Genomic DNA, 55592 nt, shown 5'->3' with positions numbered 1-55592 from the left:
CATGGCCGTCCGCGGCCGTCACTGTACCGAGCACGCCGTCCAGGGCGACCGCGCCCGCCGCGACCAGCGCACGCGCGGAGCGGAGTCTGGGGTTGTGCCGCTCCACGCGCGCGGAGTCGTAAGGCAGTTCCCGGTGGAAGTACGCCGCCTCGGCGGTGTCGTAGCCGACCCGGCCCGAGGTGCCGAGACGGACCAGGGCCGCCCGGACGCGCTCGGCGCTCAGCCCCGAGGACGCCGCCAGGTCGGCGATGTCGATCCGCGGCTCCCAGGCCAGCAGCACTGAGATCAGCTCCGCGTCCTCGGCGGCCTCGTCGGTGGCGAGCGCGTCCAGGGCCCCGCCCTCGCCCGAGAAGCCGCGCGAGGCGTCCGGCGACAGGGTGAGGGTGAGCCGCATGCCCGGCAGGACCAGCTCCCAGGCGCTCGCGGTCGGCGCCGAACCCGCGCCGACCGCGGGACCGTAGATCCGCAGCGCCGTCGCGTGCCGCAGTGCCCGCTGGAGCGCGGTCAGTCGCTCCGGGCCCGGCAGACAGACCGCGCCCGGCACCGCCCGGCTCGTCGCGCGCAGCCCGCGCCCCGCAGTGACCAGCCAGCGCGGGCCGCCCGCGGCACCCCGCACCCCGGCCTTCGGCAGCGCGCGCAGGAACCGCACGGCCTCGGCCGCGGGAAGCTCGGCGCGCAGGTCGAAGCCCGCCGCGATCACCTGGGACTCCGCGAAGCCGCGCAGCCAGCGGTCCGGGAGCGGCACCTTCTTCTCCACCACCGGCCCGTCCAGCGTGGTCACCGCCAGCTCCTCCGGGCCGACGCGCAGGTGCAGCGGATCGTCCGTGCCGAGCCGCGAGAGGGCCTCCCGCAGCGGGTTGTTGACGTCCACGTTCGTCGTGCCGTGGCCCACCTCGGCGCCGTCGAGGCCCGCCGTCAGCACATCCAGGCGGGCGTACACACCGCCGCAGCCGGAGAAGGACTCGAAGCGCAGCCGGTCGCCGTTCCCGGTCACCACCGGGTCCAGGGAGGCGCGCAGTTGGCGCTGGTAGTAGCGCGTCGCCGCCACGTCGGCCACCGCGAGGAGTCCCGCCGAGGCCGCCTGAGGGCGCGTCAGGAACCCGGCGAAGAACCGGGGATGGTCGGCGGCGCCGGTCGGCGTCGCGCCCCGTGAGGTCTCCAGACCCAGGCGTCGGCCGTCCGCGGACGATTCCAGCACGGAGGGTCGGCGATAGGCCACTGCCTGCAGTGATCGCGTCATGGGAAAACCGTAGAGGCGACCACTGACAATCGCCCTGACCTGCGAATACGGCCCCGGCGGCGGGGAGTTCGGGTGTGCCGCGCGCCGAGGGATGACGCCGGTGCGCGGCACACCCGCAGGCTACGCCACCCACTGCCCGACCCGACCCGACCCGACCCGGTCCGGTCCGGTCCGGGAACCTCGGTTCCGCCGACGTCGGCGTCGGCTCCCGTGTGTCAGGCTGCCGCGGCCATGAGCCGCACGCCCTCCCGGATGCGCGCCGGGGACAGGTGCGCGTAGCCGAGCACCAGCCGTACGTCGTCGTGGTCCCCCGGCGCGTGCGCGCACTCCGACAGCAGCCGCACCGCGACCCCGGCGGCGGTCACGCGCGCGTGGAAGTCCGCTTCCGGGCCGTAGCGCTTCGGGAGGACGGCGATGACGTGCAGTCCGGCCGCGATGCCCGACACCCGGGCGCCCGGGAAGTACTCCTCCAACGCGGCGACCAGGGCGTCCCGGCGCTCCCGGTAGGCGCGCTGGCAGCGGCGCAACTGGCGGTCGTAGTCGCCGCGCTCCACGAACCGGGCGAACAGCGCCTGGTCGAGGGTGGGATGGCCGAGGTCCATCGTCCGCTTGCGCTCGACGACCTCGTCCGCGAGCGCCTGCGGGACGAGGAGCCAGCCGAGCCGCAGCCCCGGGGCGAGCGACTTGCTGACCGAGCCGGTGTACGCCACCCGCTCCGGGTCGAGGCCCTGGAGGGCGCCCACCGGGGCGCGGTCGTAGCGGAAGTCGCCGTCGTAGTCGTCCTCCAGGACGTACCCGTCCATCGACCTTGCCCAGTCCAGGAGTTCGGCGCGGCGCCGCGCGGAGTAGGCGATCCCGGTCGGGTACTGGTGGGCCGGTGTGGTGACGATCGACCGTACGCCCGAGGCGCGCAGCGGGTCGAGGGCGAGGCCCTCGGCGTCCAGCGGCACGGGCACCGTGGTGACGCCCGCGGCGGCGTACAGCGCGTTGTGCTGCGGGCTGCCGGGGTCCTCGACGCCGACGCTGCGCAGCCCGCGCGCGTGCAGCGCGAAACCGAGCAGCGTCGTCGCCTGCGCCACCCCGGACACGATGACGAGGCGTTCCGGGTCCGCGACCACGCCCCGGCGGCGGGCGAGGAGTTCGGCCAGCGCCGTGCGCAGCCGGGGCAGCCCGCGCGGGTCGGGGTAGCCGAGGTCGGCGTGCGGCAGTTCGGCCAGTACGCCGCGCTGCGCCGTGGCCCACGCGGCGCGCGGGAACAGCGACAGGTCCGGGGTGCCGGGCACGAAGTCGGCCCGCGTTCCGGGGGAGCGGGGCGCGAGGTCACGCGCGCGGGGCGGCGCCGACCGCACGGCACCGCCCACCCAGGTACCGGCGCCCCGGCCGCTGCGCAGATAGCCCTCCGCCGTGAGCTGCTCGTACGCCTCGGTGATCAGCCCTCGCGACACACCAAGGTCGGCGGCGAGATCACGGCTCGACGGCAGCCGCGTCCCGGAGGCCAGCCGCCCGGAGCGCACCGCCTCGCGCAGCGCCGCCTGCAACGCCCGCCCACGCGCGCGTGCCGGTGCCGCGGCGGCGGGCAGCAGCAGCTCCCAAGCGGCCGAACCGGCGCCCGGCTCCTCGGCCCCCGGATCGCCGGCCCCTGGCTCCTCGGCTCCCCGCTTCTCGGCCCCCGGCGAATTGGTCTCCGAAGCAGTCATGAAAGTGGACCTTAAACCGGACCGCCCCCATTCCTAGCGTCGGTTCCATGAACGCCACCACCACGCGCGGGGCACTGCTCGCCGCGCTCGCCTGTGTCCTCGTCGGAGGCTCTTTCACCGCCAACAGCGTCCTCGGCGACTACCCCTACGCGGGCGGCCAGTTCCTGCGCTACGGACTGGCCTGCCTGCTGCTCGTTCCCTTGGCGGGCCGGGGCGCTACCGCGCGGCTGCGGGCGCTCACCGCCCGCCAGTGGATCCGCCTGGCTCTGCTCGCCGCGGTCGGCATGGTGGGCTTCAACCTCGCGGTCATCGCCGCCGAGCGCTCCGCGGAACCGGCGGTTCCAGGGGTGCTGGTGGGGTGCGCGCCGGTGGTGGTGGCGGTCATGGTCCCGATGCTGGACGGGCGCCGCCCGCAGCGGGTCGTGCTCTACGGGGCCTCACTCGTGGCCCTGGGCGCGCTCACCGTCCAGGGCTGGGGCCGTACGGACGCGACGGGCATCGCCTTCTCGGTGTGCGCCCTGGCCGGCGAGGTGGGCTTCGCCGTGCTGGCCGTGCCGGTGGTACGCCCCCTGGGACCGCGGCTGCTCTCCGCCACGGTGTGCGGCCTGGCGGCGGCCGAATCCGCGCTCGTGTCCCTGGCTGTCGACGGGACGGCGGGGCTGCGCCGCCCGGACGGGACGGAGGCCGCGGCGCTCCTGTGGCAGGCCGTGATCGTCACCGTGATCGGCTTCGTGTGCTGGTACATGGCCATGCAGCGCATCGGCGCCGAGCGCGCCACGCTGTTCTCCGGCCTGATCCCGGTGGCGGCCGCGTGCACGGCTCCCCTGGTGGGCACGGGGTCGTACGGAGCGGCGCAGGCCGTGGGGAGCGCACTGGTGGGAGCGGGGGTCGCCGTTGGCTCCGGGGCCCTGTCGCGCCGCCGACCGGTCCCGGACGCGACGGTCCGGGAGGAGGCCGAGGTACCCACCGCGGCCGGGCGGGGCAGCGAAGCATCCGGCGGTTGAGCCCGGGATGGGGCCCACGAGGCCTTCCAGCCGGAAACGCGCCCGCGGGCCCCGCGCCGCCGGACCCGGAACCCGCCGCCCCCGCTCCTCACCGGCTGCCGTCCAGAATCACCCGCGCCACCAGCGCCGGATCGTCGTTCATCGGGACGTGGCCGCAGCCGGGGAGCCGGACGAGGCGGGCGCGGGGGATGATCTGCTTGGCCCGGATGCCCTGGCGGCGCAGGAGGACGCGGTCCCTGGTGCCCCAGGCCACGGTGACCGGGATACCGGGGACGTCGTCGGTGAACTGGACCGCGTCGCCCGCCCGGAGGGTCTCGGTGAAGGCGGGCGCGTTGACGAGGGCCGCGGTCTCGGCGATCACCGCCTCGGGTGAACGGCGGCCCGGGCGGGCGTAGATGGTGCTGGTCAGGGCCGTGCGACCGGCCGTGCTCCGGGCGAGGCGATGCACCATGGGCTCGGGCATCCGCTCCGCGATGCGCCGCATCGTCAGCAGCAGGGTGAAGGCGTAACGGCGTTCGTTCTGCGACCAGAATCCGGCGGGGGACAGGGCGGTGACGGACCGTACGAGCTTCTCCCGGCCCAGTTCCAGGGCCAGCAGCCCGCCCAGCGAGTTGCCCGCGACATGCGGCCGGTCCACGTCCAGCGCCTCGCACAGGGCGCTCAGCGTGGCGGTCACCGTGGGCAGGTTGTGCGGCAGCCCCTCCGGCAGCGCCGGGGACGCGCCGAAACCGGGCAGGTCGACGGCTATCACGTCGCGCTCGGTCGCCAGGATGTCCAGCACCGGGTCCCACGCCTGCCGGTGATGGCCGATCCCGTGCAGCAGGAGCAGCGGCTCACCGCGGCCCACGCGCGCGTACGAGACGGTCACGGTTCGCGGGCCCCGCGCGGAGGGGACCTCGAAGGAGACGGTGGCGGCGGACATGGGTGCTCCTCGGCGGTGATGGTCGACGATGCCGTAGACAGCTTGTCAGCAATTGCTACTGACGGGTAGACCCGACCTGGGCCCACCCCGACCCGCCGGGTACGGGCCAACTCGGCGCGATCCGTGCGCTGTTCTTTGCGTGTGCGACTGCTCGCCTGGACACCGCCCGACCCGTCGGCTGGGATGGTGCCGTGAGCACCGACACCGTGACCGACGTCTTCGAAGAGCACCGCCCCGTCCTCCTGGAAGTCGCGTACCGCATGCTCGGGCGTGTGGCCGACGCGGAGGACGTCGTGCAGGAGGCGTGGCTGCGCTGGACGAGCGCCGACCGCGCCGGCGTACGGGACCCCCGCGGCTTCCTGGTGCGCGTCACGACCCGCCTCGCGATCGACAGGTTGCGCCAGGTCAAGGCCCGTAACGAGGCCTATGTCGGACCCTGGCTCCCGGAGCCGTACGTCACCGATTTCGGGGACACGGTTCCGGACACCGCCGAGCGGGCCGTGCTCGCGGACACCGTCTCCCTCGCCGTCCTCGTCGTCCTGGAGTCGCTGTCCCCGCTGGAGCGCGCCGTGTTCGTGCTGAGGGAGGCTTTCGGCTATCCCTTCGCCGACATCGCCGCGATCCTCGACCGGGGTGAGCCGGCGGTACGCCAGCTGGCCGGACGTGCCAGACGGCACGTCGACGACCGGCGGCCGCGCTACGACGTCGACCCCGCCGAGCGCCGTGACCTCACCGAACGCTTCCTCGCCGCCGCCTCCGAGGGCGATATGACCGGCCTGATGTCGCTGCTCGCCCCCGACGCCCGGCTGGTCGGCGACAGCGGCGGCAAGTCCCGGGCGCCGCTGCGGGTCGTGGAGAGCGCCGAGAAGGTGGGCCGATTCCTGGTCGGCGCCGCGGCCAAGGGGGTACCGGGACGGTCGTTCCGCTTCCTGGAGGTCAACGGCGGACCTGCCCTGCTCGCCCTGGAGGACGGCACTCCCGACGCCATGTTCCAGTTGGAACTCCTGGACGGCCGGATCCAGTCGATCTACGTCATCCGCAACCCGGACAAGTTGCGCTCCCTGAACCTGGATTAGAGGCTGCTCGAAGCCCCCGTTCCGCGACGGGGACTTTGCCGCCGCGTCAAGAAAACGGCCCTGTGCGAACGCCCGGTGAACGCTTCACGGCGGCCGGGGCGCGGGCCGCGCAAGGGGCCGAGGATTGGTATTGACCAAGGGTGGGGGCCGCCCTATGGTCGCAGAGAAGTGCAACAACCTTTAATAAACAACGGCGCTAAAACGCCACCGGAACACGGTGATTGCGGAGGACAGGGTGGGGACCACGCAACTGGAAACGGTGCCGGAACCAAAGTACTGGCATCTCAAGACCGTGCTCAGCGAGGCGCTGGATTCGGAATTCTCCGTGGGGGAGATCCTGCCCAACGAGCGTGACCTGGCGGCCCGCTTCGGCGTGGCCCGGGCGACGCTCCGCCAGGCCCTGGAGCAGCTCGAACTGGAAGGTCGGCTCCAGCGCCGCCGAGGTGTCGGTACGACGGTGGCGCCGCCGCGCGTGGGGGTAGCGGTGGGCACCACCGAGCAGCACGTGTGGCCGGGGGCGGCGGGGGACGACTGGCAGCCCGCCGACAGCACCCTGGAGGCGCCGCCCGCGAGCGTTGCGGCCGCCCTGGAGACCGGCGCCGAGGACACCGTGCACGTGGTGCGCCGCTCCCGCGTGACGCACGGTCAGCCCGTCGCCGCCGAGCTGCTGTACATCCCCGTCTCCTCGGTACCGGACCTCAGCGCCATCGACGCGCCCGCCGGGGCGGCACGCGCGCGTGCCGTGCTGCGCGAGCTGCAGCGGCTGGAGCTGGAGGGCCAGGAGCGTGCCGTCGAGCTGGGGTCGGCCCGCGCGGACGACGCCAAGATGCTGGACCGGCTGCCCGGGGCGCCCGTCCTCGTCGTCACCACCCGCTACTTCGCCGACGGCGGCCGCACCGCCGCGGTCTCGGTGGCCACGTACCGCGCCGACACCTGCCGCCTGACCTTCGGCGACACGGGCGGCGTCGAAATCCACGAGACCCCGGAACGCCAGGCATCCTGAGACAACACGGGCACGCGCCGGGCGCGTCGAACGCCGTGAGGCCACGCGCCGGGCGCGCCCGCGAATCCCCGCCGGGGCGCCCCGCGCCCCGGAAACGGGGGCGTGAGCCGGCGTCAGCGGCGGGCCGTCACCGTCTGTTCCACCGCGAACAACTGCTCCTCCACGTGGTCCAGCGCCAGCCGCAGCGCACCCGTCGCGACGGCCGCCTCGCCCAGGAGGGACAGGGTGACCTTCGGGGGGCGCAGGCAGTAGCGGGCCAGCTCGCGCTCCAGGGGCTCCAGTACGCCGTCCAGGCCGGCCGCCCAGCCGCCCACGACGACCAGCTCGGGGTCGAGGGCCAGGACCAGGGCCGCCGTGTCGTGGACGAGGCGCTGGATGAAACGGTCCACCGCCGCGCGGGCGCCCTCGTCGCCCTCGCGGGCCTTGGCGAACACCGCGGCCACGGCCTGCTCGTCGAGCGGGTGCAGGGGCTCGTTCGTGGTGGACAGCAGGGTCTCCGGGGTCACCTCGCGGCCCAGCAGATGCAGCGCGCCGATCTCACCCGCCGCCCCGCCGAACCCGCGGTGCAGCCGTCCGCCGATCAGCGAACCCGCGCCGGGGCTCAGCCCCGCCAGGACGAACACGATGTCGTCGGACTCGGTCGCGGCGCCCTTCCAGTGCTCGGCGACGGCCGCCGCGTTGGCGTCGTTCTCGACCAGCACCGGACACTTGAAGGACCGGCTCAGCCGCTCCCCGAGCCGCAGCCCCGACCACTGCGGCAGCGCCGTGCTCAGCCGCACCGTGCCGTCCGCCTCCACGATCCCCGGCGTCGCCGCGCCCACGGCCCGCAGCGAACCGCGGGCCACACCCGCCCGGCGCAGCAGTTCGGCCACACCGGTGCGCAGCTTCTCCAGCCGCTCGTCGGCGGTGGCGGTCTCCTCCACGTCCTTGGCGACCGAGCCGAGCACCCGCCCGTCCAGGTCCGACAGCAGCGCCGCGACCCGGTGCGGCCCGATGTCCAGGCCCAGCAGATGACCCGCCTCGGCCCGGAACCGGAAGCGCCGCGCGGGCCGCCCCTGGCGGCGCGCCGCGCCCTCGTCGGCGGCCTTCTCGACCACCAGCCCGGCCCCGATGAGGTCCTCGACGACGCCCTCGACGGTCGGCCGGGACAGTCCGGTGACCCGGGTGATCTCGGTCAGGGTCGCGTTGTCCGTGGCCCGCAGCGCATGCAGCACCACAGCGGAATTGATCCTTCGCAGCAGCGAGGGATCCCCGCCGGTCAGCCGCCCCACCGTCCGTCCTCCCAGCTCGTGCGCGTGTTGGGCGGATCGTACTCGGCCCGGCGGACCCCGGCGAGCACCGGTCGGTCACAGGAGTTCGGCGCCTCGCCGGTCACCCCGGTGCCACGAACCCCGACTCGTACGCGGCGATCACGGCCTGCGTGCGGTCCCGCGCGCCCAACTTCGCCAGTATGGCGCTCACATGCGACTTCACCGTCTCCGTGCCCACCACCAGCCGGGCGGCGATCTCGGCGTTGGACAGCCCGCGTGTCATCAGCCGCAGCACCTCCGCCTCGCGCTCGGTGAGCTGCGCCCGTTCCAGCGCCGCGCGGGCCGCCGGATTCCCGCCGTTCTCCCCGTGCTCGGCGGCGAGCTGCCGTACGGAGGCCGGGAACAGCAGTGACTCGCCCTCGGCGACCAGCCGGACGGCGTGCACGATCTCCGCGGGCCGGGCGCGCTTGAGCAGGAAGCCGTCCGCCCCGGCGCGCAGCGCCTCGTACACGTACTCGTCGTTCTCGAAGGTCGTCACGACGAGGATCTTCGGCGGCTCGTCGACCGACCGCAGCACCGCGCGGGTGGCCTCGATCCCGTCCAACAGCGGCATCCGTACGTCCATGGCGACGACGTCCGGCCGCAGGCTCCGCACCAGCGGGATCACCGCCGCCCCGTCGGCGGCCTCGCCCACGACCTCGATGTCCGGCTGCGCGTCCAACACGGCCCGCAGGCCCGCGCGTACGAGCGGTTCGTCGTCGACGAGGAGAACGGTGACCGGCATCCGGCCAGCGTAGATCAGCGCATCGGCAGCTCCGCACGCACCTGCCAGTCACCGTCGGCGGGCCCGGTGAGCGCACGCCCGCCGAGCAGCGCCGCGCGCTCGCGTATCCCGCGCAGTCCACTGCCGCGGCCGGGCGCCGCGCCGGAGTCGGCAGGCAGCGGGTTGCGCACCTCCAGCACCAGGGAGGCGCCGCTGACATCCAGACGCACGGAGGCCGGGACCGGGCCCGCGTGCCGCAGCACATTGGTCAGCGCCTCCTGGAGGATGCGGTACCCCTCCCGCGAGACCGGCCCGGGAACGGTGTCCAAGGGCCCGGCGAACTCCACCTCGACCTTCGCCCCGGCGGCCCGCGCGGACTCCAGCAGCCGGTCGGCGTCCACCAGCGTGGGCCTGCCGCTCACCGGCCGGTCCGCCTCCCGCAGGACGGCGAGCACCCGCTCCAGATCCTCCAGCGCGGCCCGCCCGGTCTCCCCGATGGCCTCCAGCGCCCGGTCGGTGAAGGCCGGATCACCCGCCGCGCGCGCGGCACCGGCCTGCACGACGGCGACCGTCAGCGCGTGCCCGATGGAGTCGTGCAGTTCCCGCGCGATCCGGTTGCGCTCCAACAGCTGCTCGGTGCGCTCCTCCAGGGCAGCCAGGCGCTCGGCGGCGGACGGGCCGAGCAGGCGGCGGGCGGCGGCGGTGACCAGCTCACCCAGGCCGACCAGGGCGCCGTACAGCACGACGAGCGGAAGCGGCGTCAGCAGGGCGTAGACCCAGTGCGGTCGCAGGTCTCCCAGGAACGGGGTGTCGAGGGGGCTGCCGCCCAGCGCGAGCCGTCCCAGCTCGAAGACGAGCATCAGCAGCCAGACCGTGGCGGCCGCCGTCACCGCGCCGAGCACCATCCGCGTTTCCAGCCACAGCACGGTGCGCAGCCGGTCCCGCCAGGTGTCGGCACGGTGCACCGAGACGACCGACTCCTGGTCGGCAGGCATCAGCATCAGCCGCGCCTGCACGCCCTCGCCCGTGCGCACGGCCGGGATCAGACCGACCGGGAGCAGCACCAGCGCGGGCACCCACGGCGTGGCCTGGTCGATGAACATCCACACGCTGAGGATCAGCATGGGCACCCACAGATGCAGCACGCGGGTGTACGTCGTGCCCCGCAGCAGGGGGCTCAGGAGGCGGCCCATCGCGCCATCGTGCCAGCCGCCACCGACAGCGGACCTCCCCCGCGCGGGGGAGACGATCTCCCCGCGCGGGGGAGGTGCCGGCACCCCGCCCACGGCGACGCTGATGCCATGACCAGCATCGAAGTCCAAGCCCTTACCAAGGAGTACGGCACCCGCCGGGCCGTGGACCGGCTCACCTTCTCCGTGCTCCCCGGCCGTGTCACCGGCTTCCTCGGCCCCAACGGCGCCGGGAAGTCCACCACCATGCGGCTCGTCCTCGGCCTGGACCGGCCGACCTCCGGCACCGCCACCATCGGCGGCCGCCCCTACGCCGAACTCCGCGACCCGCTGCGGCGCGTGGGCGCCCTGCTCGACGCCCAGGCCGCGCACGGCTCCCGTACTGGCCGCGACCACCTGCGCGTCCTCGCCGCCACCCACCGCATCCCGGACGACCGCGTGGAGGAGGTGCTGGCAAAGACCGGGCTCACCTCGGTCGCCCGGCGCCGCGTGAAAACGTACTCCCTGGGCATGCGGCAGCGGCTCGGCATCGCCGCCGCGCTGCTCGGCGACCCCGAGGTCGTCATGCTGGACGAGCCCTCCAACGGCCTCGACCCCGAGGGCATCATCTGGATCCGGCAGTTGCTGCGCGGGCTCGCCGGGAAAGGGCGCACGGTACTGGTCTCCAGCCACCTCATGAACGAGACCGCCTCCTTCGCCGACCACCTCGTGGTCCTCGGCCGGGGCCGGCTCCTCGCCGACACCCCGATGCGGGAGTTCATCCACGCGCGCGTGCAGCCCCGCGTCCGCGTCCGCACCGGCGACTCCCACGACCTCGGCGCCCTGCTCGCCGAGCACGGCCACACCGCCGTACGGGAGCCCGAGGGCCACTGGAGCGTGCCCCACGCACGCGTGGAGGACATCGGGCGGCTGCTGTCCACCGCAGGCGTCACCGTCCTCGAACTGGCCGCCGAGGAGGCCACGCTGGAGCAGGCCTACCTCGATCTGACCGCCGACGAGACCGAGTTCACCGCCCACCCGACCGCGCCGCAGCCGCAGGAGGCCTGACATGGCGTTCGCCCCCGCCCTCCACGCCGAGTGGCTGAAGATCCGCACCCTGCGCTCCCTCTACGGGACGCTGCTCGCCCTCTTCGCCGCCACCACCGCCTTCTCCGCCCTCGCCGGCGCCGAGACCCCCGAGGCGGACACGGACCCGCTGTTCACGGCCCTCTCCGGCGTACTGCCCGGCCAGATCGCGGCGATCACCTTCGGCGCGCTGGCCGTGTCCGCCGAGTACCACGGGGGCGCCCTGCGGCTGTCGCTGTCCGCGGTGCCGCGCCGCGGACAGTGGTTCGCCGCCAAGGTGACGGCGATCGCCGTACCGGCCCTGCTCATCGCCCTGGTGACGGCCCTGACCGCCTTCGCCGTGGGCCGCGCCGGGCTCGGCGACGCGGCGAGCGGACTGACCGCCTCCGAACAGCTCCGCGGCGTCCTGGGCGCCGCGCTCTACCTCACGCTGATGACCCTGTTCGCGGCCGGACTCACCGCGCTGCTGCGCAGCGGCGTGGCCACGCTCTCCCTGCTGATCCCGTTCGTGCTGGTGGTCTCCTTCGTCATCGGCGACGCGCGCGGTGTCACCGACTTCCTGCCCGACAAGGCAGGTCAGGTGGCCCTCTACGAGACGTACGACGGAACGCTCGGCCCCTGGACCGGTCTCGGGGTGTGCGCGCTGTGGACGGTGGCGGCGCTGGCGGCCGGGGCGTGGAGCGTACGGCGGCGGGACGCCTGAACCGGGGCCCGGCTGACACCCCGCCAATTGTCAGTGGTGACCGGTTTACTGGATCACATGGACATCGCGAAGGACCTCGCCCTGATCGACGGGCTCCGCACCCGGGTGGTCCCGGCGGAGCCCGGCGCGGACGCCTACCACCGGGCGGTCTTAGGGCTGCGCGCCTGGCCGCGCGCCGAGGACTGCTACGCCTACGAGGAGGCGGTGGCCGAGCGGTTGACCGAGCGCTGGGGAGAACCCTCGCGGTGGGGCACCACCACCCTCGTCGAACGCGCCGCGCGGGGCGAGCACATACCCGAGCCGTGGGCGATGCTCAGCACCTGGGCCACGGAGCTGCGCACCTGGGAGGTCGAGGACCGGTGGATCACCCTCACGGTCATCGACGGGGACACCGACGAACTGCCGCAGGTGTACGTGGTCGTCACCCCGGAGGACCCGCCGTGACCCGCAGCCGCGCGTACTCCTCCGCCATCGTGGCCGCCGTCCAGTGCGCGTTCAGCCCGCTCGGATTGGGCAGCACCCACACCCGGGTCTCCCCGATCGCCCGCTCCTGCGGCCCCACCTGGGCCTTGCGGTCCCCGAAGGCTGCCCGGTAGGCGGTCACCCCCACCACCGCCAGCCACTTGGGGCGCAGCGCGGAGACCTTCGCGACCAGCAGCCGCCCGCCCTCGCGGTACTCCTCGGTGCTCAGCTCGTCGGCCCGCGCCGTCGCCCGCGCCACCACATTCGTGATGCCGAGCCCGTACGACAGCAACTCGGCCTGCTCCGAAGGCTTCAGCTGCCTCGGGGTGAAACCGGACAGATGCAGCACCGGCCAGAACCGGTTCCCGGGGCGGGCGAAGTGGTGCCCCGTCGCCGCGGTCATCAGACCGGGGTTGATGCCGCAGAACAGCACGCGGAGGCCGTCCGCGACGACGTCCGGTACGAGACGGTCGCGGGCGGCCTCCAACTCCGCGGCGGTGAACCGCGTCAGAGGATCGCTCCCGGCGTGTAGCCGGCGGCCTCCGGACGCTGCTTCACGATCTCCTCGATCCGGCCGACGACGGTGGCCACCTGGTCGGCGGCGGCGCCCGTGAAGGACAGCTTGTCGGCCATCAGCGCGTCGAGCTGCGCGCGGTCCAGCGGGAGCCGCTCGTCGGCCGCCAGCTTGTCCAGCAGCTCGTTGCGCTCGGCGCCCTGCTCGCGCATGGCGAGGGCGCAGGCGACCGCGTTCTCCTTGATCGCCTCGTGCGCGACCTCCCGGCCGACGCCCGCGCGCACCGCGCCCATCAGCACCTTGGTGGTGGCGAGGAAGGGCAGGTACCGGTCCAGCTCACGGGCCACGACCGCCGGGAACGCGCCGAACTCGTCGAGCACGGTCAGGAAGGTCTCCAGCAGGCCGTCCAGCGCGAAGAAGGCGTCCGGCAGGGCCACCCGGCGGACCACCGAGCAGGACACGTCGCCCTCGTTCCACTGGTCGCCCGCCAGCTCGCCGGTCATCGAGGCGTAGCCGCGCAGGATGACCATCAGGCCGTTGACGCGCTCGCAGGAGCGGGTGTTCATCTTGTGCGGCATCGCAGAGGAGCCGACCTGGCCGGGCTTGAAGCCCTCGGTGACCAGCTCGTGCCCGGCCATCAGGCGGATCGTCTTGGCCAGCGAGGACGGCGCCGCGGCCAGCTGCACCAGCGCGGTGACGACCTCGTAGTCCAGGGAACGCGGGTAGACCTGGCCGACCGAGGTGAAGGCCTGCGAGAAGCCGAGGTGACCGGCGATCCGGTCCTCCAGCTCCGCGAGCTTGCCGGCGTCGCCGCTGAGCAGGTCGAGCATGTCCTGCGCGGTGCCGACCGGGCCCTTGATGCCGCGCAGCGGGTAGCGGCCGAGCAGCTCCTCGACGCGGCCGTGGGCGACGAGCAGCTCGTCGGCGGCGGTCGCGAAGCGCTTGCCGAGGGTGGTGGCCTGCGCGGCCACGTTGTGGGAGCGGCCGGCCATGACCAGCTCGCCGTACTCACCGGCGAGCTTGCCGAGCCGCGCCAGCACGGCCACGGTGCGGTCGCGCATCAGCTCCAGCGAGAGCCGGATCTGCAGCTGCTCGACGTTCTCGGTGAGGTCGCGGGAGGTCATGCCCTTGTGCACGTGCTCGTGCCCGGCGAGGTCGTTGAACTCCTCGATCCGCGCCTTCACGTCGTGCCGGGTGACCTTCTCGCGCTCGGCGATGGAGGCCAGGTCGACGGTGTCCAGGACGCGCTCGTAGTCGGCGAGCGCCTGGTCCGGCACCTCGATCCCGAGGTCCTTCTGGGCCCGCAGCACGGCGAGCCAGAGCTGACGCTCCAGCTTCACCTTCTGCTCGGGCGACCAGAGCGTGGCCAGCTCGGTGGAGGCGTAGCGTCCGGCGAGGACGTTCGGGATGCGGGGCTTGGCGGGCGCAGAAGTCACGTGTCCAGATTCTACTGGCGGTTCGTGCAGGCCAGCGCCACGACCCCGTTCGGCGGATACTACGAGACCCAGGTCACGGTGGCTCGCAGGGCAACGGATGCCGGGCTGCGCCGATGGCGGCCCCGACCGCGCCCTCGCCGGACCGCTGCACCAGCGGGATGTGAGACGCCGGTGAGACGGCGCCGCGGGCCCAGCGAGCGGACGGGGCGTGGGCCTGCGTGGGTCCCCCGGCGCGCATTCGCGTCTGCCGACAGCCGGGTCCGGCGGCGCTTATGCCGCCCGGCTCACTGCCCCTGAGGCAGGCAGTCACCGCAGGACGGCCGGTGAGGCGGCGGTGGCCCGGAGAGCGGGAGGGGCGTGGGCCTTGGGACTCCGGCCGCGTATCCGCGTCCGCCGACGGCCGGGTTCGGCGGGGCCTGGGCCACCCGGCTCACTGCGCCTCGCAGCTCGGCGGCTCGGCGGCTTGGGCCGCTTGGCAGGCGGTTGCGGCGTGGGTGGCGGGTGGGGTGGCGGTGGCTGTGTCACCTGGTCTCACTGCGCCTGGCAGCTCGGCGGCTCCGCCCGCTCGGCAGGCGGTTGCGGCGTGGGTGGCGGGTGGGGTGGCGGTGGCTGTGCCCCCCGGCCTCGTCGCGCCTGGCAGCTCGGCGGCTCCGCCCGCTCGGCAGGCGTTGCCGCGCGGGCGGTGCGTGTGGTGGCGGTGCCCACGTCCCCGCCTCGCCGCAACGCGTACGGCAGCGGCTCCGGTCACTCGGCGGCAGTCGTCGCGCGCAGAGGCGGGTGGGGCGGCGGTGCCCACGCCCCCCGGCTCACCCCGTCTCGTACGGCAGTAGTTCCGGGCGCTTGGCCGGTAGGCCGTCGCCGGAGGAGCGGCCCGTGAGGCGGCGGGCTATCCAGGGGAGGAGGTGGCGGTGGGCGAAGCGGATGTCCTCGGCGCGGCGGTTGAGCCAGCCCGGCGGGAGTGAGGGCGGCAGCGGGGTGCGCCACTCCGGGTCCTCCGGTTCGTAGCCCAGCGTCTGCCAGACGGCCTCGGCGACCCGGCGGTGGCCCTCGGCGGTCAGGTGCAGTCGGTCCACGTCCCACATGCGCGGGTCGGCGAGGGAGGGGGCGCCGTAGAGATCGACGACCAGGGCGCCGTGCCGCGAGGCGAGCTCGTCCACGCAGGCGAAGAGCTGCTCCATGCGCGGGCGGAAGCGTTCCAGGACCGGGCCCTGGCGGCCGGGGCTGCGCATCAGGACGAGCTGCTTGCAGGAGGGGGCGAGGCGTTCCACGGCCTCCTCCAGCAACCCCCGCACCCGCCCCATGTCGCACTTGGGTCGCAGGGTGTCGTTGAGGCCGCCGACCAGCGTGACCACGTCGGCCTGCATGGCCGCCGCCACCTCGACCTGCTCCTCGACGATCTGCCCGATGAGCTTCCCGCGCACCGCGAGGTTGGCGTAGCGGAAGCCCGGGTTGCGGGCCGCCATCCGTGCGGCGAGCAGGTCGGCCCACCCCCGGTAGGAACCGTCCGGGAGCAGGTCCGACATGCCTTCGGTGAAGGAGTCGCCGACGGCGACCAGGCTGGTGTGTGAGGGGTTCGTCTCCATGGCGAGGCATATGGTATCCCGAGGCGCATACCGCTCGGTCGGTCCCCCGGGAGACCCCGCTCAGGCGCGCTGCCCGAACAGCTCCCGCAGCACGTCCTCCATGGTCACCAGGCCCGAGAGCCGCCCGTCGGCGCCGAGCACGGCGGCCAGGTGGGTACGGCTGCCCCGCATCGCGGTGAGCACGTCGTCCAGCGGTGTGCTCTCCCGTACCCGGGCGATGGGCCGCATGTCCGGCACCCGGAACGGCAGGTCCCGCGGCGAGGCGTCCAGCGCGTCCTTCACATGGAGGTAGCCCACGATCCGGCGGCCCTCGTCGACGACCGGGAACCGGGAGAACCCGGACTCGGCGGACAGCGCCTCCAGCTCCTCCGGAGTGACGCCCACGCGCGCGTAGACGACCCGCTCCAGCGGGAGCACCACGTCACGCACCGGCCGGCGGCCCAGCTCCAGGGCGTCGTGCAGCCGCTCCCGGGCACGCTCGTCGATCAGCCCCGCCTCGCCGGAGTCCCGCACCAGCCGGGCCAGCTCGTCGTCCGAGAAGGTCGCGCTGACCTCGTCCTTGGTCTCCACGCGCAGCAGCCGCAGCAGGGTGTTGGCGAAGGCGTTGATCGCGAAGATCACCGGGCGCAGCGCCCGCGACAGCGTCACCAGCGGCGGCCCCAGCAGCAGGGCGCTGCGCACCGGCTCGGCCAGCGCGATGTTCTTCGGCACCATCTCGCCGAGCAGCATGTGCAGATACGTCGCCAGCGACAGCGCGATCACGAACGAGACCACGTGGCCCGCGCCCTGCGGCACGCCCACCGCGTGGAACACCGGCTCCAGCAGATGCGCGATGGCGGGCTCGGCGACCACACCCAGGACCAGGGTGCACAGGGTGATGCCGAGCTGGGCCGCGGCCAGCAGCGCGGAGACGTGCTCCAGGCCCCACAGCACCATCCTGGCGCGCCGGTCGCCCTGTTCGGCGTACGGCTCGATCTGGCTGCGGCGTACCGAGATCAGCGCGAACTCCGCGCCGACGAAGAAGGCGTTGACGACGAGGGTCGCCAGACCGATCAGCAACTGGACCGCGGTCACAGCGTCTCCTCCTTGTCGTCGATCTCGGCTTCCAGCGGCGCGTGCATCAGCACCCGCGCGGCGCGGTGGCCCGAGGCGTCCGTGACATCCAGCCGCCACCCGGCCACCCGCACGTGGTCGCCCTCCTGGGGGATCCGGCCCAGCTCGGTCGCCACCAGTCCGGCGAGCGTCTCGTACGGCCCCTCCGGTGCCCGCAGGCCCACGCGGGCGAGCTGGTCGGTGCGGGCCGAGCCGTCGGCGGAGTACAGGGCGCGGCCCTCGTCGTCGCTGCCGGCCGGGGCGATGTCGGGCGTCTCGTGCGGATCGTGCTCGTCACGGACCTCGCCGACGACCTCCTCGACGATGTCCTCCAGCGTGGCCACGCCCGCGGTGCCGCCGTACTCGTCGATGACGACGGCCATGGTGCGCTTGCCGGAGAGCCGGTCCAGCAGCCGGTCGACGGTGAGGGTCTCGGGCACCAGCAGCGGCTCGCGCATCAGATCCGAGACCGGGACCCGGGCCCGGCGCTCGGCGGGGACGGCGAGGATGTCCTTGATGTGCGCGGTGCCCACGACCGTGTCGAGGTTGCCGCGGTAGACGGGGAACCGGGACAGTCCGGTCGCGCGCGTGGCGTTGGCCACGTCCTCGCAGGTCGCCGTCGCTTCCAGGGCCATCACCTGCACGCGCGGGGTCATCACGTTCTCCGCGGTGAGGTCGGCGAGGTTCAGGGTCCGTACGAACAGCTCGGCCGTGTCCGCCTCCAGGGCGCCCTCCTTGGCGGAGTGCCGGGCGAGCGCCGCCAGTTCCTGCGGCCCCCGCGCGGAGGCGAGTTCCTCGGCGGGCTCCACGCCGAAGCGGGTGACGATGCGGTTGGCGGTGTTGTTCAGGTGCGTGATGAACGGCCGGAAGGCGGCGCTGAACCAGCGCTGCGCGTTGCCGACCCGCTTGGCGACCGGGAGGGGCGAGGAGATCGCCCAGTTCTTCGGCACCAGCTCGCCGACGACCATCAGCACCACTGTGGACAGCGCGGTACCGATGACCAGGGCGACGGAACTGGCCGTGGACGCCGATATGCCGAGCGACTCCAGCGGTCCGGACAGCAGCGCCGCGATGGACGGCTCCGCGAGCATGCCGACCACCAGGTTGGTGACCGTGATGCCGAGCTGCGCCCCGGAGAGCTGGAAGGTCAGATTCCGTACGGCTTTCAGGGCGCCGGCGGCGCCCCGCTCGCCGCGTTCGGCGGCTGCTTCGAGCTCGCCGCGCTCGACCGTGGTGAGGGAGAACTCGGCCGCGACGAAGGCACCGCAGGCGAGTGACAGAAGGATCGCCACCAGCAGGAGGAGCACTTCGGTCATCGGGTCACCTCCGTCCCATGGTCGGACAGGGTGGCAAAGAGCGCGCGATGTCGCGGACTGGGAGGCTCGCCCATGGGCGGACGCTCACACACCTTTCGTTGAAGGACCGGAAGTGGTCCTCCAAGAGTAAAGGACGAGCAAAAGCGGTCAGTCCGTGAGGGGCTTCACCCAGCGCACCCACTGTTCCTGCGGCCCGTAACCGGCCGCCCGCCACGCGTGGTGGGCCCGCTCGTTGTCCCGCAGCACCATCGCGTCGCCGCGCCGTCCGCCGAGCGCGGTGAAGCGCTCCTCGGCGGCGGCGAGCAGGGCGGTGCCGATGCCCCGGCGGCGGTGGTCGGGGTGAACCGCGAGCCGGTACAGATGGCAGCGCCAGCCGTCGAAGCCCGCGATCACCGTGCCGACCAGTTCGCCGTTCCGCTCGGCCAGGATCAGCGCCTCGGGGTCGCGGGCGACCAGCCGCTCCACACCGTCCCGGTCGTCGCTGATGCTGGTGCCCTCGGCGGCGGTCTTCCAGAAGGCAAGCACGGTGTCGAGATCCTCCGGGCCCGCGGCCCGTATCCGCAGTTCGGTCATGAGGCGATCACACCACGCGGGCGGAGGCGGGCACCCGGAATTCCGGCATCCGGACCATCACTCGTGCGCGATGGCCTCCAGCACGTTCATCCGGGACGCGCGCAGCGCGGGGAGCAGGGCCGCGACGATGCCGACGACCGCGGAGCCGATCACCACCGCGACGATGGTGCCCCACGGGATCGCCAGCGCCGTCATGCCCTGCAGGGCCAGCACCTGCTGGGTGCACACGCCCCACACCAGGCCGAGCGCCAGCCCCAGCACCGCGCCGAACACGGCGATCACCACCGACTCCAGGCGGATCATCCGGCGCAGCTGCACCCGGGACAGCCCGATCGCCCGCAGCAGCCCGATCTCCCGGGTCCGCTCCACGACCGACAGGGCGAGGGTGTTGACGACGCCGAGCACCGCGATGACGATCGCCAGGCCCAGCAGCGCGTACACCAGGTACAGCAGCACCGCGATCTGGTCCCGCACCAGCTGCTTGTAGTCCGCGAGGTCCCGGACCTGCACCTGCGGATACGGGTCGAGGGTCTCCTCCAGGTTGGCGCGCAGGTCGTCGTCGCTGACGCCGGAGGCCGCGTTGACGTAAACCACGGCGTCCTGGCCGCCGGGCGCGTACCGCTCCAGGGTGTCCAGGCCGAAGTACATGCCGCCCTGGGCGGCGAAGCTGTTGGCGGACTCCTGGTCGGTGAGCGCCCCGACGGTCAGCTCGCCGGTGCGCCCGCCCTGGAACTCGACGGGAAGCGTGCTGCCGACCTTCACCCCGTGGTCCCGGGCGAAGTCCAGGTCCATGGCCATGGCGCCGTCGGCCAGCGCGGCGGCCGTGTCGCCCTCGGCGTAGGTGATGTTGGCGACCTCGTCGAGCCGGGGGTCGTAGGCCGCGGCGGTCGTCTCCACGCGCTCGCCGTCGGGCAGCCGGACCGCGAGGGGCACGAACTGGGCGCGCACCACCAGGCCGACGCCCTCGGTGTCGCGGATCTTCTCGGTGATCTCGCGCGGGAACGGCACGAAGTTGGTGTTCTGGACGATGAAGTCGGCGCCCAGTTGCTTGTCGATCTGTTCGTCGAACGACTTGGTCATCGAGGCGCTCGCCACCGACATCCCGCCGACCAGCGCCAGCCCGACCATGAGCGCCGCCGCGGTGGCCCCGGTGCGGCGCGGATTGCGCAGGGCGTTGCGCTGGCTCATCCGGCCGATGGAGCCGAACAGTGCCGGGAAGGCGCCGCCCAGCACCCGGATCACCGGCCGCACCAGCAGCGGGCCCGCGATGACCGTCGCGATCAGCGTGAGGACCACACCGAGCCCGAGCAGCGAGGCCGACGTCGCCGTGTCCGACGAGGTGACGCACCCGATGAGGGCCGCCGCGCCGAGCGCCCCGACCACCGTGCCCACCACCGCGCGCGTGCGCAGCGGCTTGCCGATCCCGGAGATCTCCGCGTCCGACAGCGCCGCCATGGGGGAGACCGTGGCCGCGCGCCGCGCCGGGAGGTAGGCCGCGATGAAGGTGACGCCGAGGCCCACGGCGTACGCCGACACCGGTGTCGCCCAGCCGATCACCATGTCGGCGGAGCGGATGTTCATGCCGAGCAGGCCCATCAGCTCGATCAGCCCGACGGCGAGGCCGATGCCGGTGGCCAGACCCAGCGTGGCGCCGACCAGGCCCAGCAGCAGCGCCTCGGTGAGCACCGAGCGGCGCACCTGGCGGCGGTCCGCGCCGAGCGCCCGCAGCAGGCCCAGCTCACGGGTGCGCTGGGCGATCAGCATCGAGAAGGTGTTGACGATCAGGAACACCCCGACCAGCACCGCGATCCCGGCGAAGCCGAGCATCACGTACTTGATGACGTCGAGGAAGCCGCCCAGCTGGTCCAGGTCGTCCTCGGCCTGCTCGTCGGCGGTGCGGAAGTCGTACCGGTCCGCGCCGAGCGCGGCGGCCACCCGCTCCTTGAGCTGCGGATCGCTGACGCCCTCGGCGGCCTCCAGCGAGATGCTGGTGCCGGCGTCCGCGTCGCCCAGCAGCTTCGTCTGGGCGGTCGGCGTGTCGAAGAAGATCAGGGCGGCGCCGGGGTTGGTCGTGGTGAAGGTGACGATGCCGACGACCTCGACCTCGAACGAGCCCGGCGCGGCGATCACGGTGAGCGTGTCGCCGATCGCCACGTCCTTGCTGTCGGCGGTGTCCGCGTCGATCATCACCTGCCCCGGACCCTCGGGCGCGTGCCCGGAGGTCAGCTCGACCGGGCTGCGCTCGGTCGGGTTCCAGTTGATGCCGATGGTGGGGGCGCCGGTGGTCGGGCCGACGGACTCGTTGTCCTCGTCGGCGACCGTGATGCCGTCCACTTCCACGTCCAGGCGGGCGTCCGCCACGCCGTCCACCTTCGCCGCCCGGTCCACCAGCGAGGCGGGCAGCGTCGGCGTGAAGCCCGAGGGCAGGGCCTCGTCGAGGTTCTCCCTGGGGCTGACCGTGACATCGGCCGCGGTCGAGGCGAACAGCCGGTCGAAGGTGCGGCTGACGGTGTCCGAGAAGATCAGGCTGCCGGCGACGAACGCCACCGACAGCAGCACCGCGAGGGCGGAGAGCAGCAGCCGCCCCTTGTGGGCGAGGAAACTGCGCAGGGTCGCCTTGAGCACCGGGTCAGTCCTCCTCGGGGACGTCGGCGGCGCCCCGGATCACATCGAACCGTTTCATGCGTTCCAGCACCGCCTCCGCCGTGGGACTGGGCATCCTGTCCACGATCCGGCCGTCCGCGAGGAAGAGCACCAGGTCGGAGTGGGCGGCGGCGCCCGGGTCGTGGGTGACCATCACGACGGTCTGCCCGAGCTGGTCCACGGCGTCCCGCAGAATGCTCAGCACCTCAAGGCCCGCGCGCGAGTCCAGGTTGCCGGTCGGCTCGTCGGCGAAGATCAGCTCCGGGCGGGAGGCGAGCGCGCGGGCGCAGGCCACGCGCTGCTGCTGGCCGCCGGAGAGCTGGGTGGGCCGGTGCTTGAGCCGGTCGCGCAGCCCGAGCGTGTCGATGACCTGGTCCAGCCACTTCTGATCGGGCTTCTTGCCCGCGATGTCCATCGGCAGGGTGATGTTCTCGACCGCGTTCAGGGTCGGGATCAGGTTGAACGACTGGAACATGAACCCGATCCGGTCCCGCCTGAGCCGGGTCAGCTCGCGCTCCTTCAGCCCCGTGATCTCGCTGTCGCCGAGCCACACCTGTCCGGCCGAGACGTTGTCGAGCCCGGCGAGGCAGTGCATCAGCGTGGACTTGCCGGACCCCGAGGGACCCATCACCGCCGTGAACCGCCCGCGCGCGATGTCGACGTCCACCGAGTCCAGTGCCAGCACCGCGGTCTCGCCCGAGCCGTACGCCTTGGTCAGACCGCGGGCCCGGGCCGCGATCGCGTCGTCGTCCTGGTCCGGTACCGAAGCTGGTGCGGACAAGGCGGCCTCCTCGTTCCTGGACATCGGGACTTCCTTGTCGGGCCGAGCCTAATGTGATCAGGCCCACACCGGATATCCCCCTCGGGGCCGAGTCGCCCTCCACCTCAGGAATGAGCCGCCGGGCCGCACCCCCTTGCCCCTGCTAGCACTTCGGCGCTAGCTTCGAGGTATGGCCAAGACCCAGCTGAACGTCCGCGTCGACGAGGACACCGCCCGCGCGGCGCGCGAACGTGCCCTGGCGCGCGGGATGAGCGTCAACCGCTACATCGAGGAACTGGTCCGCCAGGACACCGGAGAGGTCGGCCACACCTTCGTGGAGTCCGCCGCCGACTTCATGAAGCAGTACGAGTCCGTCTTCGCCGAGGAGTTCGGCGCCGATCGCGAAGGCCGTCGCTGACCCGTTGAGCAACCTCAGGATCGACCTCGCCTGGCTGCTGATGCTCGCCGAGCAGAACACCCCCGGGGACCCGCAGGTCACCGACTGGGGCGCCCTGATCGCCGCCGTCGCCCGCCACGACGCCGAGATATTCGACGTCCCCGTCTACGACAGCCCGCACACCCGCGCCGCCGCCCTGCTCCAACTCCTCATCCACGTCCCGGCCCTGGAGCGCTCCAACGCGCTCTTCGCCTCCGCCGTGGCCTACGGCTACCTGGTCGCGAGCGGCCTGAAGGTCGCCACCTCCCCGGTCCAGGTCCGCGACCTGGCCCGCCTGGTCAAGAGCGGAGCGGCGACGGTGGAGGACATCGCGGGGGAGCTGCGGCAGTGGTGCGACTGACCGGTACGCGCGGCTGACTCAGTCCGCCCCGTCCGGCCGCCACGCCGTCCCCAGCACGCAGTACGACGTCGGCAGCGTCGGTCCCTTCTCCGGGAACAGCAAGCGGCGGTAGGGGCCGAGTTCGAAGCCCGCCGTCCGCATGGACGCCACCGGGTCCCGGGCGACGTGGCAGCCGCCGAAGAGAAGGGGCCAGATCGTACGGTCCAGGGCGCGCTGGGTGACGTGCATCGCGGGGCCGCCGCCCCGGCCGTGCTCCAGGAACACCAGCGTGCCGCCCGGCCGCAGCACCCGGCGGATCTCCGTCAGCGCGCGCGGCACGTCCCGGACGCTGCACAGCACCAGCGACACCACCGCCGCGTCGAACGCCTCGCTCTTGACCGGCAGCGCCTCGGCCGCTCCGGGTACGACATCCACCGGGACCTCGGAGCGCAGGGCGGCCTCGACGGCGTGCTGGCGCAGCACCCGCTCGGGCTCGATCGCCACGACCTCCGAGACGGTGCCCGGATAGTGGGCGAAGTTCAGACCGTTGCCCGCGCCGATCTCGATCACCCGCCCGGACAGCCCGGCGAGCAGCCGGTCGCGCAGGCCGGCCATCCCCAGACCGGTCTCGGCGTTCACACTCATACGGGCGTAGAAGCGGGCGAACAGCGGGTGGTGCACGGCATCCCGCGGCACCTTCCCGGTACCGGCGGACCGAAGCGGCATGGGAACCTCCCGGACAGGACGGGCCATACCCCGATTGTCCCCCGGACTCCCGCCGCGCACCCCCGCTGTAGGCCGTCCGCTACGGACGTACGCCGGCCCGCTCCCGGAACGCCGCCGCGTCCCAGCGCCCGCCCAGCTCCGCCGCCAGCCAAGTCGGCGCCGCGGCCCGGAAGTCGGCCGGCGCCAGGGCCCCCGCCCCCTCGGGCAGCGCGCCCAGCAGCGGTGCCCCGGACACCTCCGGCAGGTCCGCCACATTGCACCGCGACGCCAGGTCCGGCTGCCCGGGCCAGCTGCCGATCACCACGCCCAGCAGCTCCAGGCGCCGGGAGCGCAGTTCACGGGCCGTCAACTCCGTGGAGTTCAGGGTGCCGAGACCGGCCGGCGCCACCACCAGGACCGGCGCCGCCAGCAGTTCCGCCGCGTCCGCCAGCGTGCCGCCCTTGTCGTCGAAGCGGACCAGCAGCCCGCCCGCCCCTTCCACCAGCACCAGATCGTGCTCGGTGGCCAGCTTCGCGGCGGCCTCGGCGATCCGGTCCGGGGTCACCGGCGGCAGCCCGGACCGGCGCGCGGCCGTGCCCGGCGCCAACGGCTCCGGGTAGCGGGCGAGTTCGGCAGCCGTGGCGGCGCCCGCCAGGCGCACACACTCCTCGGCGTCCCCGCGCTCGTTGGGCCGTACGCCCGTCTGGGCCGCCTTCAGGACGGCCACCGTGCGGCCCGCGCCCAGCGCCGTCGCGGCGATCGCGGCCGTGGTGACCGTCTTGCCGATCTCAGTGCCGGTGCCCGTGATCACCAGAACCGCCATCTCAGCCCTCCCGCGCCGCCGCACATACGGCGTTCGCGATCCGTGCCAGGTCCGCGTTGCCCGTGACGTACGGCGGCATCGTGTAGATCAGATCGCGGAACGGCCGCAGCCACACACCTTCGCGCACCGCCGCCCCGGTGGCCGCCTTCATGTCCACCGAGTGGTCGAGCTGGACGACACCGATGGCGCCGAGCACCCGTACCTCCCGCACGCCCGGCAGCTTTGCCGCCGGGGCCAGGCCCTCGCGCAGTCCCGCCTCGATCCGCTTGACCTCGGCGAGCCAGTCCTGGCCGAGCAGCAGCTCGATCGACGCGCACGCCACCGCAGCGGCCAGCGGATTGCCCATGAACGTCGGCCCGTGCGCCAGCACCGGCACCTCGCCCCGCGAGATCCCGTCGGCCACGCGCGAGGTGCACAAGGTGGCGGCGAGCGTCAGGTAACCGCCGGTCAGGGCCTTGCCGAGGCACATCACATCCGGCGTCACGGCGGCGTGCTCCGCGGCGAACAGCGCGCCCGTCCGCCCGAAACCGGTCGCGATCTCGTCGAAGACCAGCAGCACGTCGTGCGCGTCGCACGCCTCGCGCAGCACCCGCAGATACGCGGGGGAGTGGAACCGCATCCCGCCCGCGCCCTGCACCACCGGCTCCACGATCACCGCGGCCAGCTCGTCGGCGTGCCGTTCGATCAGCGAGCGCAGATGGTCGGCGTAGGACTCCTCGTACTCCACCGGGGGTGGGTCCGCGAACACCTGGCGCTGGAGCACCCCGGTCCACAGCTCGTGCATCCCGCCCTGCGGATCGCACACCGACATCGGCTGCCAGGTGTCCCCGTGGTAGCCGCCCCGCCAGGTCAGCAGCCGCTGCTTGCCGGGCCGCCCCAGCGAGCGCCAGTACTGCAGGCACATCTTCACCGCGACCTCGACCGACACGGAGCCCGAGTCGGCGAGGAACACATGCTCCAGACCGTCGGGCGACATGTCGACAAGGTGCTTCGCCAGGCGTACGGCGGGCTCGTGGGTGAGCCCGCCGAACATCACATGGCTCATCCGGCCGAGCTGCTCGCGCGCGGCCTCGTTGAGCACCGGGTGGTTGTAGCCGTGGATGGCCGACCACCACGACGACATGCCGTCGACCAGCTCGCCCGAGCCGTCCGCCAGCCGCAGCCGCACCCCGCTCGCCGACTCCACGACCAGCGGCTCCTGACGGCCCGGCATCGGACCGTAGGGATGCCACACATGCCGCCGGTCGAGGTCCAGCAGCTCGGGGACGCTCAGCTCAGGCATTGGGCGCGAGGTCCGTACCGGCGCCCCGGCGGCGGACCGAGACCAGATCGGTGCGCACCTGACCGGGGTCGGCCTGCGAGGACTGCGAGGACTGCGGGACCTGCGCGGGCTGCTCGCCGGAGGAGGAGGCGGGGGCGGGCGCGGAACCGCAGACACCACCGCCCTCGGAGCCGCAGGCGCTCTCCCCGCCGCAGCCGCCACCGGCCGCCCGGTGCTCCGGCAGCGTCACCTCGTCGGCGCCCTCCACCTCGAACCCGGCGTCGGCGATCATCTCCAGGTCGGCCTTGCCCGCCTGGCCCTCACTGGTGAGGTAGTCACCGAGGAAGATCGAGTTCGCCAGGTGCAGCGCGAGCGGCTGCATCGTGCGCAGATGGACCTCGCGCCCGCCCGCGATGCGCACCTCCACGTCGGGGCAGACGAACCGCACCATCGCCAGGATCCGCAGACAGCGCTGCGGGGTCAGGTGCCACTCCTTGGCCAGCGGCGTGCCCTCGAACGGGATCAGGAAGTTGACCGGCACCGAGTCCGGGTCCAGCTCGCGCAGCGAGTAGACGACGTCGACCAGGTCCTCGTCGCTCTCGCCCATGCCCGCGATCAGACCGGAGCAGGCGGACAGACCGGCGGCGTGCGCCTTCTGCACGGTGTCCACGCGGTCGGCGTAGGTGTGGGTGGTGGTGATGTCGCCGTAGGTGGCCTCGGAGGTGTTGAGGTTGTGGTTGTAGGCGTCCGCCCCGGCCTCGCGCAGCCGTTCGGCCTGCCCGTCGGAGAGCAGACCCAGGCAGGCGCACACCTCGACGCCCTCGTTCTGGTCCTTGATCGCCTTGATGGTGTCCGAGACCCGGTCCACGTCACGGTCGGTCGGACCGCGCCCGCTCGCCACCAGGCAGACCCGCTTGGCGCCGCCCGCGAGCCCCGCGGCGGCCGCCTTGGACGCCTCGTCGGGCTTGAGCCAGGTGTACTTCAGGATCCCGGCGGTCGAACCGAGCCGCTGGGAGCAGTAGGAGCAGTCCTCGGGGCACAAGCCGGACTTGAGGTTGACCAGGTAGTTCAGTTTCACCCGACGGCCGAACCAGTGCCGGCGCACCTTGCCGGCCGCGGCCACCACATCGAGCAGGTCGTCGTCGGAGGTCGCGAGGACGGCCAGGGCTTCCTCGCGGGTCGGCAGCTCGCGCCGCAGCCCCTTTTCCACCAGCGTGTTCAGCAGGTCCATGAGAGCTGATCCTGTCCTACGGAGTGGTTCCTGGCCAAGGAGAGTTCGTACAACTCGGGCGCTTGGAGGTGTGGGTATTGCCACACCCTGGGTGACCGGTCGTACCGCTAGTGTCTGTGCGCTGCCTACAAAAACCCCGGAGGACCCATGGCGTTCGGCTGGATCGACGAGCAGGCGGAGTCGCGCCGGCGCGCCGGGCTCGTCCGGACGCTGCGCCCCCGCCCGGCCGACTCGCCGCTGCTGGACCTCGCGAGCAACGACTACCTGGGCCTCGCCCACCATCCCGAGGTCGCCGAGGGCGCGGCCCGGGCGGCGCGGACCTGGGGCGGCGGCGCCACCGGCTCCCGGCTGGTGACCGGTACGACGGAACTCCACGGGGAGCTGGAGCGCGAGCTGGCGGACTTCTGCGGCTTCGAGGCGGCGCTGGTCTTCTCCTCCGGCTACGCGGCCAACCTCGCCGCGGTCACCGCGCTCGGGCCGCACGGCTCGCTGATCGTCTCCGACGCGGGCAACCACGCCTCGCTCATCGACGGGTGCCGGCTGGCCCGCGGGACGACCCAGGTCGTCGCGCACGTCGAGCCGGACGCGGTGCGCAAGGCGCTCCAGACGCACGACGGACCGGCGATCGCGGTGTCCGACACCGTCTTCTCAGTGGACGGCGACGCGGCCCCGCTGGCCGGTCTGGCCGAGGCGTGCCGGGAGTACGGCGCGGGACTGGTCGTCGACGACGCCCACGGGCTGGGAGTGCTGGGCGACGGCGGCCGGGGCGCCCCGTACGCGGCGGGGCTCGCGGGCGCGGACGACGTCGTCGTCACGGTGACGCTGTCGAAGTCGCTGGGCAGTCAGGGCGGGGCCGTGCTGGGCCCGGCCCGGGTGATCGACCATCTGGTCAACGCGGCCCGGACGTTCATCTTCGACACGGGCCTGGCGCCCGCCGCGACCGGTGCCGCCCTGGCGGCCCTGCGGCTGTTGCGACGGGAGCCGGAGCGGGCGGCACGGGCACGCGCGGTGGCCGGTGAACTGCACGCCCGCCTGACGGCCGCGGGTCATCAGGCGGTACGTCCGGACGCCGCGGTCGTCTCGGTGCGCGCGCCCTCCCCGGAGGAGGCCGTGCGCTGGGCGGCGGACTGCCGGGCGGCGGGCCTGGCCGTCGGCTGTTTCCGTCCTCCTTCCGTGCCCGACGGCATCTCACGTCTGCGACTGACCGCCCGTGCGGATCTCACGGACGGACAGATCGCACGCGCTGTTCGGATCATCGGCGAGACACGACCATGAGTCGGCGTGACACGGCCCTGCCACCGCGGCTGCGGAACTGATCGAAATTGATTGGGAGTTGATCGCGAGCTGATCGAGGTGCTCAGGCCTTGATCGTGGCTGTGAAGTCCGCCCAGCTCTCGGGGGAGAAGAGCAGCGCGGGTCCGGCCGGAGCCTTGGAGTCGCGTACGGCGAGCAGCCCGGCCCAGGGTCCGGTCAGCGGCCGAGCGGTCTCCACGCAGTTGTTCGCGCCCGTGCTGTAGCTGCTGCGCAGCCAGTGCACGGCTGGTAGATCGGTACTGGAAGGTACGTGCCGAGGCAGTGCAGACATGGTGCCTCCTTACGCGCCGTCAGCTATCCCGGCGATGTAATCCAACGATTCCTCGGGCGAAAGGGCGTGGATCTGAAGCGTGGTGAATGCCTCCGTGTACGCCTGGAGGTCTTCTTTCCGCTCCAGGTAGAGGCTACTCGTCAAGTGGTCGAGAACAACCACATCCAGATCAGAGGTGCGCGAAAATGAGAAGACTACGAAAGGCCCGGTGATACCGATGTGCGCCCCGGCAGTGAACGGCAGTACCTGCAAACGCACTTGAGGCAGCCGCCCCGCCTCCACCAGCCGCCACAACTGCCGCGCCATCACCCCGGGCCCGCCGATCCGCCGGCGCAGGACCGCCTCGTCCAGCACCGCGCTGAGCTCCAGCGGGGGCCGGCCGCGCAGCACGTCCTGCCTGGCCAGCCGCACCTCCACCAGCGCGTCCAGCCGTTCGTCCGCCTCGTCCAGGCCGCCCACCGCGGCCCGGGTCACCGCCCGCGCGTACTCCGGTGTCTGCAACAGCCCCGGCACCACCGAGGTCTCCAGGGTGCGCATCGCGGTGGCCTGGGACTCCAGACTGATGAAGTCCCGGTAGGTCGGCGGCAGCACCCCGCGGTACGCGTGCCACCAGTGGTGCCGTCCGGCACCGTCGTCGGACCCCGCCAACACCAGGAGCAACTCGCGTAGTTGCTCGTCCCGCACGCCATAGGCGTCGAGGAGTAACCGCACATCGGCCGGTTTCACCCCGCTGGCGCCGGTCTCGATCCGGCTCACCTTCGACTGGTGCCAGCCCACCAGACGTGCCGCCTCACCGCTGGTGAGACCCGCACCGGTGCGCAACGCACGCAGTTCGGCGCCCAGCTTTCGGCGGCGTACCGCGGGACCGTGCTGCATGCGCTCCTCCTTACTCCAACCGGGCCGCCCAAATACGGTCTCGCGTAGCAGAGTTCACCGCTTTGAGCGACAGATATATGCATATCTTGGTGGATCGCCACCGTGACCGGCGAGGTAATGGCAGTCTGGCGACGAAGCACCAGTCCGGGACCGTACTCGAACCATCCGCTCCGTGTCGGACTGCGGTCCCGTGGGAAAGGGACGACGTCGCCATGGCAGACCATCTGGAAGCATCCGTCACTCTGCCGAGCGATCCCGCCTCGGTCTCCGCGGCCCGCGGCTATGTGGTGAGCACCCTGGTGGAGTGGGGGCTGCCGGCCGAGACGGACGCGGCCGACACCATCCGGCTCATCGTCTCCGAACTGGCGACCAACGCCGTCCAGCACACCCTGGGCCAGTCACCCACCTTCACGGTGGACATCGAGTTGCACCATGACGAGCAGTTGCGCATCGGGGTGACCGACAGTCATCCGCGGTTCCCCAGACGCCTGCCCGCCGCCGTCCAGCAGGACAACGGCCGCGGACTGGTGATCATCCGCTGGCTCACCGCCGAGTGCGGCGGCCGGCTCAGAGTCCGGCCGACCCGCGAGGGCGGCAAGACGGTCTCCATCGAACTGCCCTGGACGGTCCCGGCCCGCCCGGTCACCGCGGCGGGGCAGCAGGAGCCCTGAAACTCCGTCCGCTCCCCGGAAAAGCCCCTTGAACAGCCCTCAGGGCGACGGCGCGTCAGGGCGCCGCCGCCCTTGAGAACCGCCCGGTCAGCTCACCCGGCCGTACCAGACGCTCTTGGTCCAGATCTTCTGCAGCCGCACCACGTCACCGGTCTTGGGGGCGTGCCAGATCTTGCCCTTCCCGGCGTAGATGCCGACGTGGTAGACGTTCGACCCCGAGTGGAAGAACACCAGGTCACCCGCCTTGCGGTTGCCGGCGGAGATGTGCTTCGTCTTGTTGTACTGCTGGGCCGCCGTACGAGGCAGCTTCTTGCCCGCCTTCTTGTACGAGTACAGCGTGAGCCCGGAGCAGTCGAAGCGGTGCGGCCCCACGGCACCCCACTTGTAGGGGGAGCCCTTCTTCGACGCCGCGACCTTCAGTGCCTTCGACCCCGGAGTGGCGGCGGCCGCCTCCGAGGCGAGGCCGGGAGCCACGATCGAGCCGCCGACGGCGGCGAGGGTGAGAGCCGAGGCCGTGCCGGCCCGGACCATCAGCGACGGGACACGATTGAGCGCAGTCATGCGCAACCCTTCGTCAGCCGCCTGTGAAGGATGACCTGTCGGATTCGGGCTGGCGAAGTTGCCCGGCCGCGGAAAGCGGCTTCACCCCAAGGGCTGCTCGGCGCGGAGAGACTCCGTACCGGCGACCCGTCGTGCTTGGGTCCTCCACTCCTGCCGATCCACTCCTGTCGACCGGTCATCCGGGCGGCGGCAGGACTCGGCGTCCGCCCGGACCGCCCCGCCGCTGTGGCGGGGGCTTGTCGTCAGACAGGGATCTTGGCTCACCGATGTCCGAAAATCCCAATGGAACCGGAGATTTGTGGTGTTACTCACCACTCACCCGTTCGGGTGGACACTGCTCCGTTCGAACTACCGTCCAGGCGTCGGGGGATGCCCGGACCAGGGACGGAACGCCTCTTTCGGTTCCGGCGCTACGCGCGTTGCGCAACCCCGGCGGGCCGGAAAAAGGACACGCGGCTACGCCAACAGTGGGTACGTCGTTTGGTCCGTTTCAACTCAGGCCCGGACGACTCGACATGGAGAAGTGCCGCCCGCACCGCTCTCACGTGCGTCAACTGTCCGAGCGCGGAGGAACCGTGACGCGAGCCGTGCGGCGCTCCCCGTCCAGCACACGCAGCGCACGCGCCAGCGTGGGGGCATGCAGCTCGGTCTCGCCGCGCTGATGCATGAGCGCCAGCGCGTCACGCAGTTCGGTCGCGCGGGACACGAGTGCCTGGGCGGCCCGCAGCCCGCCGTAGGTGTCGTTGCGGCGCGCGGGGTTGATGCGCCCGAGCAGATCGACCACGTCGAGGTAACGGTCGATCAACTCGGCCTAGGCGCGCGTCAGCGCGGGCAGCGGGGGAAGGTCCGGCAGCATCCGCGGCTCACCCTTCACCGGCTGCGGTGCTCTTGCGGCTCGGAATGATCCGGTCCACCAGGCCGTACTCCAGGGCCTCCCGCGCGTCGAGCACCTTCTCCCGCTCGATGTCGGCGCCGATCTGTTCCCGGCTGCGTCCGGTGTGCCGGGCGAGCATCTCCTCCAGGCGGGCCCGAATCCGCGTCAGCTCCTCGGCCTGGATCGCCAGATCGCTCGCCTGCCCCTCCACCGGCTCCGGCACCACCGGCTGGCTCAGCGTCACCCGCGCGTCCGGCAGCGCGGACCGCTTGCCCGGGGTCCCCGCCGCGAGCAGCACCGCCGCGGTCGGCCCGGCGCGGCCCAGCACAACTCGGGCAGGACATGGCGGGCGGTCGGCCGGGTCATGAGCGTGCCTCCCTCGTCGGGTGCCTGTAAAAAATGTACAGGACGTACATGACGTAACGTAGAGCCATGGCCTACGAGATCCCGGTGACGCAAGCCAGGGCTGAGCTCGCCGACCTCATCAACCGCGTGGTGTACGGCGGGGAGCGCGTCGTCGTGACCCGGCACGGGAAGCCTCTCGTCGCCCTTGTCTCCGCGGCCGACCTGGAGCGCCTCGACGCCCTGGAGGCAGCCTCCGAGGAGCCGGTCATCAGCGCGGTCTCCAAGGTCGCCGAGGCCGCCTCGGCGCCCCGTGAGCCGCAGCGCTTCGGCATCGCCGCCGAGCACCGCGGGCCGGGCGCGACCGGATCACAGCTCGGTTAACGTGCCCGAAACCCGCCCCAACTAGCCTCCCCCCACGCCACCTGGGACTTTGCCGGTGGCCGCGGCAACCGGGCCCCGCACGGCCCGGAGCGAGACGGTGAGGTGGGACGTGCAACTGACCCCGCACGAACAAGAGCGGCTGCTCATCCATGTGGCGGCCGACGTCGCAGAGAAGCGCCGGGCCCGCGGCTTGAAGCTCAACCACCCCGAGGCGGTCGCCCTCATCACCTCGCACATCCTCGAAGGCGCCCGCGACGGCCGTACGGTCGCCGAGCTGATGGCGTCCGGACGCAAGCTGCTCACCCGGGACGACGTCATGGAGGGCGTCCCGGAGATGATCCACGACGTTCAGGTCGAGGCGACCTTCCCCGACGGCACCAAGCTCGTCACCGTCCACGAGCCGATCGTCTGAGGAGGCGGCAGCGATGATTCCCGGAGAGATCCTCTTCGCGGACGGTCCGATCGTGTACAACGAGGGCCGCGAGGTCACCCGGCTGACCGTCCTCAACGCCGCCGACCGCCCCGTCCAGGTCGGCTCCCACTACCACTTCGCCGAGGCCAACCCCGGTCTGGACTTCGACCGCGCCGCCGCCCGCGGCAAGCGCCTCAACATCGCCGCCGGGACCGCCGTGCGCTTCGAGCCCGGCATCCCCGTCGACGTCGAACTCGTCCCGCTGGCCGGCGCCCGCGTGGTGCCCGGACTGCGCGGGGAGACCGGAGGTGCCCTCGATGCCTGAGATCTCGCGTGCCGCCTACGCCGACCTGTTCGGCCCGACCACCGGCGACCGCATCCGGCTCGCCGACACCGACCTGCTGGTGGAGATCGAGGAGGACCGCTCCGGCGGGCCCTCGCTCGCCGGGGACGAGGCCGTGTTCGGCGGCGGCAAGGTCATCCGCGAGTCCATGGGCCAGTCGCGTGCTACGCGCGCAGACGGCACCCCGGACACCGTCATCACCGGCGCCGTGGTGATCGACCACTGGGGGATCGTCAAGGCCGACATCGGCATCCGCGACGGCCGGATCACCGGCATCGGCAAGGCCGGCAACCCCGACACCATGGACGGGGTCCACCCCGACCTGGTGCTCGGCCCCGAGACCGAGGTGCTCGCGGGCAACGGAAAGATCGTCACCGCCGGGGCCATCGACGCGCACGTCCACTTCATCTGCCCGCAGATCGCCGACGAGGCGCTGGCCTCCGGCATCACCACCCTGATCGGCGGCGGCACCGGGCCCGCCGAGGGCTCCAAGGCGACCACCGTGACGCCCGGCCCCTGGCACCTGGCGCGGATGCTTGAGGCGATGGAGGCCTACCCGCTCAACATCGGCTTCCTCGGCAAGGGCAACACCGTCTCGCACGAGGCGATGCTCTCCCAGATCCGCGGCGGCGCGATGGGCCTGAAGCTGCACGAGGACTGGGGCTCCACCCCGGCCGTCATCGACGCCTCGCTCACCGTCGCCGACCGCACCGGCATCCAGATCGCCATCCACACCGACACCCTGAACGAGGCCGGGTTCGTCCAGGACACCCTCGCCGCCATCGGCGGCCGGGGCATCCACGCGTACCACACCGAGGGTGCGGGCGGCGGGCACGCGCCGGACATCATGACCGTGGTCTCCGAGCCGCACGTCCTGCCCAGTTCCACCAACCCCACGCGGCCGTTCACCGTCAACACCGCCGAGGAACACCTCGACATGCTGATGGTGTGCCACCACCTCAACCCGGCGGTCCCGGAGGACCTCGCCTTCGCCGAGTCCCGGATCAGGCCCTCCACCATCGGCGCCGAGGACATCCTGCACGACCTGGGCGCGATCTCGATCATCTCCTCCGACTCGCAGGCCATGGGCCGCGTCGGCGAGGTGGTGCTGCGCACCTGGCAGACCGCGCATGTGATGAAGCGGCGGCGGGGCGCGCTGCCGGGCGACGGGCGCGCGGACAATCTGCGGGTACGGCGCTACGTCGCCAAGTACACGATCAACCCGGCCCTCGCCCAGGGCATCGCCGGGGAGGTCGGGTCCGTGGAGACCGGGAAGCTCGCCGACCTGGTGCTGTGGGACCCGGCGTTCTTCGGCGTCAAGCCCCAGCTCGTGCTCAAGGGCGGTCAGATCGCCTACGCGCAGATGGGCGACGCCAACGCCTCCATCCCGACGCCGCAGCCGATCCTGCCGCGGCCGATGTTCGGGGCGATCGGGCGCGGGCCCGCCGCCAACTCGGTCAACTTCGTGGCCCCGTTGGCGATCGAGGACGGGCTGCCCGAGCGACTCGGGCTCGGCAAGCCGTTCGTCGCGATCGACTCGACGCGGGCGGTGACCAAGGCCGACATGCGGGAGAACGACGCCCGGCCGCGGGTCGAGGTGGACCCCGACAGTTTCGCCGTGCGCATCGACGGGGAGCTGGTCGAGGCCACGCCCGCCGCCGAACTGCCCATGGCCCAGCGCTACTTCCTCTTCTGATGTCCAGGGCAGCGCTTCTCGTCCTGGCCGACGGCCGCCTTCCCGCCGGGGGGCACGCGCACTCCGGTGGGGCCGAGGAGGCGGTCAAGGCGGGGCGGGTGACCGGGGCGGAGAGCCTGGAGGCCTTCTGCCGGGGGCGGTTGCACACCGCCGGGCGGGTGGCGGCTTCGCTGGCCGCGGCGGCGGTCCTCGGCGTGGACCCGGTCGCGCTGGACGGCGCCGCCGACGCCCGGACGCCGTCGCCCGCGCTGCGGGTCGCTTCGCGGAAGTTGGGGCGGCAGTTGCTGCGCGCGGCCCGTGCCACGTGGCCGAGCGGTGAACTCGACGCGCTCGGGGTGCGGTTCCCCAAGGGGGCGCATCAGCCGGTGGTGCTGGGGTTGACGGCGAGGGCTGCTGGGCTGGGGCCTGCTGACGCCGCGTACTGCGCGGTGTACGAGAGCGTGAGTGGGCCTGCGTCCGCGACGGTGCGGTTGTTGAGTCTGGATCCCTTTGACGCGACGGGGGTGTTGGCGCGGTTGGGGTCCGAGATGGATCTGGTGGTGGATGCGGCGGTGGAGGCGGCTCGCGAGGCTCTTGTCGCGGGTGTTGACGCCCTGCCCGCGTCTTCGGCGCCGCTGTTGGAGATCGGGGCGGAGGTGCATGCGGGGTGGGGGTTCGGTTGTTCGCGTCGTGAGGGACTGGGTTTTTCGCCCCCGCCGCCCCTTCCCATTCCCGTCCCTGGGGGCTTTGCCCCCAGACCCCCGCTGTCGGCCCTGAACGGGCCTCGTCCTCAAACGCCGGACGGGCTGGAGAGAGAGTCCCGTCAGTTCAATAGGGAGCCGTTCATGCATCTTGGTCATCCTCACCACGACACACCCGCCGTCAGTGCCGACGCCCGGCGGCCCGATGGGGCGCGGCGGGCCTTGCGTATTGGGCTTGGTGGGCCCGTTGGGTCCGGGAAGACGGCCACCGTGGCCGCGTTGTGCCGGGCGTTGCGCGACGAGTTCTTGCTGGCCGTCGTGACCAATGACATCTACACCCGCGAGGACGCCGAGTTCCTGCTCCGGGAGGCCGTGCTGCCGCCCGAGCGGATCACCGCCGTCGAAACGGGCGCCTGTCCGCACACCGCCATCCGGGACGACATCTCCGCCAACCTCGAAGCCGTCGAGGACCTGGAGGACGAGGTCGGACCGCTCCATCTGGTCCTGGTGGAGTCCGGTGGCGACAACCTGACCGCCACCTTCTCCAAGGGGCTCGTGGACGCGCAGATCTTCGTGATCGACGTCGCGGGCGGCGACGACATCCCGCGCAAGGGCGGGCCCGGTGTCACCACCGCCGATCTGCTGGTCGTCAACAAGACCGACCTCGCGCCCCACGTCGGCTCCGACCTCGCCCGGATGGCCGCCGACGCCAAGGCGCAGCGCGCCGAACTGCCGGTTGTCTTCCAGTCGTTGCGCGAGGAGAACGGCGTCCGGGAGGTCGCCGAGTGGGTGCGCGGGCAGCTCGCCGCGTGGGCGGCGGGACGGTGACCGGCGTCGCCGCCACCGCCCGGATCGGCGCCCGCGGCGACGGCAGGGGCGGTACGGCGCTGCCCGTGCTGGAGGGGGAGGGCCCGCTCGCGCCCCGGCGCACCCGGGGGAGGCGGCGGCGCGGCCCGGGTTCTGCTCGTCGGCGCGATGAGCGGGCCTCTCGGCGGTGACCGGTTCGCCGTCGAGGCCGACGTGGCGGACGGCGCCCGGCTGCACATCGGCTCCGCCGCCGCGACCCTCGCCCTCCCGGGCCAGTCCAAGGGCGCGGCCCACTACGACGTCCGCCTCACCGTCGCCGACGGCGGTGAACTGCACTGGCTGCCCGAGCAGTTGATCTCCGCCGCGGGCAGCGAGCTGTATGTCACCACCCGCGTCGAGCTCGGTGCCACGGCCCGCCTGGTCCTGCGCGAGGAGCAGGTGCTCGGCCGCGCCGCGGAGGAACCGGGCCGCCTCACCAGCCGCCTGACCCTCCGTATCGCCGACCGCACCGTCCTCGACCAGGAGCTGGCCTGCGGCCTGGGTGCTCCGGGTGGCTGGGACGGCCCCGCAGGGCTCGCGGGACATCGGGCCGTGGGCCAACTCCTCATCGTCCGACCGGAGTTCGGGACGAGCCCGGTGACCCCTCAAGTCCTTGGCGAAGGCGCCGCCCTCATGCCCCTGCCCGGCCCGGCGGCCCTCGTCACCGTCGTGGCGGCGGATGCCCGAGTGTTGCGTCGGGTCCTGGACCGGGCCCTGGAGTCGTTTTCCGGGTGAGGCTTGTGGGGGCCGGCGCCCGGGACGCGGTGGGTGGGTCGGGCGGTCCGGTGTTCCGGCTTGCCGCACCGTCCGGCCCCGCGGCCCTCGTCACCGCCGTGGCGCCGGACGCCCGAGTGCTGCGTCGGCTCCTGGACCGGGCCCTGGAGTCGCTCTCCGGGTGAGAAACCGGGTCAGCCCAGCGGCATCCTGGGGAAGCGGCGGGACTTCTGGTCGCCCGCCGCGGCTTCCTCGGCCTTGACGACGGCCGCGTACTGGTCGACGTACTCCTGCTCGGAGAGGGTGAGGATGGCGTACATGATCTCGTCGGTGACGGCGCGCAGGACGGCCTTCTCGTTCTCCATGCCGGCGTAGCGGGAGAAGTCCAGGGGCTTGCCGAAACGGATCACCACGGGGTGGATGTTGGGGATGACCTTGCCCGGCGGCTGGGCCTCGAAGGTGCCGATCATCGCGCAGGGGATCACCGGCACGCCCGCCTTGAGCGCCATCACGGCGACGCCGACCTTGCCCTTGTACAGGCGGCCGTCGTGCGAGCGGGTGCCCTCCGGGTAGATGCCCAGCAGTTCGTTCTTGCGCAGGACGCCGAGGCCCTCGCGGATCGCGGCCTTGCCTGCTTCCTTGCCCGAGCGGTCGACCGGGATCTGGCCCACGCTGCGGAAGAAGAACGCCGTCAGCCGCCCCTTGAGGCCGGGGCCGGTGAAGTACTCGGCCTTCGCCAGGAAGGTGATCCGGCGCTTGAGGATCGCCGGCATCAGGAAGTGGTCCGAGAAGGACAGGTGGTTGCCCGCCACGATCGCCGCCCCGGAGGCGGGGACATTCTCCAGTCCCTCGATGCGGGGGCGGAACACCAGCCTCAACAGAGGTCCCAGCAACACGTACTTGAGCAGGTAGTAGAACAAGGAGGAGCTCCTCTACTTGCAGGTCAACCGGCGTGTTGTGGGGCTGTCAGTGTAGGCACAGGCGACGGCACCCGTAACCGCCGCTGCAGCGACTGGCGTGGACCTTTCCAGCGATCTTGACACCTGCCTCACGCCCCGTCAGAGACGCACCACCACAAGGGCCGTGTCATCGGTGGCCCCGCCGGGCGGCAGCAGGTCCAGCAGAACCGCGTCCGCGAGGCTCTCGGGGTCGTCCTGGCGGTGCGCGACAAGGGACTTGGCGAGCCGGGCCAGACCGGAGTCGATGTCCTCGTGCCTGCGTTCGACCAGGCCATCGGTGTAGAGCACGAGCGTGGCGCCCTTGGAGTAGGACGTCTGCGCCTGCGGCCGGCGCAGCGGTTCGGGGCGGGCGTCGAGCGGCGGATCGGTGGCGCGGTCGAGGAACTCCACCCGCCCGTCCGGGTGGAGGAGCGCGGGCGGCGGATGTCCGGCGCTGCTGTAGGCGATGGTGCGCCGGTCGAGATCGACGAATGTGGTGACCGCGGTGGCCGATTCCGCACCCTCCACCACATGCGCGTACCGGCCCAGCACATCGAGCGCCTCGGCGGGACCCTCGGCGACCCGGGACGCGGCGCTGAGCGCGCTGCGCAGCTGGCCCATCACCCCGGCCGCCGGCAGCCCGTGCCCGACCACGTCCCCGACGGAGACCCCGATACGGTGGCCGCCGACCAGGTCGACCAGGTCGTACCAGTCCCCGCACACGTTCAGCGCGCCCACCGCGGGCCGGTAGCGCACCGCCACGGCCCGATGGCGGACCTGGGGGCGGGCGGGCAGCATCGACTCCTGGAGCGCGAGCGCGACCTCGCGTTCGCGGGCGTGCGCCTGGCGGAGCCGGTCGTTGAGCTCCTGCAGCTCGCGCGCCCGCGTGTACAGCTCCGCCTCCAGCACCCGCGGCCGGCCACCGCTCGGGCCGCCGCGCGCCCGGATCAGCTCGGTCACGTCCTCGACCCGGTGCACCAGCAACTGGACCGTGCCGTCCGGGCCGAGGACGGGGGCGTTGACCGGGCTCCAGTACCGCTCCTCCCAGTGCCCCGGCCGCTCGGTCGACTCCACGTCGTAGCGCTGGAGGGCCATCACGTCCCGTTCACCGGTGGCCGCCACCCGCTGCAGGGACGCCGCGAGGTTGCGCATGCCGGTGGCGGTGGGGTCGTTGGGGTTGTCGGGGAAGGCCTCGAAGAGGTACCGGCCGACCAGGTCCTCGCGGCTGCGCCCGGTCATGTGCAGGAACTCCTCGTTGACGTCCGCGTAGATCAGCTCGGGCGTCAGCACCGCCACCATGCCGGGCAGGGCCTGGAAGACCGCCGCGTAGTCCATCGCCGTGTCGTTCATGGCTGCCCGCCTTACCACCTGGTTCACCCCAGTTTTTCATGTTCCGCGGCATATGTGCTGCCGGTGGATCACTCCACGGGATCCGCGAGGGACTGCTCGGCCCAGATCACCTTGCCCTCGGGGGCGAACCGGGTCCCCCAGCGCTGGGTGAACTGGGAGACCAGCAGCAGGCCCCGCCCGCCCTCGTCGGTGGCGCGCGGATGGCGCAGGTGCGGCGCGGAGGCGCCGCCGTCGAGGACCTCGCAGATCAGTGAGCGTTCCTTGATCAGCCGCAGCCGGATCGGCCCGGTCGCGTACCGGATGGCGTTGGTGACCAGCTCGCTGACGACCAGCTCGGTGGTGAAGGCCAGTGGCTCCAGACCCCACTCGGCGAGCTGGCGGCCGGCGCTCTTGCGGGCGTCGGCGACGACGGCGGGGTCGCTGGGCAGGTCCCAGTCCGCGACCTGGTCGTCGCCCAGCAGCCGGGTGCGCGCCATCAGCAGCACCACGTCGTCGTGCGGCCGGACGGGCACCAGCGCGTCCACCACGGCCCGGGAGCGCAGGGCGAGGGTGGGCGCGGTGCGTTCCAGGGCCGGCACCAGCCGGTCGGGGTCCGCGTCCGTGGCCCAGTGGTCGCCGCGCGCGAGCAGCCCGTCGGTGTACATGGCGAGGGTGCTGCCCTCGGCCAGCGCCATCTCGACCGACTCGAAGGGCGGACCGCCCACCCCGAGCGGCGGGCCCTGCGGCAGGTCGACGAAGGTCACCTCGCCGTCCGGCAGCACCACGGCGGGGGAGGGATTGCCCGCGGTGGCCATGGTGCACTGCCCGTCCACCGGGTCGTACACCGCGTACAGGCAGCCCGCGCCCACGCCCCGCATACTGTCGGCGCCCTCGATGTCCGGCAGCACGCCCTCGTCCCGCGCGGAGCGCCCCACCAGGTCGTCGAGGTGGGCCAGCACCTCCTCGGGCCGCAGATCCAGGGCGGCGAGGGTCCGTACGGCCGTACGCAGGCGGCCCATGGCGGCGGCGGCCGTCGTGCCGTGCCCCGGGACCTCGCCCACGACCAGCGCCACCCGCGCCCCGGACAGCGGCACCACGTCGTACCAGTCGCCGCCGAGGCCGGTCAGCTCGTCGGCGGGCCGGTAGCAGGCGGCGACCTCCACGGCGTCCTGCTCGGGCAGCCGGTGCGGCAGCAGGCTGCGCTGCAGGAGCAGGGCGGCGTCCCGTTCGCGGGTGTAGCGGCGGGCGTTGTCGATGCAGACCGCGGCCCGCGAGACCAGGTCCTCGGCGAGCCGCAGATCGTCCTCGTCGAACGGCTCCTTGCGACGGCGCCTGAGGAACGTGGTGATGCCCAGGGTGACGCCCCGCGCCCGGACCGGCACGATCATCACACTGTGCAGCCCCAGCTCCCGGAACGTGGCCTCGCGGCCCAGCACATCCGCGGCCCACTCCCGGGCCAGCGGATCGAGGTGCTCGGCACGCCAGGAGTCGCCGCTGGTCAGACAGCGGATCGGCGGCGAACCGGACAGATAGGTGGCGGCGTCGCCTATGCCGACCGCCTCGTCCTCGTTGTCCGAGCGGTACCCGGAGCGGCGCAGCTTCACCGGCCCGGTGTCGCTCAGCGGGCCGGGCTGGGGCTCCCCGCCGCTGAGCACCGAGTCCAGCAGGTCCACCCAGACCAGGTCGGCGAAGCCCGGCACGGCCACGTCCGCCAGCTCCTGCGCGGTGTGGGCCACGTCCAGGGTGCGCCCGATGTGCCGGCCCGCCCGGTCCAGCAGGGCCAGCCGTCGCCGGGCCTGGTGCCGCTCGCTGACGTCGACGACCGTGTAGTACACGCCCATCGCCCGGCCCTGGTCGTCGTCCAGCCGGGTGAACGACATCATGTGCGCCGTCTCCCGGTGCGGCGCCGAGCGGATGCTGCCCAGGTGCTCGTAACCGACGATCGGCTCGCCGGTCTCCAGCACCCGCCGCATCTGCGTCTCCAGCGCCGCCGCGTCCAGTCCCGGCTGGATGTCCGCGAGCCGCCGCCCCAGCCGCTGGTAGGGCGGTCCGCCGCCGAACTCCTCCAGCGCCGCGTTGGACCACACGAACCGCAGATCGGTGTCGACGATCGCGATACCGACCGGCGACCCGGCCAGCATCTGCTCCAGTACGGTCCGGCTCATGTTCCAGCCGGGCGCCCGGCCCATCTCCGACAGCAGTGCCAGCCAGCGCGCCGGACCGTCCTTCTCCTGAGCCGCCACCACCCGCGTCATCACCCGCACCGGGGCGCCGTCGGAGCGCCGGGCGGTCAGCAGCCCCACCCAGCCGTTGTCCCGGCGGCACCGCTCGGCCAGCTCCGGCAGGCGGGCCGCGTCCTCGGGCACGAGCAGCCCGGTCACCGGACGGCCCACCACCTCGGACGGGCCGTAGTCCAGGAGCCGCTGCGCCCCGCTGGTCCAGCAGGTCACCAGCCCCTGGTCGTCGACCAGCACGGGCACGGCATCGGCCACGTCGAACCGATGCCGTGCTGTGGCGTGCTCCTCCTGTGTGCCCACGGCCGACCTCTCCGTCGCTGAGAGTCGCTGAGAGTGGTCTACGTCAGTGGTGTACCACCTCTGATCCCAGTGTTCACCCTCGCAGTAGGACGGTCGGTCGGCCACCCGCGGGCACGCGTGACGCCGGGCTGGTCCGAACAGAAGACCTAGGCCAGCACCTTCTCCAGCGAGGCCAGTGCTCCCGTCAGCTCGTCGGCCGTGATGGTCAGCGGCGGCGCCAGCCGGATCGTGGAGCCGTGGGTGTCCTTGACGAGGATGCCCTCCCGCATCAGCCGCTCGCTGATCTCCCGGCCGGTGCCGACGGCGGGGTCGATGTCGACGCCCGCCCACAGGCCGCGCGCCCGGAAGCCGACGACGCCCTTGCCGACCAGGTCGGTCAGCCCGCCCCGCAGCACCACGCCCAGTTCGGCCGCCCGGCGCTGGAACTCGCCGGTCTCCAGCAGCTCCACCACGGCCGTGCCGACGGCGGCGGCCAGCGGGTTGCCGCCGAACGTGGAGCCGTGCTCGCCCGGACGCAGGACCCCGAGCACCTCGCGCCGGGCCACCACCGCGGACACCGGCACGATGCCGCCGCCCAGCGCCTTGCCGAGCAGCACCATGTCGGGCACGACCGACTCGTGCTCGACGGCGAGGGTCCGGCCGGTGCGGCCGAGGCCCGACTGGATCTCGTCGGCGACGAACAGGCAGCCCTTGCGGCGGGTCAGCTCCCGTACCCCGGCCAGGTAGCCGTCGTCCGGGATGACCACGCCCGCCTCGCCCTGGATGGGCTCGATGAGCACCGCCGCCGTGGTGTCGTCGACGGCCTCCTCCAGCGCGGCCAGGTCGTTGTACGGGACGATCCGGAAGCCCGGGGTGAAGGGGCCGAAGCCGCTGCGGGCGGTCTCGTCCGTGGAGAAGCTGACGATGGTCGTCGTACGGCCGTGGAAGTTGTCCGCGGCGACGACGATGGTCGCCCGGTCGGCGGGGACGCCCTTGACCTCGTAGGCCCACTTGCGGGCCACCTTGATGGCGCTCTCCACGGCCTCGGCGCCGGTGTTCATGGGCAGCACCATGTCCAGGCCGGTCAGGGCGGCCAGGCGCTCGGCGAACTCGGCGAGCCGGTCGTTGTGGAAGGCCCGAGAGGTCAGGGTGAGCACGTCGAGCTGACGGTGGGCGGCCTCGATCAGGCCCGGGTGGCGGTGGCCGAAGTTGAGTGCCGAGTAGCCCGCCAGCATGTCCAGGTAGCGGCGGCCCTCGACGTCCTCCACCCAGGTGCCCTCGGCGCGCGCGACGACGACGGGCAGCGGGTGGTAGTTGTGCGCGAGGACGGGCTCCTCCGCGCGGATCAGCTCGGCGGACGAACGGGTGTGCGCGGGTGCGGTCATGACCGGATCTCCTGGGTGCAGCACTTGATGCCGCCGCCTGCCTTGAGCAGCTCGGACAGGTCGACGGGGACGGGAAGGTAGCCACGCTCGGACAGCTGCTCGGCGAGGGCGGTCGCGCCGGGCGCGATGAAGACGTGCAGGCCGTCGGAGACGGAGTTCAGGCCGAAGGCCATCGCGTCCTCGCGGGTCGCGATCACCGCGTCCGGGTACAGGCGCCCCAGCACCTCGCGGCTGCCCGGCGAGAACGCCTCCGGGTAGTAGGCGATGTTCTCCTCGTCCAGCACGAACAGCGCGGTGTCGAGGTGGTAGAAGAGCGGGTCCACCAGCGTCAGACCGATCACCGGCACACCGAAGTGCTCCTGCACCTCGCGATGCGCCTCGCGGGTGGTGCGGAAACCGGTACCGGCCAGGATCCAGCGGCCCGCCGGGACCAGGTCGCCCTCTCCCTCGCACACCGACTCGGGGCGGTAGACGTCGAACCCGGCCGCCTTGAACCAGGTCTCGTAGTGCGTGGACTCGGGGCGTCGCTCCGGTGCGTGGAAGAGCGAGCCGAAGACCTTGCCCTCCATGGTGACCGCGCAGTTCGCGGCGAACACCATGTCGGGCAGGCCGGGAACGGGCTCCACGGTCTCGACGGTGTGGCCGCAGGCGCGGTAGGTGGCGATCAGCTTGTGCCACTGCTCCACGGCCAGCTCGGTGTCGACCCGGGCCTCGGGATGCATCCAGGGGTTGATCGCGTACTGCACGGCGAAGTGTCTGGGTTCGCAGACGAGGTAGCGCCGCCGGCGCGGCACACGGGACTCGGGCACAGAGGGGTTCCTCCGCTTCCTGGGGTGGGACTGGGTTGACACCAAGGTAGGAAGTGACGGAGAAGCCCGACAAGGAACGAACACTGCGTGTTCACGCAGGAATGCTGCATAGTTTGCCAGCTCAGCGCAGTTCTGCTGCGTCGTCGGGGGCGGCGTGGCTGGCGCCCGCCTCCGGACTCTCCGGAATGAGGTGGGAGAGCACCATCACGCTGATCGTCTTGCGGATGAAAGGCTCCGCACGGATGCGTTCCAGCACCTCCTCGAAGTGCTCCACGTCCCGCGCCCGCACATGCAGCAGCGCGTCCGCGCCGCCCGTCACCGTCATCGCCGCGGTGATCTCCGGGTGGTTGCGGACCACCTCCGCCAGCCGCCGGGGCGGCGCCGCGCCCTCGCAGTACACCTCGACGTACGCCTCCGTGCGCCAGCCCAGCGCCAACGGCTTCACGGTGGCCGTGAACCCGGTGATCACACCGGTCTCCCGCAGCCGGTCCACCCGCCGCTTGACCGCCGTCGCGGAGAGCCCGATCGTTGCGCCGATCTCGGCGAAACTCGTCCTGGCGTTCGCCATCAGGGCGGTGATGATCTTCCGGTCGAGCTCGTCGAACGCGGTGGTCCTGCTGTTCATGGCGGCACCCTACCCAGCGGAAACGGCCTCGGTCCGGCCCGTGTGCAGGCGTACGAATTACTCCTACACTCCACGTTCATGCTGCGTGCCCTGGCTGTCGACGACGAACGCCCCTCGCTGGAGGAACTGCTGTACCTCCTGAACGCCGATCCCCGCATCGGCAGCGCGGAGGGCGCCCGCGACGCGACCGAGGCGCTGCGCCGGATCAACCGGGCGCTGGAGTCGGGGCCCTCGGGACCGGACTCGATCGACGTCGTCTTCCTGGACATCAACATGCCCGGCCTCGACGGACTGGACCTGGCCCGGCTGCTGTCCGGGTTCGCCACACCGCCGCTGGTCGTGTTCGTCACCGCCCACGAGGACTTCGCCGTCCAGGCGTTCGACCTCAAGGCCGTCGACTACGTCCTCAAGCCGGTCCGCAAGGAACGCCTGGCGGAAGCCGTCCGCCGCGCCGCCGAACGCATCGGCAGCACCGGTCCGCGGATCCCCGTGAGCGAGCCCGACCCCGACCACATCCCCGTCGAACTCGGCGGCGTGACCCGTTTCGTGCCCGTCGAGGACATCACCCATGTCGAGGCGCAGGGCGACTACGCCCGGCTGCACACCGACCGGGGCAGCCACCTGATCCGCATCCCGCTGTCCACCCTGGAGGAGCGCTGGCGCTCCCGCGGCTTCGTCCGCATCCACCGCCGCCACCTGGTCGCCCTGCGCCACATCGGCGAACTCCGCCTGGACGCGGGCACGGTGAGCGTGCTCGTCGGCTCCGAGGAACTCCAGGTCAGCCGACGGCACGCCCGCGAACTGCGGGAACTGCTGATGAGGAGGCCCTGACGTGCCCGGCCAGGACCCCGCGGAGCGCCGCGTCGTCGTCACCGGGCCGCCCCGGCGCACCCGGCCCGCCTCCGGCTACTACCGCCCGCGCACCGAGATCGACGAGCAGACCACCCTCGGCCACACCTACGTCCGCTCCCTGATGCGCTCCCAACTGCGCGCCGGACTCGCCGTGGTGGCCGTCCTCGGCCTGCTCATCGGCCCCCTGCCCCTGCTGTTCGCCACCATCCCCGACTCCGAGCGCCTGGAGTGGGCCGTCCTCGGCTTCGGCCTGTACGCCCCCCTCGTGCTGCTCGCCCGCTGGTACGTACGGCGCGCCGAACGCAACGAACGCGACTTCGTCCGCCTCGTCGAGGACCAGGACCGCTGAACCACCGTGAACGAGAACTTCGCCGTCCCCGCCGTCGCCCTGGTCGTCCTCGCGACCGTCTTCGTCGGCGCCTTCGGACTGCGCATCTCCCGCACCACCTCCGACTTCTACGTCGCCTCCCGCACCGTCGGCCCCCGTCTGAACGCCGCCGCCATCAGCGGCGAGTACCTCTCCGCCGCCTCCTTCCTCGGCATCGCCGGACTCGTCCTCGTCCAGGGCCCCGACATGCTCTGGTACCCGGTCGGCTACACCGCCGGATACCTCGTCCTGCTCCTGTTCGTCGCCGCCCCGCTGCGCCGCTCCGGCGCCTACACCCTCCCCGACTTCGCCGAGGCCCGGCTCGCCTCCCAGGCGGTACGACGGCTCGCCGGGGCCTTCGTCGTCGGCGTCGGCTGGCTCTACCTGCTGCCCCAGCTCCAGGGCGCCGGACTCACCCTGACCGTGCTCACCGGCGCCCCCGACTCGCTCGGCGCGGTCATCGTGGCGGTCGTGGTCGTCGCCATCGTCGCGGCGGGCGGCATGCGCAGCATCACCTTCGTACAGGCCTTCCAGTACTGGCTGAAGCTGACGGCCCTGCTGGTGCCCGCGCTGTTCCTGATCCTCGCCTGGCAGGGGGACGGCGCGCCCCACCACGCCTTCGACGAGCCCGCCAGCTTCCGCGAACAGCGCACCGTGCGCGTCGACGACAGCCTGGACCTGCGTCTGGAACGGCCGCTCACCGTCACCGTGAGCGGCACCGTCGACGGCCACGAGCACGACGGGCGGCGCGTCGAACTCCCCGCCGGTACGCACCGGATCGACGCGGGCACCCGGCTGACCTTCGACGCGGGTGCCGCCGTCCCCGAACCGGCCCGCGGCACCGACGGCAGCCTCTCCCCGTCCCAGGCCGAGAGCCGGGGCGAGCGCCCGCTGTACGCCACGTACGGGCTGATCCTCGCGACCTTCCTCGGCACCATGGGCCTGCCCCACGTCGTGGTCCGCTTCTACACCAGCCCGCACGGAGTCGCCGCCCGCCGCACCACCGTCGCGGTCCTGGGCCTGATCGGCGCCTTCTACCTGCTGCCCCCGGTCTACGGCGCCCTCGGCCGCCTCTACTCGCCCGAACTGACCCTCACCGGCGACGCGGACGCCGCCGTCCTGCTGCTGCCCGAGCGCATGATCGGCGGCCTCGGCGGCGACCTGCTCGGCGCGCTGATCGCGGGCGGCGCCTTCGCCGCGTTCCTGTCCACCGCCTCCGGACTCACCATGGCCGTCGCGGGCGTCCTCACCCAGGACGTGCTGCCCTCGCGCGGCGTACGGCACTTCCGGCTCGGCACCGTCATCGCCATGGCCGTGCCGCTCGCCGCGAGCGTCCTGGTGGGCGGACTGCCGGTGGCCGACGCGGTCGGGCTGGCCTTCGCGGTGTCCGCGTCCTCCTTCTGCCCGCTGCTCGTGCTCGGCATCTGGTGGCGCCGGCTCACCCCGCCCGGCGCCGCCGCCGGAATGCTGGTGGGCGGCGGCTCCGCCCTGCTCGCCGTGGCCGCGACCATGTCCGGCTACTTCGGCACCGGCGCCCTGCACGCCCTCCTGGCCTGGCCCGCCCTCTGGTCGGTGCCGCTGGGCTTCCTCACCATGATCCTGGTCTCCCTGGCGACCCCCTCCCGGGTCCCCCCGGGCACCCATGGCATCCTGGCCCGCTTCCACCTGCCCGAGGAACTGGCGGAGGTGAAGGCGTGAGAGCACTGTCCGCCGAACATGCCGGGGAGGTGCGGGCATGAGCGACTTCATCGCCGGACTCTGCGTGGCGATCCTGCCCCTGCTCGCCGCCGGGTTCTGGCTCGGACGGCGCACCGCGCGCCCCGAGAGCCAGGGCGGACTCGGCACCCCCGTCGAACACGCCACCTTCGAGACCCTGCACACCGCCTCCCTCGCCGCGCCCCCGCTGCGGGCCGGACTCACCGAGGAGACCGCCCGCAAATCGGCCCGCCGGCTGCGCTCCCTGCTCGGCACCGACGCCCTCTGCCTCACCGACGAGAAACAGGTGCTGGCCTGGGACGGCGTCGGCGCCCACCACCGCGCCGAGATCATGGAACGCCTCTCCGGGCCCCTGGAGTCCGGCCGCGGCGAGGCGTTCCCGCTGACCTGCGACACCCCCGACTGCCCGCTGCGCTGGGCGGTCGTCGCCCCGCTCACCGTCGACGACCGCGTCCACGGCGCCCTCGTCGCCGCCGCGCCCCGCGAGTCCGCCGTCCTGGTCCGGGCCGCCGGAGAGGTCGCTCGCTGGGTCTCCGTCCAACTGGAGCTGGCGGACCTCGACCAGTCCCGCACCCGCCTCATCGAGGCCGAGATCAAGGCACTGCGCGCCCAGATCTCCCCGCACTTCATCTTCAACTCGCTCGCGGTGATCGCCAGTTTCGTGCGCACCGACCCCGAGCGGGCCCGCGAACTGCTCCTGGAATTCGCCGACTTCACCCGCTACTCGTTCCGCAGACACGGCGACTTCACCACGCTCGCCGAGGAACTCCACGCCATCGACCACTACTTGGCACTGGTGCGGGCCCGCTTCGGCGACCGGCTCTCCGTCACCCTCCAGATCGCCCCCGAGGTGCTGCCGGTAGCCCTGCCCTTCCTCTGCCTCCAGCCCCTGGTGGAGAACGCCGTCAAGCACGGCCTGGAGGGCCGGGCGGCCTCCACCGGCAAGTGCAGGATCGGCATCACCGCGCAGGACGCCGGAGCCGAGGCCCTGGTCGTCATCGAGGACGACGGCGCCGGAATGGACCCCGACCTGCTGCGCCGCATCCTCGCCGGCGAGGTCAGCCCGTCCGGCGGCATCGGGCTGTCCAATGTCGACGACCGGCTCCGCCAGGTCTACGGGGACGACTACGGCCTCGTCATCGAGACCGCGGTGGGGGCGGGAATGAAAGTGACCGCCCGGCTGCCCAAGTACCAGCCGGGCGTCCACTCCGCGGGCCGGGTGACCGGCTCCTGACCGTCACGAACTACGCGTGACCACCATGCCGAGGGTGATCAGCCCGAGCACGACCCAGCCGAACCACAGCCAGCCGTTGCTGCCGAGCGCCACCGTGTAGGCCGTCACCGCGACCAGACCGCCGACGGTGAGCACCCCCATCGTCCGCGTAGAACTGTCCGTAGAACCGGGCATCGCAACACCCTCCTCATGGTTCGTCCCCCTCCATGGTGCCCCCGTTCTGCTTCCGCACGGTGCAGACGACCAAATGTGTGCCCGATTTCCAGCTGCCCTCGCTGACCCACCCGCCCGCCTCGTAGACGGAAGGGTCGAATCCGTAGTCCTGCGGCGGCACGTCCCGGGCGCAGATGTCCTCGGCCCGTTCCTTGCCCTCGTCGTACGTGACGTCCTCGCCCATTCGGGTGAATCCCAGCACCTGCTGGTGGTACCTCCCGGCACAGGACGCCAGCCGCACCTGCCCCTCCCGAGCCACGTCCAGACAGTCCCGTCGCTGCACGGTCGCCACGTCGGCGAAGAGCGCGCCGACCTCGCGGTACCCGGCCAGCGGGCCGTACACCGGCGCGTGTGCGCCCAGCACCAGACAGGCCGTACGCCGCCCGGCCGCCTCGAACCCCTCGTCCGTCGGCACCACGGCGAACGACCGCACGTCCGCCAGCCGCTCCCGCACCTCCCGCGTCCGCTCCTCACACATTTCGGCGCCCCTCTCCCGCGCCTCCCGCGCCGACGCGGTCTCGACGAACGCCATCACCTGCCCGTCCGGGATCAGATCCGTGCAGCTCCGGTCGAGGGCCAGTCCGGGGGTGCCCTCGAAGGGGGCGCCCGGCCAGGTGGCGATCACGCAGTCCCCGGCCACCAGCTCCTGAGCCAGCCCCACCTGGTCGCCGTACGGCAGCGCGGATCCCGTCGACCCCGTCGATCCCGTCCCGCCGTCCGGCCCGGCCACGGCGTACCAGACCCCGCCCCCGGCCAGCGCCAGCCCCAGCAGCCCGGCGAGCGCGGAGTGCAGCACCCGGCGCCTGGGGGCGCGGTGCGGGGGCGGGGGCGGTGGGGGAGCGGCGGCCCACTGCGGCTGCGATCCGAGGTCGGTCTGGGTCCTGGAGTACGCCGCGGCCTGCGGTACGACGATCCGGGCCAGCGCCGCCTCCGTCTGGGCCGCGGACGCCCGGGCCGCCGGGTCCTTCGCGAGCAGCGCGTGCACGATCGGCCCGAGCGCACCGGCGCGGGTGGCGGGCCGCGGCTCCTCCGCGACCACGGCCGTCAGTTCCGCGAGGTGCGACGGGCGGGCGAACGGCCCCTGCCCCTCGACCCCGAAATAGAGCGTGCACCCCAGCGAGAACAGATCGGCGGCCGGGGTCGGCGGGCCGCCCGTGGCCCGCTCGGGGGCGAGATATCCGGGGGTGCCCACGAGGGCGGAGGCCATGGTCCACCGGGTCTCCCCGGTGGCGGGCCGCACGGAGATGCCGTAGTCGGCGAGCAGCACCCTGCCGTACGGGGCGCCCGTGCGGTCCGGCGCCAGCAGGATGTTCGCCGGTTTCACATCCCGGTGCAGGACGCCCCGCTCGTGCCCGGCGGTCAGTGCGTCCAGCACGGCCAGCCCGACGCGGGCGCACTCCGCCGGGGCGAGCGGGCCGCGCTGCTCGACCAGGTCGCGCAGGTCCACGGCGCCCGCCACGTACTCCATGACGATCCAGGGCAGTTCCTCGTGCTCCAGCACGTCGTGCACGGTCACCACGTGCGGGTGGTCGCGCAGCCCCGCCGCGTGCCGGGCCTCGGCGCGGGCGCGGGCGACCCGGGCCTCCCGCTCGTGGGGCCCCTCGGCCGGGTCCGGGAAGACGATCTCCTTGAGCGCGACCTCGCAGGCGAGTCTCTGGTCGTGGGCCAGCCAGACATGTCCCATGCCGCCGCCCCCGAGACGGTGCAGCAGCAGATAGCGGCCGGCGATGACCCGGCCCACTCCCGATGTCGACGGTCCTGAATGCATCCACTGACTCCCGGGTTCCACGGGGTTCCACCTAGGTGCTCGCGCCGGTGCCGGGCGACTCGCTGGGCGGGGGTGGGGGCGGCGGCGACTCATCGGCCGTGGATGTGGCCGTCGTCGTCGCCGTGGTCGTCGTCGCCGTGGTCGGGGGAGGGGCGGTCGTGGTCGGCGGGGTGGTGGAGGGCGGTGGCGGCAGGCTGGAGACTGTCGGCGGGGGAGCGGAGCTGGTGGTCGGGGGCGGCGGCTTCTCAGAGGTCGGCGGCGGCTCCGAGGTCGGGGGCTGCTCGGAGGTGGGGGGCTGTTCCGAGGTGGGCGGTTGCTCCGAGGTGGGCGGGGGCGAGCTGGTGGTCACCGAGGAGGTGGACCCCCGAGCCCCCGGACGGCTCCGTCGGTCCCTCCTCCGGCTTGGACTGCGACGGCGTCGGCAGGTCCGGGGGCCCGGACGTCCGGGAGGCCTCCGCATCCTCCTCCTCCTCCGCCGCCGTCAGCGTCACGTACTCCCCGAACGCCAGCCGGCTCCCCGCGGCCGGGTCCGCCCCCGTCACCACGGCCCCGTCCGGCGGCTGTCCCTCCCCGCCGTACCGGACGGCGAGCCCCTGCTCCGTCAGCCGCGCCACGGCCTCCCCGACGGTGGCCCCCACGACCTCGGGCACCGCCCGCCGCTCGCTCGCGTCGAAACCCTTGTCGTCCTCGCCCGTCGTGCCCACCGGCCGGTCGATGCCCCGCTCGGGCTCCTCCACGTCGACCAGGGCCAGCCGCTCCAGTTTCCGCGGCGCGGGGCGCACGACGACCGCGGAAGCAACGTCGTAACCCTTCCACTTGTCGTTCCCGTGCTCGAACTTCACGGAAATCCTGCTCTTGTCGCCCTCGAAGGGGCGCAGCGGATTTCCGCACGAACACTTCACCGCGGGCTGCCCCTGGGTATCGACGAGAATGGCGATCCCCGCCTGGAGCAACGAGTCGAACGGGACTGCTTTTTCCTTCTTGTAGTCGTGGTTCCTCACCAGCGTGTCGTGACGCAGCAGAACAGGTGTGAGCCGGTCCAGATAATCCGGAATCCCGTCCCTGCCGATCCCCAGCACCTGCGCCCACACATCGGCCTTGCGCTCATTGGCCGGGTCCGTGAGGAAGTCCTCCAGCTTGTCGACGTCGCAGATCCTGGGCTTCCTGGAGCCCCCGTACAGACCGGGGCTGTCACCCCGCTGAAGACCTCCGCCGGCGCCGCGCGAAGGGACCCGGGCATCCTGCCCGAGCCCTTTGCTCTCGTCGAAAAAGGGTGCGAGCGACGGAACTCCCACCGCCACCGCCCGCACCGTGGCCGAAGCCCGGCCCACGTCACAGGCGCTCAGCGCCAGAACGCACACCAACAGAATTCGTACGCACATTCCTCGCGTCATTACCGCTCCCCCCGGCGGTTCCCCCGACGCGATTCATGCTACTGAACCGAAAAGGCTTTCCGGCGGGTTAGTTTCCCTTTGCGTTCAGTGAGGCCAAATAGGCGTTGTACGCCTCAAGTTCCTTGTCGCCGTCGCGGTCGGCGGCCCGGTCCTTCCGCTTCGCCTGCCGCTGTTCCGAGCCGTACCACTGGAAGAGCAGCGCGATCAGCACCAGCACGGACGGGATCTCGCTGAACGCCCAGGCGATACCGCCGGCCGCGTTCTGGTCGGAGAGCGCGTCGATGCCGAGCGAGGCGGGCGGGTTCTTGAACGTGTCGACCATCGGGGCGGACGCCATCATCAACGCGATGCCGAAGAAGGCGTGGAACGGCATGCCCGCGAACAGCTCCAGCATCCGCATCAGATAGCCCGGCCGGTGCGGGCCCGGGTCCACGCCGATGATGGGCCAGAAGAACACCACGCCCACGGCCAGGAAGTGCACCATCATCGCCACGTGCCCGGTCTTGGAGCCCATCAGGAAGTCGAAGAGCGGGGTGAAGTACAGTGCGTACAGGCTCGCGATGAACATCGGGATGGTGAAGCCCGGGTGGGTGACGACCCGCATGTAGCGGCTGTGCAGCAACGCCAGCAGCAGTTCGCGCGGACCCTTGTGGCCGCGCGCGGCGACCGGCAGCGCGCGCAGGGCCAGCGTCATCGGCGCGCCGAGCAGGATCAGGATCGGCGACAGCATGCTGATCACCATGTGCTGCACCATGTGCACGCTGAACATCACCATGCCGTAGTCGTTCAGCCTGGTGCACATCACCAGCATGATCGTCAGCACGCCCACGACGTACGACACCGTCCGGGCCGGTGACCAGGAGTCGCCGCGCCGCTTCAGCCGCACCACGCCCCACACGTACAGGACGAGCCCGGCCGTGCAGGCGATCAGGAAGAAGGGGTCCGCCGACCACTGAAGACCTCGCCCCAGCGTGAACGGCGGCAGATCCATCATCATGCCGTGCCCGCTGTGATCCATCCGGCGGCTCCTGTTTCGTGGAGGTTGTGCGATTCTGTCCGGCCCCCACACTAGAACGGCCCCCGGTCACCGCCGTGACCGGGGGCCGATAGTCCGCTACCGGACTACAGCACGCACTGCGCCTCCGCGTACCGGTTCTCCGGCACCGTCTTCAGCGTCTCCACGGCCTCGGCCAGCGACACCATCACGATGTCGGTGCCGCGCAGCGCCGTCATCATGCCGAACTCGCCGCGGTGCACGGCCTCCACCGCGTGCCAGCCGAAGCGGGTGGCGAGCACCCGGTCGTACGCGGTCGGCGTGCCGCCGCGCTGGACGTGACCGAGGATCACCGGCCGGGCCTCCTTGCCGAGCCGGTGCTCCAGCTCGATGGAGAGCTGGCGCGCGATGCCCGCGAAGCGCTCGTGGCCGTAGATGTCCTTGCCGCCCTCGTCGAACTCCATGGAGCCCGGCGCGGGCTTGGCGCCCTCGGCGGCGACGACGATCGCGAACCGCTTGCCCGCCTCGAACCGCTCGCCGACCTTGCGGGTCAGCTCCTCGATGTCGAAGGGGCGCTCGGGGACGACCACGGCGTGCGCGCCCGCGGCCATGCCGGAGTGCAGCGCGATCCAGCCGGTGTGCCGGCCCATGACCTCCACCACCAGCACCCGCTGGTGCGACTCGGCGGTGGTCTTCAGCCGGTCGAGCGCCTCGGTCGCCACGCCCACGGCCGTGTCGAAGCCGAAGGTGACGTCGGTGACCGCGATGTCGTTGTCGATGGTCTTCGGCACGCCGACGATCGGCAGGCCGCTGTCCGAGAGCAGCCGGGCCGCCTTCAGCGTGCCCTCGCCGCCGATCGGGATGATGGCGTCGAGCCCGAGCTCCGCCACATGCCCCTTGGCACGCTCCACGCCGTCACGCAGGTGCGAGGGCTGGACGCGGGAGGAGCCGAGGATGGTGCCGCCGCGAGCGAGGATGCCGCTCACCGCGTCGAGGTCGAGCTTGAGGTAGTCGCACTCCAGCAGGCCTTTCCAGCCGTCCCGGAAACCGATGACCTCGTCGCCGTGGTCGACGACGGCACGGTGCACGACGGACCGGATGACGGCGTTCAGGCCGGGGCAGTCGCCGCCAGACGTGAGGACACCAATGCGCATAGCCCGAAATACCTTCTCAACGTGGGCCGGGGACCGGACCACGTTGTCCGGCTTGATCCCGGCCACCCTACCGGCGTGAGGGGGTGGCACCGCACCGGGCGTCCGCCTGCTGGACGCGCCCGCACATGTGAGCGGACGAGCCGTCAGGCGGGCCCGGTACGTCACGGTGGCAGGGCCCGCTGGAATGCGGCTTCAGGACCTCTGGAGCGCCCCGGTCACGCGGGCTGCTGGGCGGCCGCGATGCGCTCGTTGCGCAGCGCCTCGTACCAGCGGTCGTCGGTCGGCGGCAGGGCGTTGACGTCCAGCGCCAGCTTCAGCAGCAGGTCGGCGATCTGCGGGTTCCGGGCGAGCACCGGGCCGTGCATGTACGTGCCGAAGACGGTGTCGTTGTACGCGCCCTCGGTGCCGTCGCCGGTGCCGTTGCCGCGGCCGAGGCGGACCTGGGCGAACGGGCGGGCCGTCGGGCCGAGGTGGGTGACGCCCTGGTGGTTCTCGAACCCGGTCAGCGGGGGCAGGCCGAGCCGCGGGTCGATGTCGGCGAGCACGTCACCGACGCACCGCTCGCCCTCGCCGCGCACCGACGTCACGTCCAGCAGACCCAGGCCGGGCTCGCGCTGGCCGAGGTCGTTGATGAACTCGTGGCCGAGGATCTGGTAGCCCGCGCAGACGGAGAAGACGATCGCGCCGTTCTCCACCGCCCGGTACAGATGGCCGTCCCGGCGCAGCCGCTCGGCCGCGAGCCGCTGCGGCCGGTCCTCGCCGCCGCCGATCAGATAGATGTCACCGGAGGTCGGGATCGGCTGGTCGCTGCGCACGTCGAGCCGGGCCACGTCCAGGCCGCGCTGGCGGGCACGGCGCTCCACGACCAGGACGTTGCCCTGGTCGCCGTAGGTGCTCAGCAGGTCGGGGTAGACCCACACGACCCGCAACTGGTTGTCGCTCACTTGTGTCCCCTGAGTGTCAGTTGCCGACGCGGCGGCGCAGGTCCTGGAAGGCGGTGTAGTTGGCGATGACCTCGATCCGGCCGGGCGGGCTCAGCTGGACCGCCTGGTCGAGGGTGTCGCAGACCTGGAACTGCTGGTTGGCGACCTCAAGGCGCACCGCGAGGTCGAGCTTGCGGTCACCGATGACACAGATCGGGTGCCCGGTCAGCCGCGTGTAGTCGACGTCCCAGAGCCAGGAGGTGTCGGTGCCGTCGGCGCTGCGGGCGTTCACCGAGAGGATCA

Annotated in this window: 55 protein-coding genes, 3 pseudogenes and 1 riboswitch (2 of these 59 only partly in view); of the genes and pseudogenes, 22 read left to right on the top strand and 36 right to left on the bottom strand. The window is 72.5% G+C overall.

Annotated features, from left to right (window positions below; all coding sequences use genetic code 11):
* Positions 1 to 1240, bottom strand: the 5' portion of a protein-coding gene (locus tag GA0115233_RS07200) for an SWIM zinc finger family protein (RefSeq protein WP_093719250.1). Its footprint begins 173 nt before the window's first position; only the first 1240 of its 1413 coding nucleotides appear in the window; the start codon lies at positions 1238 to 1240; its stop codon lies beyond the left edge, outside the window.
* Between the two features lie 215 nt (positions 1241 to 1455).
* A complete protein-coding gene (locus GA0115233_RS07195; RefSeq protein ID WP_093719249.1) occupies positions 1456 to 2937 on the bottom strand; it encodes a MocR-like pyridoxine biosynthesis transcription factor PdxR in 1482 nt (493 codons plus the stop codon).
* A 47-nt stretch (positions 2938 to 2984) separates the two neighbouring features.
* Between GA0115233_RS07195 and GA0115233_RS07190 the strand changes: the two genes are divergently transcribed.
* Positions 2985 to 3941 carry a DMT family transporter gene (locus GA0115233_RS07190; RefSeq protein WP_093719248.1) on the top strand — a complete coding sequence of 319 codons (957 nt, stop codon included), beginning with the start codon at positions 2985 to 2987 and terminating at the stop codon, positions 3939 to 3941.
* Positions 3942 to 4029: 88 nt separating this feature from the next.
* Here GA0115233_RS07190 and GA0115233_RS07185 read toward each other — a convergent pair whose 3' ends face one another.
* Positions 4030 to 4863, bottom strand: a complete 834-nt coding sequence (locus GA0115233_RS07185; protein WP_093719247.1) for an alpha/beta fold hydrolase — start codon at positions 4861 to 4863, stop codon at positions 4030 to 4032.
* 191 nt (positions 4864 to 5054) lie between these two features.
* Between GA0115233_RS07185 and GA0115233_RS07180 the strand changes: the two genes are divergently transcribed.
* On the top strand, positions 5055 to 5939 hold the full coding sequence (locus tag GA0115233_RS07180; RefSeq protein ID WP_093719246.1) for an RNA polymerase sigma-70 factor: 885 nt from the start codon (positions 5055 to 5057) through the stop codon (positions 5937 to 5939).
* A gap of 235 nt (positions 5940 to 6174) precedes the next feature.
* On the top strand, positions 6175 to 6942 hold the full coding sequence (locus tag GA0115233_RS07175) for a GntR family transcriptional regulator (protein WP_093719245.1): 768 nt from the start codon (positions 6175 to 6177) through the stop codon (positions 6940 to 6942).
* 113 nt (positions 6943 to 7055) lie between these two features.
* Here the strand turns inward: GA0115233_RS07175 and GA0115233_RS07170 are convergent, their stop codons facing one another.
* The 3 genes from GA0115233_RS07170 to GA0115233_RS07160 all read right to left on the bottom strand — a co-directional run bounded on the left by GA0115233_RS07170 (position 7056) and on the right by GA0115233_RS07160 (position 10148).
* Entirely contained in the window at positions 7056 to 8213 is a 1158-nt protein-coding gene (locus GA0115233_RS07170) for an ROK family transcriptional regulator (RefSeq protein WP_093719244.1), read from the bottom strand.
* 100 nt (positions 8214 to 8313) lie between these two features.
* A complete protein-coding gene (locus GA0115233_RS07165; RefSeq protein ID WP_093719243.1) occupies positions 8314 to 8976 on the bottom strand; it encodes a response regulator transcription factor in 663 nt (220 codons plus the stop codon).
* Between the two features lie 14 nt (positions 8977 to 8990).
* Positions 8991 to 10148, bottom strand: a complete 1158-nt coding sequence (locus tag GA0115233_RS07160) for a sensor histidine kinase (RefSeq protein ID WP_093719242.1) — start codon at positions 10146 to 10148, stop codon at positions 8991 to 8993.
* Positions 10149 to 10256: 108 nt separating this feature from the next.
* Between GA0115233_RS07160 and GA0115233_RS07155 the strand changes: the two genes are divergently transcribed.
* The 3 genes from GA0115233_RS07155 to GA0115233_RS07145 are packed head-to-tail and all read left to right on the top strand — an operon-like array spanning position 10257 to position 12357.
* Positions 10257 to 11192 carry an ABC transporter ATP-binding protein gene (locus GA0115233_RS07155; protein WP_093719241.1) on the top strand — a complete coding sequence of 312 codons (936 nt, stop codon included), beginning with the start codon at positions 10257 to 10259 and terminating at the stop codon, positions 11190 to 11192.
* Position 11193: 1 nt separating this feature from the next.
* Positions 11194 to 11913: an ABC transporter permease gene (locus GA0115233_RS07150; protein WP_093719240.1), complete on the top strand. Its 720-nt coding sequence runs from the start codon at positions 11194 to 11196 to the stop codon at positions 11911 to 11913.
* 57 nt (positions 11914 to 11970) lie between these two features.
* Positions 11971 to 12357 (top strand): hypothetical protein, encoded by a 387-nt coding sequence (locus GA0115233_RS07145; protein WP_093719239.1) that lies wholly within the window; start codon positions 11971 to 11973, stop codon positions 12355 to 12357.
* Here GA0115233_RS07145 and mug read toward each other — a convergent pair.
* From mug to GA0115233_RS07105, 8 genes are all read right to left on the bottom strand, one after another.
* Positions 12335 to 12886: a G/U mismatch-specific DNA glycosylase gene (gene mug, locus GA0115233_RS07140; RefSeq protein WP_093719238.1), complete on the bottom strand. Its 552-nt coding sequence runs from the start codon at positions 12884 to 12886 to the stop codon at positions 12335 to 12337. The genes GA0115233_RS07145 and mug overlap by 23 nt on opposite strands.
* On the bottom strand, positions 12883 to 14325 hold the full coding sequence (purB, locus tag GA0115233_RS07135; RefSeq protein WP_093719237.1) for an adenylosuccinate lyase: 1443 nt from the start codon (positions 14323 to 14325) through the stop codon (positions 12883 to 12885). Before purB ends, mug begins: the two co-directional genes overlap by 4 nt.
* 806 nt (positions 14326 to 15131) lie before the next feature.
* On the bottom strand, positions 15132 to 15908 hold the full coding sequence (locus tag GA0115233_RS07130; protein ID WP_093719236.1) for an SGNH/GDSL hydrolase family protein: 777 nt from the start codon (positions 15906 to 15908) through the stop codon (positions 15132 to 15134).
* Positions 15909 to 15968: 60 nt separating this feature from the next.
* Positions 15969 to 16982, bottom strand: coding sequence for a hemolysin family protein (locus GA0115233_RS07125; protein WP_093719235.1), 1014 nt, complete (start codon positions 16980 to 16982; stop codon positions 15969 to 15971).
* Complete coding sequence (locus tag GA0115233_RS07120) at positions 16979 to 18316, bottom strand: hemolysin family protein (protein ID WP_093719234.1); 1338 nt, start codon at positions 18314 to 18316, stop codon at positions 16979 to 16981. The genes GA0115233_RS07125 and GA0115233_RS07120 overlap by 4 nt, the downstream gene beginning before the upstream one ends.
* Before the next feature lie 147 nt (positions 18317 to 18463).
* A complete protein-coding gene (locus tag GA0115233_RS07115) occupies positions 18464 to 18889 on the bottom strand; it encodes a GNAT family N-acetyltransferase (protein WP_093719233.1) in 426 nt (141 codons plus the stop codon).
* Between the two features lie 57 nt (positions 18890 to 18946).
* Complete coding sequence (locus GA0115233_RS07110) at positions 18947 to 21514, bottom strand: ABC transporter permease (RefSeq protein WP_093719232.1); 2568 nt, start codon at positions 21512 to 21514, stop codon at positions 18947 to 18949.
* A gap of 4 nt (positions 21515 to 21518) precedes the next feature.
* Positions 21519 to 22337: an ABC transporter ATP-binding protein gene (locus tag GA0115233_RS07105; RefSeq protein WP_255310076.1), complete on the bottom strand. Its 819-nt coding sequence runs from the start codon at positions 22335 to 22337 to the stop codon at positions 21519 to 21521.
* 145 nt (positions 22338 to 22482) lie between these two features.
* Here GA0115233_RS07105 and GA0115233_RS07100 point away from each other — a divergent pair, with 145 nt between their 5' ends.
* Both GA0115233_RS07100 and GA0115233_RS07095 read left to right on the top strand, forming a co-directional pair.
* On the top strand, positions 22483 to 22710 hold the full coding sequence (locus tag GA0115233_RS07100; RefSeq protein WP_093719231.1) for an antitoxin: 228 nt from the start codon (positions 22483 to 22485) through the stop codon (positions 22708 to 22710).
* A 4-nt stretch (positions 22711 to 22714) separates the two neighbouring features.
* Positions 22715 to 23089, top strand: coding sequence for a fic family toxin-antitoxin system, toxin component (locus GA0115233_RS07095; protein ID WP_093719230.1), 375 nt, complete (start codon positions 22715 to 22717; stop codon positions 23087 to 23089).
* 18 nt (positions 23090 to 23107) lie between these two features.
* Here GA0115233_RS07095 and GA0115233_RS07090 read toward each other — a convergent pair whose 3' ends face one another.
* From GA0115233_RS07090 to bioB, 4 genes are all read right to left on the bottom strand, one after another.
* Positions 23108 to 23794: a class I SAM-dependent methyltransferase gene (locus GA0115233_RS07090; RefSeq protein WP_093719229.1), complete on the bottom strand. Its 687-nt coding sequence runs from the start codon at positions 23792 to 23794 to the stop codon at positions 23108 to 23110.
* Between the two features lie 79 nt (positions 23795 to 23873).
* Positions 23874 to 24596: a dethiobiotin synthase gene (bioD, locus tag GA0115233_RS07085; RefSeq protein WP_093719228.1), complete on the bottom strand. Its 723-nt coding sequence runs from the start codon at positions 24594 to 24596 to the stop codon at positions 23874 to 23876.
* Position 24597: 1 nt separating this feature from the next.
* A complete protein-coding gene (locus tag GA0115233_RS07080; RefSeq protein ID WP_093719227.1) occupies positions 24598 to 25878 on the bottom strand; it encodes an adenosylmethionine--8-amino-7-oxononanoate transaminase in 1281 nt (426 codons plus the stop codon).
* The gene (gene bioB / locus GA0115233_RS07075) at positions 25871 to 27088 is read right to left on the bottom strand and encodes a biotin synthase BioB (RefSeq protein ID WP_093719226.1); all 1218 of its coding nucleotides are present in this window, start codon (positions 27086 to 27088) and stop codon (positions 25871 to 25873) included. The genes GA0115233_RS07080 and bioB overlap by 8 nt, the downstream gene beginning before the upstream one ends.
* Before the next feature lie 147 nt (positions 27089 to 27235).
* Here bioB and GA0115233_RS07070 point away from each other — a divergent pair, with 147 nt between their 5' ends.
* Positions 27236 to 28363: an 8-amino-7-oxononanoate synthase gene (locus GA0115233_RS07070; RefSeq protein WP_093719225.1), complete on the top strand. Its 1128-nt coding sequence runs from the start codon at positions 27236 to 27238 to the stop codon at positions 28361 to 28363.
* 82 nt (positions 28364 to 28445) lie between these two features.
* On the opposite strand, the gene GA0115233_RS07065 is transcribed toward GA0115233_RS07070, so the two are convergent.
* The gene (locus GA0115233_RS07065) at positions 28446 to 28673 is read right to left on the bottom strand and encodes a DUF397 domain-containing protein (protein WP_093719224.1); all 228 of its coding nucleotides are present in this window, start codon (positions 28671 to 28673) and stop codon (positions 28446 to 28448) included.
* Positions 28674 to 28682: 9 nt separating this feature from the next.
* On the bottom strand, positions 28683 to 29549 hold the full coding sequence (locus tag GA0115233_RS07060; RefSeq protein WP_093719223.1) for a helix-turn-helix domain-containing protein: 867 nt from the start codon (positions 29547 to 29549) through the stop codon (positions 28683 to 28685).
* A 212-nt stretch (positions 29550 to 29761) separates the two neighbouring features.
* On the opposite strand from GA0115233_RS07060, the gene GA0115233_RS07055 reads away from it, so the two are divergent.
* Positions 29762 to 30220 (top strand): ATP-binding protein, encoded by a 459-nt coding sequence (locus GA0115233_RS07055; protein WP_093719222.1) that lies wholly within the window; start codon positions 29762 to 29764, stop codon positions 30218 to 30220.
* An 87-nt stretch (positions 30221 to 30307) separates the two neighbouring features.
* Here the strand turns inward: GA0115233_RS07055 and GA0115233_RS07050 are convergent, their stop codons facing one another.
* The 3 genes and pseudogenes from GA0115233_RS07050 to GA0115233_RS07040 all read right to left on the bottom strand — a co-directional run.
* Positions 30308 to 30781, bottom strand: a complete 474-nt coding sequence (locus GA0115233_RS07050; protein ID WP_093719221.1) for a C40 family peptidase — start codon at positions 30779 to 30781, stop codon at positions 30308 to 30310.
* A gap of 3 nt (positions 30782 to 30784) precedes the next feature.
* A riboswitch (cyclic di-AMP (ydaO/yuaA leader) is annotated at positions 30785 to 30993 on the bottom strand.
* Positions 30994 to 31331: 338 nt separating this feature from the next.
* Positions 31332 to 31586 carry a hypothetical protein gene (locus GA0115233_RS07045; RefSeq protein ID WP_255310075.1) on the bottom strand — a complete coding sequence of 85 codons (255 nt, stop codon included), beginning with the start codon at positions 31584 to 31586 and terminating at the stop codon, positions 31332 to 31334.
* Positions 31587 to 31644: 58 nt separating this feature from the next.
* Positions 31645 to 31980, bottom strand: a pseudogene (locus GA0115233_RS07040) (ATP-dependent Clp protease proteolytic subunit); the annotation flags it as partial.
* A 107-nt stretch (positions 31981 to 32087) separates the two neighbouring features.
* Between GA0115233_RS07040 and GA0115233_RS07035 the strand changes: the two are divergent.
* From GA0115233_RS07035 to GA0115233_RS40915, 8 genes and pseudogenes are all read left to right on the top strand, one after another.
* Positions 32088 to 32381 (top strand): type II toxin-antitoxin system Phd/YefM family antitoxin, encoded by a 294-nt coding sequence (locus tag GA0115233_RS07035; RefSeq protein ID WP_093719219.1) that lies wholly within the window; start codon positions 32088 to 32090, stop codon positions 32379 to 32381.
* Positions 32382 to 32490: 109 nt separating this feature from the next.
* Entirely contained in the window at positions 32491 to 32793 is a 303-nt protein-coding gene (locus tag GA0115233_RS07030; protein ID WP_093719218.1) for an urease subunit gamma, read from the top strand.
* Positions 32794 to 32806: 13 nt separating this feature from the next.
* The gene (locus GA0115233_RS07025; RefSeq protein WP_093719217.1) at positions 32807 to 33118 is read left to right on the top strand and encodes an urease subunit beta; all 312 of its coding nucleotides are present in this window, start codon (positions 32807 to 32809) and stop codon (positions 33116 to 33118) included.
* Positions 33111 to 34832 carry an urease subunit alpha gene (locus GA0115233_RS07020; protein ID WP_093719216.1) on the top strand — a complete coding sequence of 574 codons (1722 nt, stop codon included), beginning with the start codon at positions 33111 to 33113 and terminating at the stop codon, positions 34830 to 34832. Before GA0115233_RS07025 ends, GA0115233_RS07020 begins: the two co-directional genes overlap by 8 nt.
* Positions 34832 to 35505: pseudogene (locus GA0115233_RS07015) on the top strand (urease accessory protein UreF). Before GA0115233_RS07020 ends, GA0115233_RS07015 begins: the two are co-directional and overlap by 1 nt.
* Before the next feature lie 151 nt (positions 35506 to 35656).
* A complete protein-coding gene (gene ureG / locus GA0115233_RS07010) occupies positions 35657 to 36340 on the top strand; it encodes an urease accessory protein UreG (RefSeq protein ID WP_093719215.1) in 684 nt (227 codons plus the stop codon).
* A pseudogene (locus tag GA0115233_RS07005) lies at positions 36322 to 37093 on the top strand (urease accessory protein UreD). Before ureG ends, GA0115233_RS07005 begins: the two are co-directional and overlap by 19 nt.
* On the top strand, positions 37090 to 37257 hold the full coding sequence (locus tag GA0115233_RS40915) for a hypothetical protein (protein WP_176711661.1): 168 nt from the start codon (positions 37090 to 37092) through the stop codon (positions 37255 to 37257). Before GA0115233_RS07005 ends, GA0115233_RS40915 begins: the two are co-directional and overlap by 4 nt.
* Positions 37258 to 37266: 9 nt before the next feature.
* Here GA0115233_RS40915 and GA0115233_RS07000 read toward each other — a convergent pair whose 3' ends face one another.
* The 6 genes from GA0115233_RS07000 to GA0115233_RS06975 all read right to left on the bottom strand — a co-directional run bounded on the left by GA0115233_RS07000 (position 37267) and on the right by GA0115233_RS06975 (position 44674).
* On the bottom strand, positions 37267 to 37992 hold the full coding sequence (locus GA0115233_RS07000) for a lysophospholipid acyltransferase family protein (RefSeq protein ID WP_093719214.1): 726 nt from the start codon (positions 37990 to 37992) through the stop codon (positions 37267 to 37269).
* 138 nt (positions 37993 to 38130) lie between these two features.
* The gene (locus GA0115233_RS06995; protein WP_093719213.1) at positions 38131 to 39360 is read right to left on the bottom strand and encodes a PP2C family protein-serine/threonine phosphatase; all 1230 of its coding nucleotides are present in this window, start codon (positions 39358 to 39360) and stop codon (positions 38131 to 38133) included.
* Positions 39361 to 39428: 68 nt separating this feature from the next.
* Complete coding sequence (locus GA0115233_RS06990) at positions 39429 to 41876, bottom strand: SpoIIE family protein phosphatase (RefSeq protein WP_093719212.1); 2448 nt, start codon at positions 41874 to 41876, stop codon at positions 39429 to 39431.
* 146 nt (positions 41877 to 42022) lie between these two features.
* Positions 42023 to 43240, bottom strand: coding sequence for an ornithine--oxo-acid transaminase (gene rocD / locus GA0115233_RS06985; protein ID WP_093719211.1), 1218 nt, complete (start codon positions 43238 to 43240; stop codon positions 42023 to 42025).
* Positions 43237 to 44049, bottom strand: coding sequence for a dimethylargininase (gene ddaH / locus GA0115233_RS06980; protein ID WP_093719210.1), 813 nt, complete (start codon positions 44047 to 44049; stop codon positions 43237 to 43239). Before ddaH ends, rocD begins: the two co-directional genes overlap by 4 nt.
* Positions 44050 to 44170: 121 nt before the next feature.
* Positions 44171 to 44674, bottom strand: coding sequence for an Lrp/AsnC family transcriptional regulator (locus GA0115233_RS06975; protein WP_093719209.1), 504 nt, complete (start codon positions 44672 to 44674; stop codon positions 44171 to 44173).
* A 78-nt stretch (positions 44675 to 44752) separates the two neighbouring features.
* On the opposite strand from GA0115233_RS06975, the gene GA0115233_RS06970 reads away from it, so the two are divergent.
* The 4 genes from GA0115233_RS06970 to GA0115233_RS06955 are packed head-to-tail and all read left to right on the top strand — an operon-like array spanning position 44753 to position 48843.
* Positions 44753 to 45505 (top strand): LytR/AlgR family response regulator transcription factor, encoded by a 753-nt coding sequence (locus GA0115233_RS06970; protein ID WP_093719208.1) that lies wholly within the window; start codon positions 44753 to 44755, stop codon positions 45503 to 45505.
* 1 nt (position 45506) lies between these two features.
* Positions 45507 to 45875: a hypothetical protein gene (locus tag GA0115233_RS06965; protein ID WP_093719207.1), complete on the top strand. Its 369-nt coding sequence runs from the start codon at positions 45507 to 45509 to the stop codon at positions 45873 to 45875.
* A gap of 6 nt (positions 45876 to 45881) precedes the next feature.
* A complete protein-coding gene (locus tag GA0115233_RS06960) occupies positions 45882 to 47591 on the top strand; it encodes a sodium/solute symporter (RefSeq protein WP_093719206.1) in 1710 nt (569 codons plus the stop codon).
* Between the two features lie 37 nt (positions 47592 to 47628).
* Positions 47629 to 48843 (top strand): sensor histidine kinase, encoded by a 1215-nt coding sequence (locus tag GA0115233_RS06955; protein WP_093719205.1) that lies wholly within the window; start codon positions 47629 to 47631, stop codon positions 48841 to 48843.
* A gap of 3 nt (positions 48844 to 48846) precedes the next feature.
* Here the strand turns inward: GA0115233_RS06955 and GA0115233_RS40110 are convergent, their stop codons facing one another.
* The 7 genes from GA0115233_RS40110 to GA0115233_RS06925 all read right to left on the bottom strand — a co-directional run.
* Positions 48847 to 49017 (bottom strand): hypothetical protein, encoded by a 171-nt coding sequence (locus tag GA0115233_RS40110; protein WP_107406419.1) that lies wholly within the window; start codon positions 49015 to 49017, stop codon positions 48847 to 48849.
* Positions 49018 to 49030: 13 nt separating this feature from the next.
* A complete protein-coding gene (locus GA0115233_RS06950; RefSeq protein WP_093719204.1) occupies positions 49031 to 50824 on the bottom strand; it encodes a serine/threonine-protein kinase in 1794 nt (597 codons plus the stop codon).
* Between the two features lie 245 nt (positions 50825 to 51069).
* Positions 51070 to 52125 carry a PASTA domain-containing protein gene (locus GA0115233_RS06945; protein WP_255310074.1) on the bottom strand — a complete coding sequence of 352 codons (1056 nt, stop codon included), beginning with the start codon at positions 52123 to 52125 and terminating at the stop codon, positions 51070 to 51072.
* A gap of 160 nt (positions 52126 to 52285) precedes the next feature.
* Positions 52286 to 53236, bottom strand: a complete 951-nt coding sequence (locus GA0115233_RS06940) for a cytochrome c oxidase assembly protein (protein WP_093719203.1) — start codon at positions 53234 to 53236, stop codon at positions 52286 to 52288.
* 104 nt (positions 53237 to 53340) lie between these two features.
* Entirely contained in the window at positions 53341 to 54366 is a 1026-nt protein-coding gene (locus GA0115233_RS06935; protein WP_093719202.1) for a 6-phosphofructokinase, read from the bottom strand.
* A gap of 215 nt (positions 54367 to 54581) precedes the next feature.
* Positions 54582 to 55310, bottom strand: coding sequence for a type 1 glutamine amidotransferase (locus GA0115233_RS06930; protein WP_093719201.1), 729 nt, complete (start codon positions 55308 to 55310; stop codon positions 54582 to 54584).
* A 16-nt stretch (positions 55311 to 55326) separates the two neighbouring features.
* On the bottom strand, positions 55327 to 55592 hold the 3' portion of the coding sequence (locus tag GA0115233_RS06925) for a MurT ligase domain-containing protein (RefSeq protein WP_093719200.1). Its footprint extends 973 nt past the window's final position; only the last 266 of its 1239 coding nucleotides appear in the window; its start codon lies off the right edge, out of view; the stop codon is at positions 55327 to 55329.

The organism is Streptomyces sp. DI166 (genome assembly GCF_900091315.1).
Lineage (GTDB): Bacteria > Actinomycetota > Actinomycetes > Streptomycetales > Streptomycetaceae > Streptomyces > Streptomyces fuscus.
This window is presented reverse-complemented; position numbering and strand designations above follow the sequence as displayed.

What these genes read in the sequence shown, in the direction of transcription:
- GA0115233_RS07195 (WP_093719249.1), bottom strand. Translation starts at nt 2,937, where the DNA reads ATGACTGCTTCGGAGACCAATTCGCCGGGGGCCGAGAAGCGGGGAGCC.
- GA0115233_RS07190 (WP_093719248.1), top strand. Translation starts at nt 2,985, where the DNA reads ATGAACGCCACCACCACGCGCGGGGCACTGCTCGCCGCGCTCGCCTGT.
- GA0115233_RS07185 (WP_093719247.1), bottom strand. Translation starts at nt 4,863, where the DNA reads ATGTCCGCCGCCACCGTCTCCTTCGAGGTCCCCTCCGCGCGGGGCCCG.
- GA0115233_RS07165 (WP_093719243.1), bottom strand. Translation starts at nt 8,976, where the DNA reads ATGCCGGTCACCGTTCTCCTCGTCGACGACGAACCGCTCGTACGCGCG.
- GA0115233_RS07160 (WP_093719242.1), bottom strand. Translation starts at nt 10,148, where the DNA reads ATGGGCCGCCTCCTGAGCCCCCTGCTGCGGGGCACGACGTACACCCGC.
- GA0115233_RS07155 (WP_093719241.1), top strand. Translation starts at nt 10,257, where the DNA reads ATGACCAGCATCGAAGTCCAAGCCCTTACCAAGGAGTACGGCACCCGC.
- GA0115233_RS07150 (WP_093719240.1), top strand. Translation starts at nt 11,194, where the DNA reads ATGGCGTTCGCCCCCGCCCTCCACGCCGAGTGGCTGAAGATCCGCACC.
- GA0115233_RS07145 (WP_093719239.1), top strand. Translation starts at nt 11,971, where the DNA reads ATGGACATCGCGAAGGACCTCGCCCTGATCGACGGGCTCCGCACCCGG.
- GA0115233_RS07130 (WP_093719236.1), bottom strand. Translation starts at nt 15,908, where the DNA reads ATGGAGACGAACCCCTCACACACCAGCCTGGTCGCCGTCGGCGACTCC.
- GA0115233_RS07120 (WP_093719234.1), bottom strand. Translation starts at nt 18,316, where the DNA reads ATGACCGAAGTGCTCCTCCTGCTGGTGGCGATCCTTCTGTCACTCGCC.
- GA0115233_RS07115 (WP_093719233.1), bottom strand. Translation starts at nt 18,889, where the DNA reads ATGACCGAACTGCGGATACGGGCCGCGGGCCCGGAGGATCTCGACACC.
- GA0115233_RS07105 (WP_255310076.1), bottom strand. Translation starts at nt 22,337, where the DNA reads ATGTCCAGGAACGAGGAGGCCGCCTTGTCCGCACCAGCTTCGGTACCG.
- GA0115233_RS07100 (WP_093719231.1), top strand. Translation starts at nt 22,483, where the DNA reads ATGGCCAAGACCCAGCTGAACGTCCGCGTCGACGAGGACACCGCCCGC.
- GA0115233_RS07090 (WP_093719229.1), bottom strand. Translation starts at nt 23,794, where the DNA reads ATGCCGCTTCGGTCCGCCGGTACCGGGAAGGTGCCGCGGGATGCCGTG.
- bioD (WP_093719228.1), bottom strand. Translation starts at nt 24,596, where the DNA reads ATGGCGGTTCTGGTGATCACGGGCACCGGCACTGAGATCGGCAAGACG.
- GA0115233_RS07080 (WP_093719227.1), bottom strand. Translation starts at nt 25,878, where the DNA reads ATGCCTGAGCTGAGCGTCCCCGAGCTGCTGGACCTCGACCGGCGGCAT.
- bioB (WP_093719226.1), bottom strand. Translation starts at nt 27,088, where the DNA reads ATGGACCTGCTGAACACGCTGGTGGAAAAGGGGCTGCGGCGCGAGCTG.
- GA0115233_RS07070 (WP_093719225.1), top strand. Translation starts at nt 27,236, where the DNA reads ATGGCGTTCGGCTGGATCGACGAGCAGGCGGAGTCGCGCCGGCGCGCC.
- GA0115233_RS07065 (WP_093719224.1), bottom strand. Translation starts at nt 28,673, where the DNA reads ATGTCTGCACTGCCTCGGCACGTACCTTCCAGTACCGATCTACCAGCC.
- GA0115233_RS07060 (WP_093719223.1), bottom strand. Translation starts at nt 29,549, where the DNA reads ATGCAGCACGGTCCCGCGGTACGCCGCCGAAAGCTGGGCGCCGAACTG.
- GA0115233_RS07055 (WP_093719222.1), top strand. Translation starts at nt 29,762, where the DNA reads ATGGCAGACCATCTGGAAGCATCCGTCACTCTGCCGAGCGATCCCGCC.
- GA0115233_RS07050 (WP_093719221.1), bottom strand. Translation starts at nt 30,781, where the DNA reads ATGACTGCGCTCAATCGTGTCCCGTCGCTGATGGTCCGGGCCGGCACG.
- GA0115233_RS07035 (WP_093719219.1), top strand. Translation starts at nt 32,088, where the DNA reads ATGGCCTACGAGATCCCGGTGACGCAAGCCAGGGCTGAGCTCGCCGAC.
- GA0115233_RS07025 (WP_093719217.1), top strand. Translation starts at nt 32,807, where the DNA reads ATGATTCCCGGAGAGATCCTCTTCGCGGACGGTCCGATCGTGTACAAC.
- GA0115233_RS07020 (WP_093719216.1), top strand. Translation starts at nt 33,111, where the DNA reads ATGCCTGAGATCTCGCGTGCCGCCTACGCCGACCTGTTCGGCCCGACC.
- ureG (WP_093719215.1), top strand. Translation starts at nt 35,657, where the DNA reads ATGCATCTTGGTCATCCTCACCACGACACACCCGCCGTCAGTGCCGAC.
- GA0115233_RS06995 (WP_093719213.1), bottom strand. Translation starts at nt 39,360, where the DNA reads ATGAACGACACGGCGATGGACTACGCGGCGGTCTTCCAGGCCCTGCCC.
- rocD (WP_093719211.1), bottom strand. Translation starts at nt 43,240, where the DNA reads ATGACCGCACCCGCGCACACCCGTTCGTCCGCCGAGCTGATCCGCGCG.
- GA0115233_RS06975 (WP_093719209.1), bottom strand. Translation starts at nt 44,674, where the DNA reads ATGAACAGCAGGACCACCGCGTTCGACGAGCTCGACCGGAAGATCATC.
- GA0115233_RS06970 (WP_093719208.1), top strand. Translation starts at nt 44,753, where the DNA reads ATGCTGCGTGCCCTGGCTGTCGACGACGAACGCCCCTCGCTGGAGGAA.
- GA0115233_RS06955 (WP_093719205.1), top strand. Translation starts at nt 47,629, where the DNA reads ATGAGCGACTTCATCGCCGGACTCTGCGTGGCGATCCTGCCCCTGCTC.
- GA0115233_RS40110 (WP_107406419.1), bottom strand. Translation starts at nt 49,017, where the DNA reads ATGCCCGGTTCTACGGACAGTTCTACGCGGACGATGGGGGTGCTCACC.
- GA0115233_RS06950 (WP_093719204.1), bottom strand. Translation starts at nt 50,824, where the DNA reads ATGCATTCAGGACCGTCGACATCGGGAGTGGGCCGGGTCATCGCCGGC.
- GA0115233_RS06940 (WP_093719203.1), bottom strand. Translation starts at nt 53,236, where the DNA reads ATGGATCACAGCGGGCACGGCATGATGATGGATCTGCCGCCGTTCACG.
- GA0115233_RS06935 (WP_093719202.1), bottom strand. Translation starts at nt 54,366, where the DNA reads ATGCGCATTGGTGTCCTCACGTCTGGCGGCGACTGCCCCGGCCTGAAC.